The sequence below is a fragment of the Stagnihabitans tardus genome (assembly GCF_009925085.1).
GTDB classification, from domain to species: domain Bacteria; phylum Pseudomonadota; class Alphaproteobacteria; order Rhodobacterales; family Rhodobacteraceae; genus Stagnihabitans; species Stagnihabitans tardus.
Map to the genome: position 1 here is coordinate 55,030 of NZ_JAABNR010000010.1, position 55,034 is coordinate 110,063.

The following is a 55,034-nucleotide window of genomic DNA, read 5'->3' on the forward strand; positions in this document are numbered from 1 at the left end:
TCGCGCGCTTTTCAACGGGCGTGGCGCCATAGGGGACGCAGACGATGATCTTGGGCTTGGAGAAGGTCGAGCGCTTGTGCACCTTGCGGATGAAGTGCTTGATCATCTCTTCGGCGGTGTCGAAATCGGCGATGACGCCGTCGCGCATGGGCCGAATGGCCTCGATGGAACCGGGCGTCCGGCCCAGCATCAGCTTGGCATCTTCGCCCACGGCCAGGACCTGCTTCTTCCCGTCCTTGACGTGATAGGCCACGACGGAAGGCTCGTTCAGGATGATCCCGCGACCCTTGACATAGACCAGCGTGTTCGCCGTCCCAAGGTCGATCGCCATATCCGACGAGAAGATGTTGGAAAGAATTGACATGGCAAAGCCCCCGATTCCGCAGCCGACTCGGGCAGCCCGAGACGATCACCTGCATATAAAGAGCAGCGGTCCCAAGTGCGAGTCGAAACCGGAACGCCGCGCGGAAGCCCGCGCGGCGTTCCTGGGCTTGTCATTTTCGAACACTTTGGCCCTGTTTGGGCCGTGATCAGTGCTGATCCTTGTAGTTCACCGATTTGACGTCGCTGTCCGGCGCGGTCTTCTGCCGCCGGACGATCAGCCGGTTCAAGGCGTTCACATAGGCCTTCACGCTGGCCACGACCGTATCGGTATCCGCCGAAGAGCCCGTGGCGATGCGGCCGTCTTCCGACAGGCGGACGGAAACGGTGGCCTGGGCGTCGGTGCCCTCGGTCACGGCATGGACCTGGTAGACCTCCAAGGTGGCCTTGTGCGGGAAGAGGTCGTCCACCGCGTTGAAGGCGGCATCGACCGGACCGTCTCCGGTCGTGTCGGTGGAATGCTCGACACCGTCGATCAGCAGGGTCAGTTCGGCCTCGCGGGGCCCTTCCGTGCCGCAGACGACGCGCAGGCGCTTGACCTGCAGGAAGTCGTTCTCGTCGTTGATGGCCTCATCCTTGACCAGTGCGATCAGGTCCTCGTCGTAGACCTCTTTCTTCTGGTCGGCCAAGGCCTTGAAGCGGACGAAGACGTCGTTCAGCTGGTTCTCGGCCATGTCGAAGCCCAAGGCCTTCAGCTTCGCGCGCAGGGCCGCGCGGCCGGAGTGCTTGCCCATCTGGATATTGTCGGCGGTGACGCCGATATCCTCGGGGCGCATGATCTCGAAGGTCTGGACGTTCTTGAGGACGCCATCCTGGTGGATGCCGCTTTCATGCAGGAAGGCGTTCTTGCCGACGATGGCCTTGTTGAACTGCACCGGGAAGCCCGAGACGGCAGAGACCCGGCGCGAGAGGTTCATGATCTTGGTCGTGTCGATCTTGGTCTGATAGGGCAGGATGTCGTTCCTGACCCGCATGGCCATGACGACTTCCTCCAGCGCGGTATTGCCCGCGCGCTCGCCCAGACCGTTGATCGTGCATTCGATCTGGCGGGCGCCGGCCTCGACGGCAGCCAAGGAGTTGGCCGTCGCCATGCCGAGGTCATTGTGGCAATGGGTCGCGAAGATGATCTCATCGGCGCCGGGGACACGCTCGAGGAGCATGGCGATCAGCTTGGCGCTTTCGAAGGGATAGGTATAGCCCACGGTGTCGGGGATGTTGATCGTCGTGGCACCGGCCTTGATGGCGATTTCCACCACGCGGCAGAGGTAGTCATGTTCGGTGCGGGTGGCATCCATGGGCGACCACTGGACATTGTCGCAGAGGTTGCGGGCATGGGAGACCGTGTCATGGATGCGCTCGGCCATCTGGTCCATGTCGAGGTTCGGAATGGCGCGGTGCAGCGGAGAGGTTCCGATGAAAGTGTGGATGCGCGGCGAGTGGGCGTGCTTCACGGCCTCCCAGCAGCGGTCGATGTCCTTGTAATTGGCGCGCGCCAGGCCGCAGATCGTGGAGTTCTTCGAGCGCTTGGCGATTTCCGAGACGGCGGCGAAGTCGCCCTCGGAGGCGATGGGGAAGCCCGCCTCGATGATGTCCACGCCCATTTCGTCGAGGAGGGAGGCGATCTCCAGCTTTTCCTCGTGGGTCATGGTGGCGCCGGGGGATTGTTCCCCGTCACGCAAGGTGGTGTCGAAAATCAGAACGCGGGATTGAGTCATCTTGTCCTCGGAGGTTTTTTGCTTCTTCGGGCGCTGGTCACCTCCGAGCGGTCGCGCCCATGGGCACGCTCAGAGGCGGGTAAGAAGAAGCAGCCCCAAGGAGAGGGCAGGGCCCCCGGGCAAAGCGTGAATGCTGATGCGATCCTTGGTCATGGGGGGCGACTATAAGGAGGGAATCGCGAAAGAAAAGGGGGGGCGCGGCAGAATCTGGACCTTTGGCGCGGCTGCACCAGATGAAGTCTGCCCTTGGGCGGGCCATCGAGGCCCGCCCAAGGGCTGCTGCCGCAGGTTTTTCAGGGAAGGGGAGAGCGGGATGGAACGGGCATTGGTCGTGGGACACAGCGGGGGGATCGGGGCGGCACTGGCTTCGGCCTTGACAGCGCAGGGCGTGGCGGTGACGGGTCTTGGCCGTGCCGAAGGGCTGGATGTCACTGACGAGGCCTCGGTCGCGGCGGCGCTGGGCGGGCTGGAGCCGGGCTTCGACCTGGTCTTCGTGGCGACCGGCGCCCTGGTGATCGGCGCGCGCGGGCCTGAAAAGACGCTTCGGGCGCTGGACCCTGCGGCCCTGGCGGCGCAGTTCGCGCTGAATGCGACGGGGCCGCTCCTGGTGCTGAAGCACGCGCTGCGCCTGATGCCGCGCGACAGGGCCTGCCATTTCGCGGCGCTTTCGGCCCGGGTGGGCTCGATCGGGGACAACCACCTGGGCGGCTGGTATGCCTATCGCGCGGCCAAGGCGGCGTTGAACCAGCTGATCCACACCGCCGCCATCGAGGTGGCACGCACCCATCCCGGGGCCTGTCTCCTGGCGCTTCACCCGGGGACGGTGGACACCCGCCTGACCGCCGCCCACAGGGGGTCCCATCCGGCGGTTCCTCCCGCCGAGGCGGCGGCGAATCTCCTTTCGGTCCTGTCACGCTGCACCGCGTCGGACAGCGGGCGATTCGTCGATGCGCAGGGCCTGACCATCCCCTGGTAAGCCGCTGCCGACCGAGGTCGGATCCGGTGCGCCGAATCCCTCGGACCAAGGTCTGAAGATCGGCCCCGGAAGTCCCCTAAACTGGGGTTTATGCCGGGTTACGGCGGTAAGAAGGCGCCAAACCTAAACCCCAGACGCATTTCCTGCCGTCCAGCCCCGGGGCAAGGTCATCTCATCGCAACGGCAATCCCGCCGCTGCACCAGATGCAAGAACGTGGAGGCTTACGGATCACCCCTCAAGATCGGAGGCGGGCTCGACTGTCCCCGGCCCGCAAGGCCAGAGCCCGAAATGCCCCGATTTTGTGCCACCCTGCCCGGGTTTCGGCTGAAGCGCCCCCCAGCGCTGTCCCCCAGCCGGCCCGAGGCAGGGTGGCCCCTTCCCCCCGGGGCCGATCCCCAACCGCCGCCTTGTGCCACCCAAAGGACTGACGATGAAAAAACTGCTTCTCTCCGCCGCCTTCGTTCTCTCGGCCGCCTCGGCCTTCGCGGCGGTCACCGCCAACGACCTGGTCGCCTCCTACCAGGCCGATGGGTTCAACGCGATCGAGGTCACGACCGGTATCACCCAGATCAAGGTCGAAGCCGTCAAGAATGGCACCAAGGTCGAGGTCGTCTATGACATCGCCTCGGGCTCGATCCTCAAGCAGGAGCAAAAGCCGGCCCGGGCCCGCGACCTGAACGATACCTCGGTCGAGGTCCAGACCTCGGCGACCGACTTCACGGATGGGTCGGACGACGATTCGGATGATGACCATGGCCGTGGCCGGGGGTCGGATGACGGCGCGGACCACGATGTGGGCGACGATCACGGCGGCGATCGCGATGACGACGATTCCAGCGGTCACGGCTCTGACGACGATCATGACGACGACCGCGGCGGTTCGGACCACTCCGGCCATGGCGGTGGCGATGACCACGACGACGACAGCGACAACGACTGAGCCTTGTCGAAACGAACTGCACCCGGTCCTTTGGGGCCGGGTGACTTGCAGGTGGAGGCGGTGTTCCGCTAAATGAATTGGGCCAGGAAGGCCAGGTGTGGTGATGAACAGACGGAAGCTGATCACAGTCATGGCGGGGGCGCTGGTTTTTCCAGCGCTTGGCGCTTTTGCCCAGGATGTCGGTGAGAGCATCGTCGCGCAGCTTCGCGCCCAGGGCTACACGCAGATCGATATCGAAACGACCTGGCTTGGGCGCATCCGCATCCTGGCCACGCGCGGGGGTGGCCAGCGCGAGATCATCGCCAATCCCCGCACCGGAGAGATCCTCCGCGACGTTTGGACCGGGGCGCGCGATGGCACGCGCACCACGATCCTGGACGATGTGGACGACGATGCAGGCGCCTCGAGCGGCGGCACGTCGGGCTCGGGGTCTTCGGGTTCCGGGTCTTCTGGTTCTGGTTCTGGCTCCGGTTCCGACGACGACGGAGAGGACGACGACAGCGATTCCGGCGGGTCGCATGGCGGCTCGGGCTCGGGCAAGGATGATTCCGACGACAAGGATTCGGGCAAGGATGATTCGGATGACGACAAGTCGGACGATTCAGATGACGACAGCGGGAAGGACGACAATTGACTTTGCCGCAACTGGGAGCATCCCTTCGTGACGTCTGACGGAAGCGACGCGTGATGGGCAGGCTTGCAGGTTTCGCCCTCGTCTTCTTTATCCAGGCGCTTTTCGCGATCCTGTTCATCTCCGATATCTTCTCGTCGATCTTCGGTTTCGAGGACACGCCGCTCAGCTGGGAGATGCGCGAGCTCCTGGAAATCGGCGCCGCCCTTGGATTGATCATCGGCCTGATCCTGGGCGCCATGGCGCTGCGGCGCGTGGTGCTGGATCGCAACAAGGCGCAAGAGCGGCTGCGGCGGGCCTCGGGGGCTTTCCTCGACCTGTTGGAAGAGCGTTTCGCCGAGTGGAGCCTGACGCCGGCCGAGCGTGACGTGGCTCTCTTTGCCATCAAGGGCATGTCGACGGCGGAAATCGCCGTGCTGCGCCAGACCTCGGAAGGGACGGTCAAGGCGCAGACCAACGCGATCTACCGCAAGGCGGGGGTCTCGGGGCGGTCACAACTGCTGAGCCTGTTCATCGACGACCTGATGCGCGACGACCCGAAGCTGAGACCCCAGGCCGAGGCTTAGATCGCGGCCTCTTGCAAGACGGCCAGGGGCACGATGTCCAGGGTGCGGATATGGGTGGCGGCCAGGTTCACCTTGGGCGCCGCGCCCTCGTCATGGGCTTGCAGAAAGCGGCTGGCGCAAAGGCACCAGCGGTCGCCGGGTTTCAGCCCGGCAAAGCCCCATTCCGGCTTCGGCGTGGAAAGATCATTGCCGAGATATTTCGACAGGGCGAGAAACTCCGCCGTCATCACCGCGCAAACCGTGTGGCGCCCGCGATCCTGCGGGGCCGTGTCGCAACAGCCGTTGCGGAAAAACCCCGTCATCGGCTCGGTCGAGCAGGGTTGCAGCTTTTCGCCAAGGACGTTGATCGAAGGTTCCATGGGTGGGATGATAGAGCATCCGCGCGCGGGTTCAACCGAAGAACCCATTGGCGCCAGGCGCTCCCTTCCCACCGCGTAGCCCGGGGTATACCCCGGGTTCCCCCGCCCATGTTGCGAGCCCAGTAGGGTGCGTGATCTCACGCACCACCCTTGAGGTTCGGCACGCCCTGGTTCCAGCGCATCAGCCCCATCATCAGGCTCTCGCCGATCCGATGCGCCAGCGCCGACCAGGCCGCCGCCGTTTCCGGCGCCAGGTTGCGCTTCAGGACGCTGTCGAAAAGCCCGAGCCAGGGAATGAACATCCCCGGTCGCACATCCCCCGCCTGGGCATGGACGCGCATCGGGTTGCCCTCATAGCTCCGCTCGGACCGGATGGCATTGCGCCAAAACCCCGCGATCTTGGCCTCATGCGCGGGCCAGTCGGTGACATGGGCGGCAAAGACCGGGCCAAGGCCCGGGTGCTGGCGGATGGCCTCGTAGAACTCTTCGACGACGAGCGCGATCTCGGCATCGGTCACGATAAAGCGGGGCGGCAGGGCTTGGGTCTGATCCATGGCGCCATCTTGCCCGCGGGGCGGCGCTTGTCCATGAGACGCTTTGCCCGAGTGGGCGCCTTTTCCGCGCTGCCCCCTTTACCCCCCTTGCGGCCTTTTCTATAAGGCCCGCATGGCATTTCGCGTGTTCATCGCCCGAATTAGCGGCCCGGCGTCCTAAGGCGCCGGGATTTCGCCATTTCTGCCCTTTCCGACCTCACAGGATGCCCCCGATGAGCACCGATACTCCCGACTACCGCGACACCGTCTTCCTGCCCGAGACCGATTTCCCGATGCGCGGCGGCCTTCCCCAGCGCGAGCCCGAATGGCTGGCCCGCTGGGCGAAGATCGGCGTCTATGACCGCCTGCGCGAAAAGACGGGGCGGAAGGACTTCACCCTCCACGACGGCCCGCCCTATGCCAATGGCCACCTCCACATCGGCCATGCGCTGAACAAGGTCCTGAAGGACATGGTCGTCCGCAGCCAACAGATGATGGGCCGCGACGCCCGCTATGTGCCGGGCTGGGACTGCCACGGACTGCCGATCGAGTGGAAGATCGAGGAGCAATACCGCGCCAAGGGTCTGAACAAGGACGATGTCGACGTCGTGACCTTCCGGCAAGAGTGCCGCAAGTTCGCCGAGGGCTGGATCGACATCCAGCGCGAAGAGTTCAAGCGCCTGGGCGTGACCGGCAACTGGGCCAATCCTTACCTGACGATGGACTTCCACGCCGAGGCCGTCATCGCCGACGAGTTCATGAAGTTCCTGATGAACGGGGCTTTGTACCAGGGCTCCAAGCCGGTGATGTGGTCGCCGGTCGAAAAGACGGCGCTCGCGGAAGCCGAGGTGGAGTATCACGATATCACCTCGCACACGATCTGGGTGCGGTTTCCGGTGTCCCATTTTGAAGCTGACACCTCGTCAAGCACACCCAAGTATCGCAACATGGATCTCAATGTTGCAAATGTTGTGATCTGGACGACTACGCCTTGGACCATCCCACAAAACCGCGCGGTGTCGTTTGGCCCGAACATCTCTTATGGTCTCTACCGGGTCGACGCTAAGGCCGAGAATTCTAGCACTGTCATTGGTGAGACCTTCATCATCGCAGACGCGCTGAGTGAGGCTGTAAAAGCTGCATCAAGAATTGAAGCGCTTACGCGTCTTCGCTCGGTGGAACCCGCAGAGTTTGAAGGGATGGTCCTCGCCCATCCTTACCGCGGTATCGAGGGCGGCAAGGGCGAGTGGGATTATCCGGTTCCTATGCTGCCGGGCGAGCATGTGACCGACGACGCGGGCACGGGGTTCGTGCATACGGCTCCGTCGCATGGCGATGACGACTACCAGATGGGGCTGAAGTTCGGCCTTCCCATGACCTATAACGTCGAGGCCGATGGCACCTATCGCCAGAGCCTGCCGCTCTTCGGCGGCCAGGCCATCCTGCGCTCCGAGCCTGATCCCAAGAACAAGCGCAACCCCTGGGAGGGGGCGGCGAATGTCTCCAACATCAAGGCCTTGGCCGGCGTCGGCGCGCTTTTCGCCAAGGGCACGATGCTGCATTCCTATCCGCATTCCTGGCGCTCCAAGGCTCCGCTGATCTACCGCAACACCCCGCAGTGGTTCGCCGCCATCGACCGCAAGCTGGAGGATGGGCTGGGGAACTATGGCTCCACGATCCGCGAGCGGGCGCTGACCTCGATCCGCGAGCTCGTGACCTTCACCCCCGCCATCGGCAAGAACCGCCTGCAAGCGATGATCGAGAACCGCCCGGACTGGGTGCTCTCGCGTCAACGCGCCTGGGGCGTGCCCTTGACTTGCTTCGTCAAGAAGGGCGCGCAGCCGAGTGATGCCGACTTCCTTCTGCGCAACGCGGAAGTCAACGCCCGCATCAAGGCCGCCTTCGAGGCCGAGGGCGCGGATGTCTGGTATGTGCAAGGCTTCAAGGAAAAGGTCCTCGCTGGCCTCGCCGATCCGTCGCAATATGAACAGGTCTATGACGTGCTGGACGTCTGGTTCGATAGTGGCTCCACCCATGCCTTCGTGCTGCGCGACCGTGAGGACGGCTCGGAGGACGGCGTCGCCGACCTTTACCTCGAGGGCACCGACCAGCATCGCGGCTGGTTCCATTCCTCGCTCTTGCAGGCCTCGGGCACCAAGGGCCGGGCACCGTATCGCGGCCTTCTGACCCATGGCTTCACGCTGGACGAGAAGGGCATGAAGATGTCCAAGTCGCTTGGCAACACGGTCGCCCCCGAAGAGGTCATCAAGGAATATGGCGCCGATATCCTGCGGCTTTGGGTGGCCTTGTCGGACTACACCCAGGACCTGCGCATCGGGAAAGAGATCCTGAAGGGCACGGCCGACAGCTACCGCCGCCTGCGCAACACGATGCGCTATATGCTGGGCGCGCTGAACGGCTTCGAGGCCGCCGAGCGGGTGGATGCCGCTGACATGCCCGAGCTGGAGCAATGGGTCCTCCACCGCCTGTCCGAGCTTGATGAGCAGGTCCGCGCGGGCTATGCGGCTTATGACTTCCAGGGCGTCTTCCAGAAGCTCTTTACCTTTGCCACGACCGACCTCAGCGCCTTCTATTTCGACATCCGCAAGGACTCGCTTTACTGCGACGCGCCCTCCAGCCTCACCCGCCGCGCCTGCCGCACGGTGATGGAGGCGCTGTATGACCGGCTGACGACCTGGCTGGCCCCGATCCTGGTCTTCACCATGGAAGAGGTCTGGCTTTGCCGTCACCCGGGCGAGGATAGCTCGGTCCACCTGCAAGACCTGCCCGAGACGCCGAAGGCGTGGCGCAACGAGGCCCTGGCCCAGAAGTGGGAGGGCATCCGCGCCGCCCGCCGCACCGTCACCGGCGCCTTGGAGGTGCAGCGGACGGCCAAGGTGATCGGCGCCTCCCTCGAGGCCGCGCCTGTCGTCCATGTCACCGATACCGCGATCCTGGCCGCGCTGAAGTCGGTGAATTTCGCCGACCTCTGCATCACCTCTGGCCTGCAACTGACCGCCGACCCCGAGCCTGCGGAGGCCTTCCGCCTGCCCGAAGTCCAAGGCGTCGGCGTGGTCTTCGAACATGCAACGGGCGAGAAATGTCAGCGCTGCTGGAAGGTTCTGCCCGATGTCGGAACCCACAAGCACCCGGGCACCTGCGCCCGCTGCAACGACGCGCTGTAATCGGGGGCCTTCGGGCCCCCTTTTCCTTGGGACCCCATGCGCCAGACCCTGATCACCCCCCTTGGCCCCATCAGCCTCTCGGAGGAGGATGGCGCCTTGACCGCGCTGCACTGGCGCGAGGGGACCGATAGCTCCCCCCTGATCACCGAGGCCCTGGCCCAGCTGCAGGCGTATTTCGCGGGCCGGCTCATGGCCTTCGACCTGCCCCTGGCCTTTCGCCCCGGCCTGACCGGCGCGGTGCAGCGGCAGATGGTGCAGATCCCCAAGGGCGAGACGCGGACCTATGGCCAGATCGCCCGTGCCGTGAAGGCCCCGGCCCAGGCCGTGGGCCAGGCCTGCGGGGCCAATCCGCTGCCGATCCTCGTGCCCTGCCACCGGGTGCTGGGGGCGACGACCCTGGGCGGCTTCTCGGCGCCGGGGGGTGTCGAGGCCAAGGTCTGGCTTCTGCGCCACGAGGGCGGGACGCTGCTGCTATAACGTTACAGTTTGCCCCGCCCCCGTCACAAAACGTGAAAAACCAAAGCATCGCCAGTCTCTTCCGATGCAGCACCCCGGCCTGTAGAGAGTCCCAAACGGAGGGAGAGCGATGCAAGAGAATGCTGCCATGGGGCGCTGGGCGGTGGCCGCCCTGTTTCTGATCAACGGCTTCAACATGGGTGCCTGGGCGCCGCAGATCCCCAAGATGATGGAGCGTCACGGCATCGACTCCGGCCTCATGGGGGTCTTGATCGTCATGATCGGCCTGGGCGCGGTTTCGGCCATGATCTTCGCGGGCAAGCTCATCGCGGCCCATGGGTCGCGGCGCATGGTCCTGGTCTTTGCCTGCTGTTTCATCCCGATGTTCCCCCTGATGATCCTGATGCCCTCACCCTGGTTGGCCGTGCCCTTCCTGATCGGTTTCGGCGCCTTTGGCGGCTGCATGGATGTGGCGATGAATGCCAATGCGGTCTCGGTCGAACAAAAGCTCGGCCGGGCGATCATGTCCTCCTCCCACGGGTTCTGGAGCCTGGGCGGCTTCATCGGCGGCGCCTTTGGCGGCAAGGCGATCGAGACCTTGGGCTATGGCGGCCAGGCCTTGGCCGTGGCGGCCTTGTGCGCGCTGACGCTTCTGGTCATGGCGCGCTACATCGTCACCGACCCCCCGCATGAGGCGGCCGAAAAGCCCAAGGCGCGCATGTTCCCGCCGGTGCCGGTGCTTTACCTTCTGGGCGCCATGGCCCTGTTTTCCATGGTGCCCGAGGGCGCGGTGCTGGACTGGGCGGCGGTCTATGTCCAGCGCGAGCTTGGCGCCAACCTGACCGAGGCGGGGCTGGCCTTCGGGCTTTTCTCGGGCGCCATGGCCGTGGTGCGCTTCATGGGCGACGCGGTCAGGAACCGCTTCGGCGCGGTGACGACGCTGCGCGCCTCGGGGATCATCGGGGGTGTCGGGCTGGTGATCGGGGCGCTGGCGCCTTCGACCGAGGTGGCCATCGCGGGCTTTGCCTTTGCGGGCATCGGGGTGGCCAACATGGTGCCGATCATGTTCTCGGCCGCCGGGAATTACCCGGGCCTGCCGCCGGGCTCCGGCATCGCGACCACGACCATGATCGGCTATGCGGGCTACCTGCTGGCGCCCTCGGTCATCGGCTTCGTCGCCCAGTATGTGGGCTTCCGCTACACCTATGCCACGGTCGCCATCCTGCTCCTGGTGGTGGCTTCGCTGGCAGGCCGTGCGAAGGCGGCCGATGGGGTGAAGGGCTGACGCAGTTCCTGCTTGCTTAACTCTGGCGGCGGTTCAATATGATCAAATGAATCGCCGCCCGTCAGAGGCGGCAAACAGGGAGCCTTGACATGAAAAGCTTGCAGATCCTGCTGACCTCGACCCTGGCCTTCAGCCTGGGTGCGGGGCCGGTCCTGGCCCAGGCCACCGCCGTCGGCGATGGCGAGGGCGAATTGTCCATCGTCGCCTGGCCCGGCTATATCGAGCGCGGCGAAAGCGACAAGGCCTATGACTGGGTGACCAAGTTCGAGGAAGCCTCGGGCTGCAAGGTCACGGTCAAGACGGCGGCGACCTCGGACGAGATGGTGTCGCTCATGAACCAGGGCGGCTTCGACCTGGTCACGGCCTCGGGCGATGCGTCCTTGCGCCTGGTGGCGGGGAAAAAGGTCCAGCCGGTGAACATCGACCTGGTGCCCTCCTGGTCCAAGGTCGATGACCGGCTGAAGGATGCGCCCTGGCACACGGTGGACGGCGTGCATTACGGCGTGCCCTATCAGTGGGGCCCCAATGTGCTGATGTACAACACCGAGGTCTTCCCGACCGCGCCCACCTCCTGGTCGGTGGTCTTCGAGGCCCAGGACCTGCCCGATGGCAAGCCCAACAAGGGCCGCGTCCAGGCCTATGACGGCCCGATCTACATCGCCGATGCCGCGATCTACCTGAAGGCCACCAAGCCCGAGCTGGGCATCACCGACCCCTATGCCCTGACCCAGGCGCAATACGATGCCGCCTTGGAGCTTCTGCGCGGCCAGCGCGACCTCGTGGGCCGTTATTGGCATGACGCGGCCGTGCAGGTCGATGACTTCAAGAACGAGGGGCTGGTGGCCTCCTCCTCCTGGCCCTACCAGGTCAACCTCTTGAAGAGCGAAGGCGCCAAGGTCGAACAGACCATCCCCTCCGAGGGCGCGACCGGCTGGGCCGATACGCTGATGCTGGCGACGGACTCTGCCCATCCGAACTGCGCCTACAAGTTCATGGAGCACTCGCTGAGCTCGAACCTGCAAAGCGACCTCTCGGTCTGGTTCGGCTCGGTGCCGGTGGTGCCCGCGGCTTGCACGGATGGTTCGGGGATGCAGACGGCCGAGGGCTGCGCGGCCAATGGGTCGGAGTTCTTCGACAAGATCGCCTTCTGGAAGACTCCGGTGGCCGAATGCGCGGCGGGGACCTGCGTGCCCTATCGCCAGTGGGTCGAGGATTACATCGCCATCATCGGCAACAACTGACTGATGCGCGACCCCCGGGGCCCTTGGGCCCCGGGGAGCCACAGCCCGCCCCGCGGGAGGAGACCCCATGTCCGCCGTTCAATTCCAGGCCGTCTCGCGGCATTTCCCCTCGTCCCGTGGCCTGGTGCGCGCCGTGGATGGCGTGGACCTGACGATCCGCGAAGGCTCCTTCTTCGCCATGCTGGGGCCCTCGGGGTCCGGCAAGACGACTTGCCTGCGCCTGATCTCGGGCTTTGAGACGCCCACCTCCGGCGCCATCCGCATCTTCGGCGAGGATGTCAGCCAGACCCCGCCCCATCTGCGCAACGTGAACACGGTCTTCCAGGATTACGCCCTGTTTCCGCACCTGAACGTGCGCGATAACGTGGCTTACGGCTTGATGGTCAAGGGCGTCGGGCGGAGCGAACGCTACAAATCCGCCGAAGAGATGCTGGCCCTGGTGAAGCTCGACGGCTACGGCGACCGCAAGCCCGGCCAGCTTTCGGGCGGGCAAAGGCAGCGCGTGGCCCTGGCCCGGGCCCTGGTGAACAAGCCCCGGGTGCTGCTTCTGGACGAGCCGCTCGGCGCCTTGGACCTGAAGCTCCGCGAGGCGATGCAGGACGAGCTGAAGGCCCTGCAGCACCGGCTTGGCATCACCTTCGTCTTCGTGACCCATGACCAGCACGAGGCCCTGTCCATGGCCGACAGCCTCGCCGTCTTTTCCGAGGGCAAGATCGCGCAGATCGGCACGCCCGAGGAGGTCTATACCCGCCCCCGTTCCCGCTTCGTGGCCGATTTCGTGGGGTCCTCGAACGTCCTGCCCCCGGCCCTGACAAGGGCGCTGGGCGGCCCCGAGGCCTGGGCCTCGCTGCGCCCCGAGGTCACCGGCCTGGCCCCCCCGGGCGCCGTGCGCGGGCCCGTAACAGCGCTGCGCTATCAAGGCGCGGGAACGCGGGTCGTGATCGACCTCCAGGGCAGCGAAGTCGCGGCCCTCATCCCGGCGGGCGCCCCCTTGCCCGAGCCCGGCCAGGAGGTCTCCATCGCCTTCGCCCCCGCTGCCCTGCATGTGATGGAGGGGCAATGATGCAAGCCCCCCAGGCCCGGCGCTCCAGCCCCCTCCCAGCCCAGCCACCGGCCGGGCGGTCATCGGGGAAGCCCTCCAATGGATGTCCGACCCCTCATCCTCCCCGGAGTATTTGGGCCAAATTGAAAGCCGCAAGGTCAGGCTCCGCAAGGGGCCGCGCAGTCCTTGTCCCCGCGTGCCGCAGCCTATACTTCGTCGCGCCATCAAGGGGCAGAGTTGAAACCTCCCGCCTCGCTCCCGCCGCCTTTGGCTTTCAATTTGGCCCAAATATCTCCGGGGGGGATAGGGGGACGGCGCCCCCCTGGGTGGGCGTGGAGGGCACGGCATGACGGCTGTTCTGCCTTCGCGCGGGGTCGCAGATCGGCTGACCGGGCTCTTCTGGCGCCATCCGGGGGTGCTGACCGCGCTTCTCCTCAGCCCGCCCTTCCTGTGGCTCGTCGTCGTCTACCTGGGCTCCCTGGCCGCTTTGCTGTTGCAGAGCTTCTACTCCATCGACGATTTCTCGGGCCTGATCGTGCCCGAGTTCACGCTTACGACCCTGGGGCGGCTCTTGAAACCCTCGAACCTCAGCGTGATCTGGCGGACGCTGATGATGGCCTCGGCGGTGTCCTTGGCCTCGATCCTGGTGGCCTTTCCCATCGCCTGGTATGCGGCGCGCTTTGCCAAGGGGCGGTGGAAGGCGGTCTTCTACCTGGGCGTCATGCTGCCCTTGTGGTCCTCTTACCTGGTCAAGGTCTATGCCTGGAAGCTGATCCTCGCCAAGGAGGGCATCGTCAGCTGGGCCGCCGAGGCCACCCATACGACCCCGGTCCTCGATGCCGTCCTGTCCTTGCCCGTCATCGGGGGGAACTCGCTCTCCACCTCCTACCTCGGCATGTTCCTGGTCTTTCTCTATGTCTGGCTGCCCTACATGATCCTGCCCCTGCAAGCGGCACTGGAACGCGTGCCGCAGAGCCTGTTGGAGGCCTCCTCCGACCTGGGCGCCACCCGGGCGCAGACGTTCCGCACCGTGGTCCTGCCCCTGGCCATGCCGGGGATGATCGCGGGGTCGATCTTCACCTTCTCCTTGACCCTGGGCGATTACATCATCCCCCAGATCATCGGCAATTCGGCCAGCTTCATCGGCATGGCGGTCTATCAGCTGCAGGGCACGGCCGGAGACATCCCCCTCGCCGCCGCCTTCGCCCTGGTGCCCATCCTGATCATGCTGGTCTATCTCGCCATCGCCCGCCGGATGGGAGCCTTCGATGCACTCTGACCGCGCCTCCTGGGGGCTGAAGATCACCGCGGGGCTCGGGCTCTTGTTCCTGCACCTGCCCATCCTTTTGATCTTCCTCTACGCCTTCACCACCGAAGAGCGCTCTTACGCCTTCCCGCCCCCCGGCCTGACGCTGCAATGGTTCGCCGTGGCCTGGGAGCGGCAGGACATCTGGGACGCCATGGCCCTGTCGCTGAAGGTCGCGGCCTGGGCCACGGCCCTGGCCATGATCCTCGGCACGCTTGCGGCTGGCGCCATGAGCGGGGCGCGGTTCTTTGGCCGCGACCAGGTGACGCTCCTGGTCCTTTTGCCCATCGCCCTGCCGGGGATCGTCACCGGGCTTGCGCTGCGGTCGGCCTTTGGCGAGATGGGGATGGCCTTTTCCACCCTGACCATCGTTCTGGGCCATGCGACCTTCTGCATCGTCATCGTCTATAACAATGCCGTCGCCCGAATGCGCAGGCTGTCGGGCGCCATCCTCGAGGCCTCGGCCGACCTGGGCGCCAATTCCTTCCAGACCTTCCGCCATATCCTTCTGCCCAACCTCGGCTCGGCGCTTCTGGCGGGGGGCATGCTGGCCTTTGCCTTGTCTTTCGACGAGGTCATCGTCACGACCTTTACCGCAGGCCAGCAGTCCACCATCCCGATCTGGATGCTGGAAGAGCTGATCCGCCCGCATCAGCGCCCGGTGACCAATGTCGTCGCCATGGTGGTCTTTGCGGCGACCGTCCTGCCCATTCTCCTGGCCTTTTACCTGACGCGGGGCGGGTCCGAGACTGCGGGCGGAGGCAAGTAGGCCTAAAGCCGCAAGGCGATGGCGCGCTCCAGCGTCTCGGGCTTGTTGGCCAGGGGGGCGCTGCGCGGGAAGACCCGCGCCCAATCGGCCGGGGGCGCCGTCTCGGGCAGGCGCGAGAGGATCGCGGGGGCGGCGGCAAAGAAGGGAATGTTCATCGGCAAGGCGGCCAGCTCGGCGGCCAGGTCGCGCGCCAGGGCAGGGCGGGCGAAGAGCGCGGCGAGATACAAAAGCGCCATCCGTGCCTCGGCGCCTTGCAGGGTCTTGCGGTCAAGCACCAGGGCCTCGATCTCCAAGGGAGGGCTCTGCCGCTTCCAGGCTTGCAGGAACCGCCCGGCCATCGTGTCCATCTGCGCGGGCGGGGTGGGCAGGGGGCGGGTCAGGCCATGAGCCGCGAAGGCCCGGGTCAGGGTCGCCAAGGTCGCCATGGCCTGAGGCTTGCCGATCTCGATGTGATCCAGCGTCGGCACGGTCAGGCGGTGCATCGCGCCATCTTCGGGCGACCAGCGGCGTTTGAACGTGTTCAACAGCCGCAGCCGCTCCAGGTCTTCGCAGGCGAGGAGCAGGGTTTCGGGATTGGCGCCGGGCCTCGGCGCCCAGGGCCGGGTATCGGGCCGGGGCAGGCGGTGGACGGGCCAGGCGTCCAAGAGCACGAGGCGCGGGGCAAGCTCTGGCGCCAGCTCCCGCGCCGTGGCCCAGGACAGGAAGCCGCCCAGCGAATAGCCCGCCATCAGAGCGGGTTCGGGCGCCTTGCCGCCACGGATCGCCTGGGCCAGGGCAAGGACCGCCCTTTGCCAGTTGTCGCCGTCGATCGTGCGACCCTGGGAAAAGCGGGCATCACAGGCCCAAAGCGCATGGTCGGGGAAGTTTCCCGCCGCGACCCAGGTCTCGGCCCCCGCCCCGCCCACCAGGCCCGGCGGGATCAGCGCCACCTGGGCGCCCGGCGTGATCTGGCGGAAGTCCAGCTCCACCCCCTCCGCCCGGCCCGTGACCGGCACGGAGGCCACCTGCGGCCCCAGTTGCCGCAAGAGCTCGCGCAGCGTGGCGCGGGCGACAAAGGCCTCGACATCCAGCCGCTGACCAAACAGGCGCTGGATTTCAAGTTGCAGGTCCATCAGCAAGAGGCTGTCCCCGCCAAGCGAGAAGAAATCGGCCTCCATCCCGACCGAGGGCAGCTTCAGGATACGGGCGACGAGGGCGGCCAGACCCTCGGCCGAGGCAGCGGCAGGCGTGGCCAGCGGCTCCAGCCCCGCCAGGAGCGCCTTGCGGTCGGTCTTGCCCCCTGGAAGCAGCGGCAGGCTTTCCTGCCACTGGAACTGGCCCGGGATCATGTGCGGCGGCAAGAGGCGGGAGAGGGCGCCGCGCGGGTCGGGATGGGTGCCGGTCACGAAGGCCACCAGGGGATTGCCATGCGCCCCCTCCCGGACCGCCACGGCCACGGGGCCAAGTCCGGGCAGGCCGCCCAAGTGGCTCTCGATCTCGTCCAGGGACACCCTTTGGCCGTTGATCTTGACCACCCGGTCCTGGCGGCCCAGGACCTCGAGGTCTCCCGAAGCCGTCAGCCGCGCCACATCGCCCGTCGCATAAAGCCCGCCCGCAAAGCGGCTGGTGTCGATCCGGCCCTCTTGCCAGTCGCCCAGGGCGTGGAAGCCGGACTTGATGACCAGTTCGCCCGCATCCCCCGGCCCCTCTTGCCCGCGCAGGGTGAAAGAGGACAGGGGATAGATCCGCCCGATGGGCACCGTTCCCGGTGCCAGGTCCTGCCCAAGGTCGGTCCAGATGAAAAGCGCGCTTTCCGTGCTGCCATAGACGTTCTGGATCAGCGCAGCAGGCGCCACGCGCCGTGCAAGGTCCAGGTCCGAGGTCAGGAAGGGCTCGCCCGAAAAGCGCAGGCCCTGCAACAGGCCCAAGGCCGCCGCGCCCTCGGGCTGGCTGGCGGCCAGGCGAAAGAGCGAGGGGGTGAAGCGGACATGCCGCACGCCCTGGGTCTGGATCGCGGCGAAAAGCCCGGCCAGACCCTCGGTCTTGACATCCACCAGGCAAAGCGCCCCTCCGGCCAGCAGGAAGACCAGGGCGTGATGCAGGAAGCCGTAATTCGCATGGCTGCCCGCGATCAGCACCCGGTCCCCCTCCGTGACCCGCATCAGCCCTTGCGAGGCGCGCAGCTTCGCCTGCAAGGTCCGGGCGGCATAGGCGATGATCTTGGGCTCTCCGGTCGAGCCCGAGGTCGGGAACAGCAGCGCGGGCGCCTCGGGTCCAAGGCCGGGATCGGGGGCAGGGCCGGTTCCCGGACGGCCCGAGGGGGTCAGCGTGGCGATGCCCGCACCGGCCAGCGGAAGGTCGTGCAACAGAACCTGCGCCCCCGCCCGCTGGATCAGCATGAGGTTGCGCGCCTCGGGATTGCCGGGCTCCAGCAGAAGCAGCGGCCGCCCCGCCCAGGCGCAGGCGAACCAGGCCGCCACCGACAGGGGGCTGGCCTGCATCAGGACCGCGACCGGCCCCGGCGGAGCCTGCACCGCGCGCAGCTCCTCGGCCAGGCCCTTGACCAGCCGAAAGAGCTGGCCGAACCGCGTGACCTTGCCGCCCTGGATCAGCGCGACGGCATCCGGCTGCGCCTTGGCCACCTCGCGCAGCGCCCGGACCAGGCCCTGGTTCAAGAGCCGCGCTTCGGGCGCCGGAAAGCCCGAGGTGATCCAGGTCTCGGGCGGCGTCATGCCCGCAGCCGGGCCTTTTCTTCCGCCGGGAAGGGGGCCGGGTGGATCCCGTCGAAGAGGCTCAGGCGCAGGGGCAGGCCCTGGGGCATCTCGCGGTCCCAGGTCAGCGGTGTGACGAAGGCGGGCTTGACCGCCCCGCCGGCCAGGCGAAAGGTGACGGCGCCGTTCTGCACCCTGATGGCGCCGCCGGGGAAGGGGCGGAAGGACAGGCAGGCCGGGTGGCCGATCTGGCGGCAGAAGAAGCCGCCCGCCTCGGCCACGATGGCGCGCACCTCGGCTCCCCAGACCGCCTCGGCGCGTTCATAGGTGGCGATCTTCAGGCTGGCCTCCTCGACCGAACAGGACCGGCCGAGGAATCGCTCGACGATGCCATGTTCGGCCTCCGAGATGCCGGGCTTGGGCAGGACCTCGACCCTGGCCATATGGGCGGAGAAATCGCCCAGCTCGGCCTGGTTCAGCACCCAGACATGATCCTGCGCCCCAAGCCTTTCGATCATCCGCCGCAGATGGGCGACATAGGCATTGGTCTTTTCATAGGGGATGGCGTTGGTGTGAAAGGCGACGCCGTTGTTGATGACGATGGCAAAGCGCAGACCCGGCGCATGGATCAGGTCCAGCCGCGCCTTCAACCGGGCGACCTGCCACAGAAGCATCAATTCGGTCTGGTCGGGGGCGAAAGTATGGGCCAGCGCCCCACCCCTGACATTGGTGCGGTAGCCGCCGTGAAACAGGAAATAGATCGGCAGGGGCTGATCCGCCGCAATCAGGCGACCAAAGGTCTCCAGCAGGTCCGGGGCCAGGTGGGCGGTCTTGCCCTTGGACTGGTAGTTGAACTCGTGGTGTTGCAACAGCGCGAGGATCGCTGCGGGATCGGCCTTGGTCATGGCGCTGGCGGGCCTGGCAAAGATCGCCCGCATGTCGGCGATCCGGGCATCGAGCCAAGACTGCAAGAGATCGCGCTGAGGGGACGGGGGGGCGTCCTCGGCCGGGTTCAGCTCTGGCAGGACGCTCACGCCGGGCATGTGAAACTCTCCGTTGCGGCGGCGGCGCCAAGAGCCCGCCGCCAAATGAGCGATGCCGAATACCATCGCGCTTCGGGCCGAAGATTGCGACAGAATCGGACCGGAATGCAACTGTGCTTTGCCCCGGGGCAGGGCCCCTGGAAGGATTCGCCTGCGCCTTCAGCAGATGCGGGGCAATTGTTCTCCGACCAGCATGTCGACCCGCCGCGCGCCGCCAAAGCGGGTGCGCATCGAGACCTGGCCCGCGGGGCCTGGTTTGACCTGGCCGATGACGACGGCGCCCTCACCCTCGGGCAGGGAACGCATGGCTTCCAGGATGGCGGGGGCCGAGGCCCCGGGGCAGAAGAGCACCAGTCGGCCCTCGTTGGCGAGATAGAGCGGGTCGAGCCCCAGGATCTCGCAGACGCCCACGACCTCGGGGCGCAGGGGCAGAAGCGCCTCGTCGATCTCGACCGCGACGCCCGCCTCGGTCGCCAGCTCATTCAGCGCCGAGGCGAGGCCGCCCCGCGTGCAGTCGCGGGCGGCATGGAGGGGCGCTGCCGCCAGCGCCGCCTGCATCAGGGCGCCAAGGCTGGCGCAATCGGACTGGATGTCGGTCGAAAGCGCCAGGTCGCCCCGCGCGGCCAGGATCGTGGCGCCGTGGTCGCCCAAGACGCCGTTGACGATGACGGCATCGCCGGGCTGGATATGGGCCGCGCCGATGTCGCAGCCCGGGGGGATGACGCCGATGCCCGAGGTGGTGACGAAGACCCCGTCGCCCTTGCCGCGCTCGACGACCTTGGTGTCGCCGGTGACGATGCGGACGCCCGCGCTTTGCGCCTCGGCGGCCATGGTGGCGGCGATGCGGCGCAACAGGGCGATCTCGCAGCCCTCTTCGATGATGAAGGCGGCCGAAAGCCAGAGCGGCCGTGCCCCGCCCACCGCCAGGTCATTGACCGTGCCGCAGACCGCCAGCTTGCCGATATCGCCGCCGGGGAACTCCAAAGGCGTCACGACGAAGCTGTCGGTGGTGAAGGCCAGCCGCGCGCCGGGCTCTTGCAAGGCCGCCGCCATCAGCCGCGCCTGGTCCTCCGAGCTTTCGGGCTGGAAGACCGAGGTGAAGACCGCCTCGATCAGCTCCTTCATCGCCCGCCCGCCGCCGCCATGGGCCATGGTCACATGGGTATCGCGCATCTTGTCTCTTTCAATTTGGCCCAAATATCTCCGGGGTGCGGGGCATAGCCCCGCTACTCCGCCGCCACCCGCGACCCGTATTGCCAATAGGCCGCACAGGCCCCCTCGGACGAGACCATCAAGGCCCCCAAGGGCATTTCGGGCGAGCAGCCCTTGCCGAACTGCGGGCACTGGGTCGGTTTCAGCTTGCCCACCATGACCTTGCCGCATTCGCAGCCCGCGATTTCCGGCACCGGGGCGCGGGTCCTGGCATAGCCGATGCCGAATTTCTCCTCGGCATCGAAGGCGCGGTATTTCGGCCTGATCCGCAGGCCGGAGGCGTCGATCTCGCCCAGGCCCCGCCATTCGAAAGAGGGGCGTTTCTCATAGACATCGTCGATAGCGGCAAGGCTCACTGGGTTGCCATGCTCGGGCACCACCCGGCCATATTGGTTTTCCACCGCCGCCCGGCCCTCGGCGACCTGGGTCAGGATCATCAGGATGGACTGCAAGAGGTCCGTGGGCTCGAACCCCGCCACGACGATGGGCTTGCCATAGTCGCGGGCAATGAAATCATAGGGATGCACGCCGATGACCATGGACACATGGCCCGGCCCGATGAAGCCGTCCAGCACCATGTCCGGGTCGTCCAAGAGCGCCTTGATCGGCTCGGGCACCGTGATGTGGTTGCAAAAGACGCTGAAATTCCGCAAGCCCTCGCGCGCGGCCTGCTGAACCGAAAGCGCGGTCGAGGGCGTCGTGGTCTCGAACCCCAGGCCGAAAAACACCACCTCCCGCTCGGGGTTCCTGCGCGCCAGCTCCAGCGCGTCCAGCGGCGAATAGACCATCCGCACATCGGCGCCCCCGGCCTTGGCCTGCATGAGGCTCTTTCTGTGCCCCGGCACCCGCATCGCATCGCCGAAGGTGGTGAAGATCACCCCGGGCCTCTCGGCGATCTCGACACATTCATCCACCCGCGCCATGGGCAGGACGCAGACCGGGCAGCCGGGGCCGTGGATGAACTCGATCCCCTCATGGACCAGCTTGTCGAGGCCATAGCGGAAGATCGAATGGGTATGGCCGCCGCAGATCTCCATGATGTGGAGCGGTTTGGCCCTGGAGGCCCCAAGGGCATCGGCCTTGTCCGCGATGGCGGACAAGAGCGCGCGGGCCAGGGCGGGGTCGCGGAATTCGCTGGCGAATTTCATGGGGCAGCCTCCAAGGCCAGGTCGGCGGCCCGCATCTGCTCCACCGCCTCCTGCGCCTCGCCGAGGTCGCGGAGCGCCTCCAGCGTGCGGGCGGCCTCGTCTTCGTCGATCAGCGCCATGGCAAAGCCCACATGGATCAAGGCCCATTTGCCGATCGGGTCCTCACCTGCCACGCAGGCGACGTTGACCGCGCGCCTCACGCCCGAGACCTCGGCCATGGCCATAAGCGAGGCCTTATCCACCCAGGCGATGATCCGCCCCGGAATCCCCAGACACATCAGTCTTCCTCCTCTTCCGAGACCCGGCCCGATGGGTCGTGAATGCCGTAACGGTCAAGTTTCGCCCGCAGTCCGACGCGCGACAGGCCCAGCTCCGCCGCGGCCCGGCTCTTGTTCCAGCGGTGCCGCGTCAGGGTCTCACGCAGGATCCGCATCTCGATCAGCTCGACCCGGTCCTTCAGCGTGCCATCGGCGGTCAGAACCCCCTCGGCGGAGCGGTCGGCCCCGCTGTCGCTGGGCGGCGCCTGCAGGATCGGCCTGGAAATCAGCTCGGCCCCGAGCAGGGGGCTTTGCGCAAAGACCAGCATCCGCGTGACCTCGGCGGTCAGCTCGCGCAGGTTGCCGGGCCAGTCGTAGCCTTCAAGGAACTCCAGCGCGGCGGGGGTGAAGCCATGGGCCGCCTTGCCATGGCGGGCGGAGAGTTCCCCCAGGAAATGCTGCGCCAAAAGCGCCACATCGCCGCGCCGGGCGCGCAAGGGCGGCAGGGGCAGTTCCGCCACGGCCAGGGCATAGTAAAGATCGGGGCGGAAGGCGCCCTCGGCCACGCGCCGCGCCAGGTCCGCGCCTGCCCCCAAGATCAGCCGCAGGTTGGTCGTCAGGACCTCTTGCCCGCCCACCGGAGAGAAACTGCCCTCCTCGACCAGCCGCCACAGCGCCAGTTGCAGGCTGGGGGAGGCGTGCTCGACCCCATCGAGGAACAGCGTCCCCCGGTCGGCCTTTTGCACCAGGCCGATCTTGCCGACGCCGCCCGCCAGGATGCCCCGCTTGGCGCCGAAAAGCTCCAGCGCCGCAAGGTCTTCGGGCAGGCCCGCCAGGTTCAGCCCCTGGACCGGCTTGTCCGACCGCAAGGAGCCATAATGGATCGCCCGCGCCAGCCGCGCCTTGCCGGTGCCGGGTTCCCCCGTGATCAGGACCGGCACGTCGAAGGTCGCATAGCGCCGGGCGGCCTCGACCACGGCATTCATCGGCGAGCCCGGGGCGCGCAGGATGGTCTGAAAGCCCATGCCCTCGATGAGCGCCTGGCGCTTGCGGTCCAGCTTGCCCTGGGCGGTCGAGGCGAGGAAGCGCATCTCGAGCGCCATGCGCTCGTTGTCGCGGGCGAGCTGGAACAGCCGCGCGCCGTTGCGGGCGGCCATCAGAAGCTGGTCGGGATGCCAGGGCTTGGTCAGGAACTGATGGATCCCCGCCTCGTTGATCGCCTGGGCCATGGCGGCGGCATCGGTATAGCCGGTGATGATCACCCGCACGACCTCGGGCCAGCGTTCGCGCACCTCGGTCAGGAAATCGACCCCGGTGCGCCCCGGCATCCTCTGGTCGCAGATCACGACCTGGACCCAATCCTCCTCCATCCGCTTCAAGGCGCCCTCGACATCGCCCGCCGTCAGGCAGTCAAACTCGTCCTCCAGCGCCATGCGCATGGCCGAAAGCGAATGCGGTTCGTCATCGACGAGGAGAAGGGCGGGGCGGCTCACGGGTGATCCCCCATCTGCGCCTTCAACCAGGCGAGCCAGGCCGCCATGCCTTCGCCGGTGCGGGAGGACAGCTTCAGGATCTCGATCTGCGGGTTCACCCGGCGCAGATTGGCCTCATAAAGGTCAAGGTCGACGTCGCAATGCGGGGCGAGGTCGACCTTGGTCAGGATGGCGAGGCGCGAGGCGGTGAACATGTCGGGATATTTCAGCGGCTTGTCCTCGCCCTCGGTCACCGAGAGGATGGCGACCTTGGCGAATTCGCCCAGGTCGAAGCCCGCCGGGCAGACCAGGTTGCCGACGTTTTCGATGAAGAGGATCGAGTCAGGCCGGGGCCGCAAAGTGTCGATGGCGCGGCCCACCATCTCGGCATCGAGATGGCAGCCCTTGCCGGTGTTGATCTGAAGCGCGCGGGCTCCGGTGGCGCGGATGCGCTCGGCGTCGTTGCTGGTCTGCTGGTCGCCCTCGATCACCGCCAGGGGCGTGTCGCCCAGGGCTTCGATCGTCTTGCACAGAAGCGTCGTCTTGCCCGAGCCTGGCGAGGAGACCAGGTTCAGGGCCAGCACGTTCAGCGCGGAGAGCACCCGGCGGTTGCCCTCGGCGAGCGCGTCGTTCTTCGACAGGACAGCGGTTTCGACCTCGATCAGCCGGGCCTGGCTCAGCCCCGGGACCGAGACGCCCGCCGGGCCCTGGCCGTAGTGGTGGTGGTCGGGCTTCGGCGCGATGTTCGAGGCAAGCACATTGGCGAAGGGCGCCGTCGCGGATTTGGCCGCAGGCTTGGCGTCGAAGACGGGCACATCATGGCAGCCGCAGACGGTACACATTCACAGAACCTCCATATCCTTGATCCGCATCTCATCCCCGCCCTGGGGCAAAAGCTTGCCGCCGCCACAAAGCGGGCAGGGGTCCAGCCGGTCGGCGATCTCGACCGTCGTGCCGCAGTCGAAACACAAGGCCTGTCCGGGCAGGTCGATGATCTCCAACTCGGCCTCCTCCGCCGGGGAGCCGCGCATGGCGACATCCCAGGCAAAGCTCAGCGCGGGCTTCTCGACGCCCGCGAACCGCCCGACCTCCAGACGCAGCCTGGTCACGCGGGTGAAGCCATGGGCGGCGGCCTGGTCGATCACGATGGACCTTATGCCCTCGACGAGGCTCATTTCATGCATTCTCGGCCTCCCGGATCGTCACGGCCATACAGGGATCGTGAAGCGCCAGGACCAGCGGCGCAAGGGGGCGCCGGGTGGTGGAAAGCGCGATTTCCAGCGCGCCGCCCGGGGCCATCAGGTGATCGGTCGGCGTGCGGCGGGTCAGGCCGGTGATGCGGCCCCCTTCGGTGGTGACCCGCAGCGCATAGGCCCCGCGTGAGGCCTGGACGGTGGCGATGCCCTCTTCGCAAAAGTCGGGGGGCAGGGCGCCGAGGCGCGCGGCCTCGAGATCGGCCATGAGCCCGATCAGCCGCCAGAAGGGCGAGCGGCCCTCGGCGGCCTCCAGCGCCTGCATGAGGGGGTGATGGGCCTGCCGCCCGGCGGGGGAGTTCTCGAAAGGGTGGTCGGTCAGGGCCTCGCGGCCCTTGGGGAAGGGCAGGGGCGGGGTCAAGGCCTCGCCCTCGTGGAAGGCCAGGGCCAGGGCGCGGGCGAGTTCCGCCAGGGGCAGGTCGGCGGCCAGGAATCGGGCGAGGTCGTCACGGGTTTGGGGGAAAGCACCGCCCCAGAGCGCCGGTGAGGCGGGCGGCGGCGGCAGGGGCCGCAGGTCCAGCGCCGCGCGCAGGGTAACGAAGAGGCGCGAGAGATGCAGGCGGATTACCTCGGCGCCGGTGTCGGGCAGGGGGGCCAGGCGAAGTGAGAGGCGGGCGGCCTGTTCCTGCGCCATGGGGCACAGGTTGAACAGCCGGGGGAGAAGGGCTGCGGCCTCCTCCGGCGTCCTGCCCGACAGGAGCCGGTCCAGCGGCAGGGCAGGCGGCAGATGGACACGGGCGCGGCCCGGTGAGAGCCAGACCTCGGCCCCCAGCGGCGCGCCGCCCCGGCCCCGGGCTTGACCCGGGGCCGGGGCGGCCAAATGCGCGTGGTCGGCGGTCACCCCTGGCCCCCGGTCAAAAGCGCGCGGCGGGTGGGGGCGATCAGCGTCGGCACCTCGGGCGGGCTGGGCTCGGCCTCGTCTTGCGCCACTTCGGTCAGGCTGCCCTCAGCCCGGGCGCGGATTTCGGCGCTGCGGTCGGTCTCGGCGCGGTTTTCGGACTTCATCAGCTCGGACATCACCGCATGGGCGACCTCGACCGCCTGAAGCTGCGAGGTGAAATCCCCCATCGGCGAAAACAGCGCGCAGGCGAGGTAGTCGCCGGTCTGCTCGCGGGTGTTGAAGATGAACTCGTAAGCGCCCGAGGGGAAGGTCAGGGTCAGCTTCTCGCCGGGTTTCAGCGCCAGGGGCTGATCGGGGATCAGGACCAGGTTCATGAACCAGGGCGCGATGAGCACGCCCAGGGTGCCGGGAAGCTCCGGGGCCTCATGCCGACGGAAGCCCACGGCCTGGACATGCAGCGCTTGGTTCACCATGGGCAGGTCGCGCATCTTTGCGTGGAAGATCTCGGTGAAATCGGCCACGAGCGCGCGGGTTTGCGCCTCGATGCGGGCCTCTTCGGCATTGCCGGGGTCCTCGCGGACCAGGAACTGCGCCTTGGGGGCGTTGCACCCCGGGCAGGACCAGTCGTCGGGCAGGGCGAGGAAGGGCGTGCCGGGCAGGACCTGGCGGCTGTCGTCGCCCTCGGAGGGGTCATAGGGCGTCCAGCAGATCTTGCATTCCATGATGGCGCGGGGCGAGATCTTGTCGGATGCGCCGAGGTAGCTGCCTTCGAAACTGGTCATTTGATGGCCTCGATCACGTCCAGGATGCGGGCGGCGCTGTCATTCAGGTCCTCCAGCGCGGCAAGGGCGGTTTCGGGCGTGTCGGTGATCTCGAATGTATCCAGGATCAGCGTGTCCATCGAGTTGTAGAACTGCACGCGCCAGAGATGCGGCAGGGAAAGCGCCGTGATCCGGCAATTGCCATAGCCGCGCGAGAGGAGGGTCAGGGCGCCTTCTCCCAGGGCTTCGGAGAGGTAGTCGAGGTCCTCGGGCGTATGGGGCAGAAGCGTCAGGTTCACCACATGCAGGCCGCCCGGCTTGTGGCGGGCCGAGCGGTCGATGAGCTCTGCCAGGATCGAGGGGCCATTGGCCAGGCCCGGCAGGCGCTTGGCGAGCACCCCTACGGCGGGCTTGTGCGGGATATGGGCGCGGGAAAGCGCGAGGCGCGGCAGCGGCGCGACCTCGACCCGGTCGATGGCGGGTGTCGTGGGCGTGGCAGCGGCCACCAGCATCCAGACCCCCGCGAAGACGCTTTCCTGCACCAGGATCGCGGGCAACCCGCGCAGCTTCATCGAGACCTCGCCCGAGCCGAGCGCATCGGCCATGATCCGGCGGGCGGGGGGCGAGAGGGGGGAGAGGTCGAACTCCGCCCCCGGGCCGCCCTGGGCCGCGATGGCGCAGGCGGCGGAGATTTCGGCCAGCAGGGCCAGGGCCTCGGCCATGCCCTCTTCGGCGACTTCGGGGATATGGGGGGAATAGGTCCGCATGCCCGACGGCATGGGCATGTATTGCAGCTCGCCCTCGGGGTCGGGTTGGCTGCCGGGGCCGAAGCCCGTGGGGGGGAGGGTAAAGGGGGTCATGCGCGGGATCCCAGGAGGAAGGTGATGCGGCCAAGGTAATCGGACCAGTCGCGGACCTTTTCGATGGCGCCGAGATATTGGCCCTCGCGGAAGAAGAGGAAGCCCGGGGTTTTCAGGGCGCGGGTTTCCTCGCGCAGGCGGGCCTCGATGGCGTCATCCACGACGGCGCAGTCGAAGGCGCGCTGGAAGGCGATGACGAGCTCGGGGAGGATGACGGCGGCGTCCAGGGTTTCCAGGTTGCGGCGCGGATCGCCGGGGACGAAGAGGCAATGCGCCCCGGGCCTTTGGGTGAACTCTGCGATGTCATGGGCAGAGTGCAGGCGGGGATAGCCGAATTCGGTCTCCAGCCTGGCGATGAGGGGATGGGTGGCGCTGGCCTTGGGGAGCGTGTCGGGGGCGAGGTCATGCATCAGGCGGTCTCCTGTCCGGCGGCGAGGGCCGCTTGCAGATGGGGGGGGAGCTCAGGCGGGCGGTCGAGATCGGCAAAGGCTGCGGCGCCGGTGCCGCCCGCCATGATGTCGGCGAGGCCCTGGAGCGCATCGGCGATCAGGGCGGCCTGGGCCTCGGTGATGACCTCACGCGAGGTGCCGAGGAAGGTGAGGAGCCAGTCGCCGGGAAGCGCCTCGGGGGTGAGGGTCAGGTCGATGGCCTCGCCGGTCTCGGTCAGGCCGAGGATGCCCTGGACGGAGGCGAGGCGATGGGGGATGCCGAGGCACATCAGCGGGGTCCTTTCGGGCTCTGCCGACTGCGCCGGGGGGATTGGGCGAGGGGGCGGGGCCCTGCCGACTTTGGGTTGCGGCCCTGCCGACTGCGCCGTGGCGCTGGGGCGATGGAGTTGGGCCCTGCCGACTGCGAGGCCAGGCTCTGCCGACTGGACCGCCTGGTGCATGATTGGGGCTTGGGCCCTGCCGACTGGGGGCACAGGGAGGCGGCGCGGGCCATCAGGCGGGCTCCACGGAGGTGGGGAAGAAGCGGGCGTCGCCGATGCGGCAGGCCTCGGCCTCGGAGGGGCGGCCGGTTTCATAGGCGGCGCGGCGGATCGAGGCATCGGCGAGGTCGTCGGTCGCGGTGCGGCCCGGGGTGACCGTGATGCCCCAGCGGGCGAGGACGGCCAGGGCCATGGCGATGGCCTCGGGGATGCGGGCGGCGGTTTCGGGGCGCAATCCGCCGCCGAAATCCTCGAGCTCCACCGGTTGGCAGCCGATCAGCACCATGCGGGGCGGGCAGCGGTCCAAAAGCTTCGCCGTCGCCACCACGTCCTGAAACCCGGTCTGGTGCAGGCTCATCTTCTTGGCCCCCATGAAGGCCGGGACCTCGTCGCCCTCGATCAGCCGCAGCGTGCCGGGCGGCAGGCCATAGTCGATGGCATCGAAGACCACCATGGCCTCGGCCTCTTCGAGGAAGGGCAGGAGGTAAAGCCCCTGGGTGCCGCCATCGAGGAGGCGGACGTTGTCGGGCATGGAATGGCTCTCGGCCAGGGCCTCGACGCAGCGCGGGCCGAAGCCCTCGTCGGCCCAAAGGACATTTCCGATCCCGAGGATCAATACGCGCATGGTTCCCCCCCCCTTTTCGGGCGTGCCGTTTCCGGTTCTTGGCCCCAGTGGAAGGGAAATTTGCAGGGCTTGGCAGGGGGAATGTCGATTCGACGGGCATTGGGCCAAGTGACGGGGCGGCAAGGGAAATTGCCAGGGCGCGGGGTATGGGGATGGAAAGCTTGTTTCCACTATTGGCGGCCGCCCGTCTTCCCGCTTTCCACTTCGCCCCGACAATCCCCCTCCCCCGCCGTTTTTCCGCTTGGAACCCCGCGCGCATCGGCCCTAACATCGCCCCATGCCCATCCTGCCCCCACCCCATCCCGAGCTCTCTGCCCGCCCGCATTTCACCGATGATGCCTGGGTCGAGGTCCTGTCGGCGGTCGACCGGACCTATGCCGACCTTGTGGGCTACCAGGAGCAGCTGGAGCGCCAGAACGCCGAGCTTCTGGAGATGCGGACCTTCCTGACCGCGATCCTGGGCTCGGTCTCGGATGTGCTGATCGTGGCGGACAAGCAGGGGGTCGTGGCCGAGGTCTCGCAGTCCTTGGACCAGACCTGGGGCGGGGCGGAGGCCAGGGGGCGCCCAGTGGCCGAGGTCTTTGCCGCCGAGGATCGGGCGCTGCTTCTGGCCCTGATGCAGAAGGTGCGTGACGCGCGCCGCGCCCATGCGGTCGAGGTGCGGCTGGCGGTGGGGGAGCCCCTGGACCTGTCCATCGCGCCCCGGGTGAACGACCAGGGCAGGGTCGATGGCTTTGTCCTGACCGGGCGGCCCCTGGGGGCGCTCCGCCAGGCCTATGCCGAGCTGACCCAAAGCCATGACGCGCTGAAGGAGACCCAGGCGCAGTTGGTGCGCAACGAAAAGCTCGCCTCGCTGGGGCGGCTTTTGGCGGGGGTGGCGCATGAGCTGAACAACCCGATCAGCTTCGTCTATGCCAATGCCCATGCCCTGGAGCGCTATTCGGCCAAGTTCGAGACCTATTTCGCCCGCGTGCAAGAGGGCGCCAGCCGCGAGGAGCTGATCCAGCTTCGCGCCAGTCTGAAGCTGGATCGCGAGGTGCAGAACCTGCGCGAGGCGATCCGGGGCGCCAAGGACGGCGCCGAACGGGTGCGCGACATCGTCGAGGACCTGCGCAGGCTCTCCTCGGACGGGTCGGGCGAGATGGTGGAGTTCGACCTGGCGGAAGTGGCGCGGATCGCGGCCTCCTGGGTCTTGCGCGGGATGAAGCAGCCGGTGGAGTTGCAGGCCGAGCTTGCGCCCGTCAAGGTGCGGGGGAGGCCGGGCCATGTGCAGCAGGTGGTGATGAACCTGGTGCAGAATGCGGTGGATGCCATGGGTTCGGGGGTGATCCGCATGGGCCTGAGGGCCGAGGGCGGCATGGCGGTGCTCCGCGTGGCCGACGAGGGGCCGGGCGTGCCCGAGGCGCTGCGGGCCTCGATCTTCGATCCTTTCTTCACGACCAAGCCCGTGGGGCGCGGCACGGGGCTTGGCCTCTCGATCAGCCACAAGATCGCCGAGGAACATGGCGGCAGCCTGACCCTGGCCGATACGGCGACCGGGGCGGAGTTCCTTTTGTCCCTGCCCTTGGAGGCATCATGAACCTGATCTGGCTCCAGGCCTCGGGCTGCGGCGGCTGCACCATGTCTTTGCTTTGCGCCGAAAGCCCCGGCGCGCTGGAGATGCTGGAGGATGCGGGCATAAGGCTGTTGTGGCATCCGGCCCTGTCGGTGGAAACCGGGGAGGAGGCGCGCAAGATCCTGGAGGATGCGGCGGAGGGGCGGGTTCCCTTGGATATCCTCTGTGTCGAGGGCGCGGTGGCACGGGGGCCGGGTGGCTCGGGGCGGTTCCAGATGCTCTCGGGGACGGGGCTGTCGATGATGGCCTGGGTGCAGCGGCTTTCCGCCCGGGCGCGGCATGTGGTGGCCGTTGGGACCTGCGCGGCCTATGGCGGGGTGACGGCGGCGGGGGGCAATCCGACCGATGCCGTGGGCCTGGCCTATGACGGGGCGCGCGAGGGCGGGGTCCTCGACCGCCCCGTCGTCAACATCGCGGGCTGCCCGACCCATCCGGGCTGGGTGACCGAGACGCTGTCGATGCTGGCGGGGGGCGAGGTCGTCGAGCTCGATGGCCTTGGCCGGCCGCGGTTCTATGCCGATCACCTGGTCCACCATGGCTGTCCCAAGAACGAGTTCTACGAATACAAGGCCTCGGCCCGCGACCTGTCGGAAATCGGCTGCATGATGGAGAACCTGGGTTGCATCGGCACCCAGGCCGTAGGGGATTGCAACATAAGGCCCTGGAACGGGGAAGGCTCCTGCACGCGGGGCGGATACCCTTGCATCTCTTGCACGAGCCCGGGGTTCGAGGACCCTTCCCATGCCTTCGTGGAAACGCCCAAGATCGCGGGCATCCCGGTGGGGCTGCCGACCGACATGCCCAAGGCCTGGTTCATGGCCCTGGCCTCGCTCTCCAAGGCCGCGACGCCTGCCAGGATCGGCACCAATGCGCGGGCCGACCGGGTGGTCGTGCCGCCAACCCTGAGGAAGAAATGAAGCTGGTTGTCGGGCCCTTCAACCGGGTCGAGGGCGACCTCGAGGTCACGCTGGAGGCCGAGGACGGCGTGGTGACCGAGGCGCGGGTCAATGCGCCCTTGTATCGCGGCTTCGAGGTGATGTTGCAGGGCCGCGATCCCCGCGACGCGCTGGTCATCACGCCGCGCATCTGCGGGATATGCAGCATCTCCCAGTCGGCGGCGGCGGCGAGCGCTTTGGGGGCGGCTATGGGGCTTGCCCCCACGCCTGCGGGGGCCGATATGGCCGCGCTGATCCATGCGGCCGAGAATGCCGCCGATCACCTGACGCATTTCCACCTGTTCTTCATGCCCGATTTCGCGCGGCCCGATTATGCCGGGCGGCCCTGGCATGGCCGTGTGGTCGAGCGCTTCACCGCGATGGAGGGTTCGGCCCAGCGGCAGGCCATCACGGCACGGGCCGAGCTTTTGCATGTCATGGGGCTTTTGGCGGGGAAATGGCCCCATACCCTGGCGATCCAGCCGGGCGGGGTGACCAAGGCTCCGGGCGCGCGGGAGAAAGCGCGGCTGACGGCGACGCTGCGCGCCTTTCGCCGCTATCTGGAGGGCGTGCTCTTCGGCGGGCCGCTGGAGGAGTTCATCGGCCTCAGCGATGTCCCTTCGCTGATGTCCTGGGGGCGGGGCGATGTCGGGCTCTTTCTGACCCTGGCTGCGGATCTTGGGCTGATGGACCTCGGGCGCGGTTCGGGGCGTTACCTCAGCTTCGGCGCCTATCGCCGGGAGCGCGGTCCGTTCTTTGCCTCGGGGCTTTGGGAGGGCGGCGCGCAGGTCTTCGACCCCGGCGCCATTGTCGAGGACCTCAGCCATTCCTGGATGGAGGGGGAGGCCGCGCATCCCTACGACGGACGGACCGAGCCCGATCCGCAGATGGCTTCGGGCTATTCCTGGTGCAAGGCGCCAAGGCTTGGCGGGCGGCCGGTCGAGGTGGGGGCCTTGGCGCGGATGGTGGTGGATGGCCATGCCCTGGGGTTGGAGATGGCGGGGGGCGGGGTTCTCGCACGGGTGGCGGGGCGGCTTCTGGAGCTCGCCCGGACGCAGGTGCTGATGGAAGAGCTGGTCGCGGGCATCGTCCCGGGGGCGGAGTATATGGCGCGGGGGGGGATGCCATCGGAGGGGCGCGGGGCGGGGCTGGTCGAGGCGGCGCGGGGGGCGCTCGGCCATTGGATAAGGATCGAGAAGGGGCGGATCGCGGGCTATCAGATCATCGCGCCGACGACCTGGAACTTCTCGCCCCGGGATGCGGGGGGCGTGCCGGGGCCGTTGGAGGCGGCCTTGGTGGGGGCAAAGCCGGGGGTGGAGGTGCAGCATGTGGTCAGGTCCTTCGATCCCTGCATGGTCTGCACGGTGCATTGAGGTCGCTTGGGGCGTTGAGGTCGCATGGGGGCGCTGCCCCCAAACCCCCGGAGATATTTGAGCCAAATTGAAAGCCATGAGGGGTCGGCGCATCGGGGGCGGGTGAAGGGGCGGGTGAGGGGGGCGAAGTGCTGGGGGGTGACCCCCTCACCCCCGGGGGATTTGTGACCAGATGAAGGGGAGGCGGCGCTTTGGGGGCGGGCGGATGGCGGATCAGGGTCAGGGGCCAGGTGCAGGGCGTGGGCTTCCGGCCCTTCGTCTGGGCCCTGGCGCGGGAGTTCGGGCTGAGGGGCCGTGTCTGGAATGACCCGGAAGGCGTGGGGATCGAGGCTTGGGGGCCCACTTCCACGGCGCTGGAGGGCTTTGTCGCGGGGCTGACGGCGCGGGCGCCGGGGCTGGCGCGGGTCGATGCGGTGGAGGTTGAGGCGTTTGACGGGGCGGCGCCCGAGGGCTTCGAGATCGCGGAAAGCCGGGGCAGGGGGGCCGAGACCCGGGTCGTGCCCGATGCGGCGACCTGTCCGGACTGCCTGGCGGAGGTCCTCGGGCCGGGGCGGCGTGCGGGCTATGCCTTTACCAACTGCACCCATTGCGGGCCCAGGTTCTCGATCCTGAAGGGCCTGCCCTATGACCGGGGGCAGACGACCATGGCCGAGTTTGGCCTCTGTCCCGACTGCGCGGCGGAGTATCGCGACCCTTCCGACCGGCGCTTTCATGCCCAGCCGATTGCCTGCCCCGCCTGCGGGCCTCGGCTTTGGTTCGAGACCGGGGGCGCGGAGGTTCCGGGCGATCCCCTGGCGCTGGCGGTCGGGGTCTTGCGGGCGGGCGGTGTCGTCGCGGTCAAGGGGCTCGGCGGGTTTCACCTGGCTTGCGATGCGGGGAATGCTGCGGCCCTGGCGCTGCTTCGTGAACGCAAGCGGCGGGTGTCGAAGCCCTTTGCCGTGATGGGCAGCCTTGAGGCGCTGGGCGCCGTGGCGGAGGTCGCAGGGGCGGAGGGGCTTTTGCGCTCGGCCGCGGCGCCGGTGGTCCTGGTGCCCTCGCGCGGGGTTCTGCCCGAGGGCGTGGCGCCGGGGATGGTGACTTTGGGGGTCATGCTGCCCGCGACGCCCTTGCATCATCTGCTGGTGGCGGCCTTCGGCGGGGTGCTGGTCATGACCTCGGGGAACCTGTCGGGCGAGCCGCAGGTGATCCATAACGACGAGGCGCGGGAGAAGCTTTCGCCTTTCGTCGACGGGTTCCTGATGCATGACAGGGATATCGCGCGGCGGCTGGATGACGGGGTGGAGCGGGCAAGCCCTCCCATGGTCTTGCGGCGGGGGCGGGGGCGGGTGCCGGGGGTCTTCCCGGTGCCGTTCCAGGGCCAGGCCCTGGGCCTTGGCGGGCAGATGAAGGGGGCGATTTGCGCGGTGAAGAAGGGCCAGGCGCTCTTGGGCCATCACCTGGGCGACCTCGACGGGGTTCTGAACGCGGCGGAGTTCCACCGGGCGATTGCCGATTACACGGCGCTTTTCGATCTGAAGCCGCAGGTCGTGGCCTGCGACCTGCACCCCGATTTCACCGCGACACGGGCGGCGGAGGCGATGGGGCTGCCGGTCGAAAGGGTCCAGCATCACCATGCGCATCTGGCCGCTTGCCTGGCCGAGAACCAGTGGCAGGGCGGCAAGGTTGCAGGGATCGTGCTGGATGGCACGGGGCTCGGGGAGGACGGCACGATCTGGGGCGGCGAGCTGCTTTTGGGCGACTGCCTGGGGTATGAGCGGGTGGGGAGCCTCACGCCCGCGCCCCTGCCCGGGGGCGACCGGGCGGCGCGGGAGCCCTGGCGGAACGCGCTGATGCGGCTGGACATGGCGGGGCAGGGCGATCTGGCCGACAGGCTCTTCGACGGGCCGGTCGAGACCCTGCGGGCCATGGCCTCAAAGCGGGTGAATGCGCCCCTCTCCTCCAGCGCGGGGCGGCTGTTCGATGCGGTGGCGGCCTGCCTCGGGATCGGTACGCAGAGCTATGAGGGGGAGGCCGCCATGCGGCTGGAGGCCCTGGCGGTGGAGGGGCTGGAGCCATACCCTTTCGACGGGCTGGACCCCGCGCCGATGTTCCGCGAGATCGCCCGCGACCTTGGGCGCGTTCCGCCCGGGGTGATCGCGGGGCGCTTCCATGAAGGGTTGGCCCTGGCCTTTGCCCGGGTCGCACGGGCCTTGGTTGAAGAGGGCCGGGCCGAGGCCGTGGCGCTCTCGGGCGGGTGCTTGCAGAACGCGGTCCTGCACCGGGCGCTGGTGCGGCACCTGGGCGGTGTTACGGTCCTGACCCATGCCCAGACGCCTTGCGGCGATGGTGGGCTGGCGCTCGGTCAGGCGGTCGTGGCCCTGGCGCGGCTGGAAAGGGGCTGACCAGGGCTGGCGGCTTCTGGTCAGGGTCTTGCCGGGCAGGGCGGCGCATTCCGCGCTCAATCCCATGAATTGCCTGAATTTTCTGCGAAATCTCAGGGGCTGCGCTTCTGTTGGTGGCAGCGCCACGTTTCGGCACACCATGGGACACCACGAGGAGGGAGGCCGCCCCATGAGTCTTGTCGAAAGCCAGATCGAGACCTTTTACGAGGTCATGCGCAAACAGGGGATCACCCGGCGCAGCTTCATGAAATACTGTTCTCTGACCGCCAGCGCCCTTGGGCTGGGGCCAAGCTTCGTCCCCCAGATCGCCCATGCGATGGAGACCAAGCCCCGCACCCCGGTCATCTGGGTCAACGGGCTGGAATGCACCTGCTGCTCTGAGTCCTTCATCCGCGGCGCCCATCCGCTGGCCAAGGATGTCGTCCTGTCGATGATCTCCCTGGATTACTCGCATACGCTGATGGCTTCTGCGGGCCATCATGCCGAGGCCGCGCTGGAAGAGACGATCGAGAAATACAAGGGCAACTACATCCTGGCGGTCGAGGGCAACCCTCCGCTGAACGAGGACGGGATGTTCTGCATCGTCGGCGGCAAGCCCTTTGTCGAACAGCTGAAACGCGTGGCCAAGGATGCCAAGGCGGTGATCGCCTGGGGGGCCTGTGCCTCTTATGGCTGCGTCCAGGCGGCGGCTCCGAACCCGACGCAGGCGACGCCGGTCCACAAGGTCATCACCGACAAGCCGATCATCAAGGTCCCGGGCTGCCCGCCCATCGCCGAGGTCATGACCGGGGTCATCACCTATATGCTGACCTTCGACCGCCTGCCGGAACTGGACCGCCAGGGCCGCCCCGCGATGTTCTACGGCCAGCGCATCCATGACAAATGCTATCGCCGCCCGCATTTCGACGCGGGCCAGTTCGTCGAACACTGGGACGACGAGAACGCCCGCAAGGGGTATTGCCTGTACAAGATGGGCTGCAAGGGGCCTACGACCTACAACGCTTGCTCGACGGTCAGGTGGAACGAGGGGACGAGCTTCCCGATCCAGTCGGGCCATGGCTGCATCGGCTGTTCCGAGGACGGGTTCTGGGACCAGGGCTCCTTCTATGACCGGCTGACCAATATCAAGCAATTCGGCATCGAGGCCAATGCCGACCAGGTCGGCATGGCGGCGGCGGGCGTCGTGGGGGGCGCGGTGGCGGTCCATGCGGCGGTCAGCGCCTTGAAGCGCGCGCAGAAGAAAAACGAGAAAGTGGAGGGTTAAGCCATGGGAGCGACGCCGAACGGCTTCAACCTCGACAACACGGGCCAGCGTATCGTGGTCGATCCGGTCTGCCGGATCGAGGGCCATATGCGCTGCGAAGTGAACGTGGACGACCAGGGCATCATCCGCAACGCGGTCTCGACCGGGACCATGTGGCGCGGGCTGGAGGTCATCCTGAAGGGCCGCGATCCCCGCGATGCCTGGGCCTTTACCGAGCGGATCTGCGGGGTCTGCACCGGGACCCATGCGCTGACCTCGGTCAGGGCGGTGGAGGATGCGCTGGGCATCACCATCCCGGACAATGCCAATTCGATCCGCAATATCATGCAGTTGAACCTGCAGATCCATGACCATATCGTGCATTTCTACCACCTGCATGCCTTGGACTGGGTCAACCCGGTCAATGCCTTGCGCGCCGATCCCAAGGCGACGTCGGAGCTGCAGCAGGCGGTCTCGCCCAGCCATCCGCTGTCCTCTCCGGGCTACTTCCGCGATGTGCAGAACCGGCTGAAGGCTTTCGTGGAATCCGGCCAGCTTGGCATCTTCAAGAACGGCTATTGGGACAACCCGGCCTATCTTCTGCCGCCCGAGGCCGACCTGATGGCCACGACCCATTACCTCGAGGCGCTGGACCTGCAGAAAGAAGTCGTCAAGGTCCACACGATCTTTGGCGGCAAGAACCCGCATCCGAACTGGCTGGTGGGCGGCGTGCCTTGCCCGATCAATGTCCATTCGACGGGCGCTGTCGGCGCGATCAATATGGAGCGGCTGAACCTGGTGTCGTCGATCATCGACAAATGCATCGAGTTCAACCGCAACGTCTATATCCCCGACGTCAAGGCGATCGGCGGCTTCTACAAGAACTGGCTTTACGGCGGCGGGCTCTCGGGCAAGTCGGTGCTGGCCTATGGCGATATCCCGGAAAACGCCAATGACTTCTCGCCCGGCCAGCTGCACCTTCCGCGCGGCGCGATCATCAACGGCAACCTCAACGAGGTCCATGAGGTCGATCAGCGCGACCCCGAGCAGATCCAGGAATTCGTCGATCACTCCTGGTATGAATATGGCGAGCCGGGCAAGGGCCTGCACCCGTGGGATGGCGAGACCAAGCCCAAGTTCGAGCTGGGGCCGAACGCCAAGGGCACGAAGACCAATATCGAGCAGCTGGACGAGGCGGCCAAGTATTCCTGGATCAAGGCGCCGCGCTGGAAGGGTCATGCGATGGAGGTGGGGCCCCTGGCCCGCTATGTCGTGGGCTATGCCGGGGGGCATGAGGACATCAAGAACCAGGTGGATGGCCTCTTGGGCGAGATGGGGCTGCCCCTGACGGCGATCTTCTCGACGCTGGGCCGGACGGCGGCCCGGGCGCTGGAGTCGGAATACTGCGGCCGCCTGCAGAAGCATTTCTTCGACAAGCTGGTGACCAATATCAAGAACGGCGACAGCACCACGGCCAATGTGGCGAAATGGGACCCTTCGACCTGGCCCAAGGAGGCCAAGGGCGTCGGTGCGACTGAGGCGCCGCGTGGCGCCCTGGGCCACTGGGTCAAGATCAAGGACGGCCGCATCGAGAACTATCAATGCGTGGTGCCGACGACCTGGAACGGAAGCCCCCGCGACACGCAGGGCAATATCGGCGCTTTCGAGGCCAGCCTCATGGACACCAAGATGGAGCGTCCCGAAGAGCCGGTCGAGATCCTGCGCACGCTGCATTCTTTCGATCCCTGCCTGGCTTGCTCCACCCATGTCATCTCGCCCGAGGGTCAGGAACTGACCCGGGTCAAAGTCCGCTAAAGGGAGGTCACGATGAAGAAACTTGCACTGCTCCTGGCCCTGGTGGCGGGGCCTGCGATGGCCCATCCGGGGCATGGCTTCGGCTTTCCCGATGGCATGCTGCATCCCCTGACCGGGGCGGATCACATGGCGGCGATGCTGGCCGTGGGGCTCTGGTCGGGGATCGCGCTGCGGCGGGTCTGGACGGGGGCCCTGGTCTTCATGGCCGGGCTGACCCTGGGAGCGCTGTCTGGGGTGACGCTGGGCGCCGAGCCCCTGGTGCTTGCGTCGCTGCTGGCCCTGGGGGCCATGGTGGCCACGGCGCGCAAGGGGGGGGCGGTCGTCGCTCCCCTGGTGCTGATCGGCGGCTTTGCCCTGGCCCATGGCATGGCCCATGGGGCGGAAGGCTCCGGCGCAGGCTTTGTCCTGGGCATGCTGGCGGGGTCGGCCGTCCTGCATGGGCTGGGGATCGGCCTGGCCCAGATGGTCTCGGCCCGGACGCAGCGCGCGCTCGGCTGGGGCGTCGGCGCCCTTGGTCTTGCCCTGATGGTGGCCTGACATGGCCGAAATCCCCAAGGGCTACGAGGCCTCGCATCTGACGGGCGACGCCACCGAGGAAGACCTGGCCACGCTGCGCAAAAGCACCACGGTCTATGTCTATGAGGCTCCGGTGCGGCTTTGGCACTGGCTGAACGCCCTGGCCATCGTCGTGCTGATCGTCACGGGCTATTTCATCGGGCGGCCCCTGCCGTCCATGCAGATCGCCGAGGCCTATGACCAATTCGTCATGGGTTACATCCGCTTCGCCCATTTCGCGGCGGCGCAACTGGTGACGGTGGGCTTCTTCGGCCGCATCTACTGGGCCTTCGTCGGCAATTCCCATGCGCGGCAGATGTTCGTCCTGCCGATCTTCAACCGCCGCTGGTGGAAGGAGGTCTTCTTTGAACTGCGCTGGTATGCCTTCCTGGAGCCCGAGCCGAAGAAATACGTCGGCCACAATCCCCTGGCCCAGGGCGCGATGTTCTTCTTCATGACGCTGGGCCTGACCTTCATGCTGCTGACCGGCTGGGCGCTTTATGCCGAAGGCGCGGGGCAGGGCAGCCTGCCCGACCTGGTCATGGGCTGGCTTCTGGGGCTGGTCGGCAATTCCCAGCGGCTCCACACTCTGCATCACCTGGGGATGTGGGCCATCGTGGTCTTCATGATCGTCCATATCTATGCGGCGGTGCGCGAGGACATCATGTCGCGGCAAAGCATCGTCTCGACCATGATCTCGGGGCATCGCAGCTTCAAGGACGACCGGCCAAGCTGAGTGTTGCAGCGATTGACGCTTTCGGGACCGGCCCTGTGCAAGGGACCGGTCCCGTCCTATATTGAGCGGGCAATGATGGAGGCTTTCATGTTCCTGCTCGACCGCGCCAAGATGCAGATGGTGACCCCTGACCGCGCCCTTCCGGGTCGCGCCGATCCCCTGCCCACCGCCGAGACGCATTTCCTGAGCGGCTTGCCCCTGAAATCCCCGGTGCCGGACGGGTTCCAGGTCGCGCTCTTCGGCATGGGCTGCTTTTGGGGCGTGGAGCGCAAGTTCTGGGCGGTGCCGGGCGTCTGGCTGACCATGGTGGGCTATGCGGGCGGCTTCACGCCCAACCCGACCTATAAGGAGACCTGCACCCAGCTGACTGGCCATAACGAGGTCGTGCGGGTGATCTTCGATCCCGCCAAGGTCAGCTACGCGGCGCTGCTGAAGGTCTTTTGGGAGAACCATGACCCGACCCAGGGCATGCGGCAGGGCAATGACGTGGGCTCCACCTATCGCTCGGGGATCTATTTTGCCGACGCGGGGCAAGAGGCCGAGGCGCGGGCCTCGAAGGTCGCCTACCAGGCGGCGCTGACCGCCCGGGGCCATGGCGCGATCACGACCGAGATCATCCCGGCGCCGATCTTCTACTTCGCCGAGGATTACCACCAGCAATACCTGGCCAAGAACCCCGATGGCTATTGCGGCATCGGCGGTACCGGCGTCACCTGCCCGATCGGGGTTGGCGTCAGCGCTTGACGGCCAGCTCGGTCTCGATGGCCCGGATCATCAGCTCGATCCCGTGCTGGAAGGTCGCTGCCCGGCGCTCGGGCGCGAAATGCGGGGCGATGGACATGAGGCCGGGGAAGGCCGTCGCCGCCTCGGCCACGGGCAGGGGCGTGACGGCGGCCGGGGAATGCGGCCCCGTGACCTCGTCGAGACAGGCGCCGTTGAGGTAGAAGCCAAAGGCGCGGAAATGGCGGCTGCGGCCCTTGGGTTGCAGGCCCGCCGCCTCGAAGATCGCAAGCTGGCGTTCGAGGAGCGCGAGGCCGGGGCCGTGGTTCAGGCGGAACTGCGCGAGATAGGGGTAGAAGCCCGGATGGGCCAGGGCCATCTCGCGCCAGGCCGTCGCCGCCTGGCGGTAGCGTGCCTGCCATTCGCCCGTGTCGGGAAAGTCGCCCGCCTCGGCCAGGAGGAGGTTCACCAGGGCTTCGAAGAGATGCTGCTTGCTGGGGAAGTAGTGGTAGATGCTCATGGCCTGGCAGCCGAGCCGCGCGGCGAGGCTGCGGAAGGAAAAGGCCTCGAGCCCCTCGGCATCGATCAAGGCAAGGGTCGCCGCGGTGATCTTGTCGGCGGAGAGGGCGGGGCGGGGCATGGGTGACCTTCTTGTGTTTGGGGGATGTTAACCCTGGCTTCCTCTCCGGGCAAGCGGGGGGGCTGCCGCCCCCCCGCACCCCCCTGCCCAAAGGGGGATGCATCCCCCTTTGGAAACCCTGCGGCCCTTGACGTCACAGGGCGCGCGGCCTAACCGGGGGGAAACCCTGCGGAGACTGCCGATGCCCACTTACACCGCCTTGACGACCCTGATGGGCGAAGACCGCGCCGAGGCCTTGGGCGAGGCGCTGGAAAAGCTGCAGCCCGAACCCATCGGCGTCGGCGTCTTTGAAATCGAGGATGACAGCGGGCTTTGGGAGGTCGGCGCCTATTACACCGAAGAGCCGAACCTGGCCTTCCTGGAGCTGCTGTCGACCGCTTTCGAGGCCAAGCCTTTCGTGGTCTCCGAGGTGCCCGAGGTCGATTGGGTTGCCCATGTGCGCCGCGAACTGGCGCCGGTCGAGGCGGGGCGCTTCTTCGTCTATGGCAGCCATGACGCCGACAAGGTGCCCGATGACGGCCGCATCGCCTTGCAGATCGAGGCGACGGTGGCCTTCGGCACCGGGCATCACAACACGACGCTGGGTTGCCTTCTGGCCTGGGACCGGCTTTTCGACGGTGGCTTCCGCCCCGCCCGGGTGGCCGATATCGGCTGCGGCACGGCCGTCCTGGCCATGGCGGCGGCCAAGGTCCTGCCGGATGCGGTCATCATGGCCTCGGATATCGACAAGGTGGCCGTTGACGTGGCCCTGGCCAATGTCGAGATCAACGGGCTGAAGGGCCGCATCGCCTGCATGGAGGCGGCGGGCTTTGCCCATCCCGATCTGCAAAAGGCGCCTTTCGACCTGGTCTTCGCCAATATCCTCAAGGGCCCGCTGATCGAACTGGCCCCCGAGATGGCGCGCTACACCGCGCCGCGAGGGCTGGTCATCCTCTCCGGCCTCCTGGTCATCCAGGCCGAGGCGGTAACCGCGGCCTATGTCGCGGCGGGCTTCACACCCGTCTCGCGCGATGACCTGGGTGAATGGTCGGCCCTGGTCCTGCAACGCCAGTAGGGCGGATGCGGTGGGCTTGCCCTAATCTCGCCACAATTTCTTCGTAAATAAACCTTGGGTGGGGTCGGAATCAGGAGCTTGGGATGGCCGACCCGAATATGAGCGACTTTTATCGCCGCGTGGAGCGGATCCAGAAGGCGCGTGCCAAGGGCTATGGCTTCGAGGCACCGGGCACCTTGGGGCGGTCGCACTACTATCGTCCGCGCACGCAGCGCCGGGGGCTTCTTGGCCCTGTTCTCTTGCTGCTGGCGGCGGTTTTTCTCATGAAAGGGCTGATGATCAGCCAGATCGGGACCTCCGATTACCAGGCGCGGGTCGACCGTCTGCGCGCGGGCAAGGGGATCGAGCCGCTGGGCGGATGGGTGATGCAGGTCGACCCGGTCTCGACCCTCGTGGCCGAGAAGCTGGGGCCGCTGATCCCGCCGCTGCGTTAAGCCGGAGGTTCAGACCATGCGAGGGGGCTTCGGCCCCCTTTTTCATGTCCAGGGCGGTGCGCCGGGTCGCGGAAAAGCAAAAGGGCCGCAGAAGCTGCGGCCCTCGATCACTCATGTGGCGGCGCTTCAGCGGCCGATCATCTCGATGTCACCGCGGCACAGCCCGATATCGTCGAGCTCGCGGTTGGACAGGCGGTGCAGGGCCTTGCGGGTCACGCGCGCCGAATTCCAGCGGCGGAAGGCTTCCGAGCCTTCGGCAAGGGTCTGCACGAAGCGGTACACGGTGATGGCGCCGAACGGCGCCGCGGCGGACGTCTCATAGGCGGCCATAGCGGGTATCCTTTCACAATTTGCACAAACGCAAGGCGTTCATTCGCCTTCGATGCAGCCTAAATAGTCTTGCTGCGAAGCGGCAGCAAGCCGCGCCACGGCAAGGCCGCCTTGCATTGCGTGCATGGCAAGAACATCCGCTTCTATACTGATTTTACAGAACTTTTACATATTCTCCCGGGGTCCGCGTCGCCCGCAGCCGCCATCCCGTCGCTTTTTGCACATGCAGCATCCGCAGGCGACCCCGGAATATCACTTGGCCCGTGTTCCCCTTTCGTGCTAACCCTTCCCTAACGATAATAAAGGGGCGGGCATGCGGGTTTTGGGCATCGATCCGGGGTTGAGGAATCTGGGCTGGGGCGTGATCGACGTCCAGGGCGCGAGAATCACCCATGTCGCGAATGGCATCTGCCACTCGGACGGCAAGGAGGGCGACCTGGCCTTCCGCCTCGTCTCCTTGCATACCCAGTTGACCGAGGTAGTCCGCCTTTACGCCCCGGATGCGGCGGCGGTGGAGCATACTTTCGTCAACAAGGACGCGGTGGCGACCTTGAAGCTGGGCCAGGCCCGGGGGATCGCGCTGTTGGTCCCCGCCCAGGCCGGGCTGACGGTGGGGGAATATGCGCCCAATGCCGTCAAGAAGACCATCGTCGGCGTGGGCCATGCGGCCAAGGCGCAGATCGACCACATGATCCGCATCCACCTGCCGGGCGTCCAGATCGCGGGCCCCGATGCGGCCGATGCCCTTGCCATCGCCATCTGCCATGCGCACCATATGCAAAGCGCGGGCCGGCTTCAGGCCGCAGTAGCAAGGGCGCAGGCATGATCGGCAAGCTTTCGGGCATCGTGGATTGGAAGGGGCCTGACCAGGTCCTGCTGGATGTGCGCGGCGTGGGCTATATCGTGCATGTCAACGACCGGACCCTGGCGCAGTTGCCCCCCCCGGGCGAGGCCGTGGCGCTTTACACCGACCTCCTGGTGCGCGAGGACCTGCTGCAGCTCTTCGGCTTCCTGACGCTGTTCGAGCGCGAATGGCACAAGGTGCTGATGACGGTGCAGGGGGTGGGGGCCAAGGCCTCGATGTCGATCCTGGGGGCCTTGGGCGCCGATGGCGTGGCTCGGGCGATCACCCTGGGTGATGCGCGGGCGATCCAGGCCGCCAATGGCGTCGGGCCGAAACTGGCGCAGCGCGTGATCCTGGAGTTGAAGTCCAAGGCCCCCGGCATGATGGTCATGGGCGGGTCGCTGAATACCGCAAGCCCCCTGGTCGAGCCCCTGGCCGAGCCCGAGCCCAAACCCTCCCGCCGCAAGGCCCCCCCGCCGCCCCCCGGCCCCAACCGCGCCGCCTTTGCCTCCGACGCGCTCTCGGCGCTGTTGAACCTGGGCTATGGCCATTCCGAGGCCGCCGAGGCCGTCACCCTCTCCTCCGACGAGACGCCCGAGGCCGATACCGCGACGCTGATCCGCATGGCCCTGAAACGCCTGGCGCCGAAATGACCTATGTTCCCCTTCCCGATGCGCGTTTCAGCATCATCGACACGCCCAATGGCCCGGCCCTGCGCATCCCCGCACAGCGCAATCTCTTTGTCGCGGCCTTTCTGGCGGTCTGGCTTTGCGGCTGGACGGCGGGGGGCGTGGCGACAATCCACCAGTTCCTGGCGCAGCCCCAGGCCTTCCTCGGCTTCTGGCTCTGCGGCTGGGCGCTGGGCTGGGGATTTGCGGCCCTCACCCTGGCCCGGATGGCCGCCGGGGTCGAGACGGTGTCGGTGATCGCCGGAGACCTGGAAATCCGCCGCAGCCTCTTTGGCCTCTCGCGCGGCAAGCTCTATCGCGGCCGCGAGGTCAAGGCGCTGAGCGTGACCGTGCAGCCCAATTGGGGCGGCTTTTTCCAACCGCGCGGCTTCGGCCCGCATATGGGCCGGGTGCAGTTCACCTATGGCGGCCGCAGCCAGTCCTTCGCCGCAGGGCTGGACGAGGCCGAGGGCGCCGAGGTCGTGGCCTGGCTCCGCCAGCGCCTGGAGCCAGCCACACGATGACCCCTGACCGCCCCCTCTCGCCCGAAAAACAGCCCGAAGACCTGGACCGCGCGCTTCGCCCCCAGACGCTGGACGATTTCACCGGCCAGGCCGAGGCGCGGGCCAACCTCCGCGTCTTCATCCAATCCGCCAAGCAGCGCGGCGAGGCGATGGACCACACGCTCTTCCACGGCCCCCCCGGCCTGGGGAAAACCACCCTCGCCCAGATCATGGCCCGCGAATTGGGCGTGGGCTTCCGCATGACCTCCGGCCCCGTGCTCGCCAAACCGGGCGACCTGGCCGCGATCCTGACCAACCTCGAACCCCGCGACGTGCTCTTCATCGACGAGATCCACCGCCTTTCCCCCGTCGTCGAAGAGGTCCTCTACCCCGCCCTCGAAGACTTCGCCCTCGACCTGGTGATCGGCGAGGGCCCCGCCGCCCGCACCGTGAGGATCGAGCTGCAACCCTTTACCCTGGTCGGCGCCACGACGCGCCTGGGCCTCCTCACCACGCCCCTCCGCGACCGCTTCGGCATCCCGACGCGGCTGGAGTTCTACACGGTCGAAGAGCTCGACCTCATCGTCACCCGCGCCGCAAGGCTCCTCGGCATCACCCCCGAGCCCCAGGGCACCCGCGAGATCGCCGCCCGCGCCCGGGGCACCCCGCGCATCGCGGGCCGCCTGTTGCGCCGCGTGGTCGATTTCGTCACGGTCGAGGGCAATGGTGTCCTGACCCGCGAGATCGCCGACTCATCCCTCACCCGGCTTGGCGTCGACAAGCTTGGCCTCGATGGCAACGACCGCCGCTACCTGACGCTGCTGGCCGAGCACTACGGCGGCGGCCCCGTCGGCGTCGAAACCATCGCCGCCGCCCTCTCCGAGGCGCGCGACGCCATCGAAGAGGTCATCGAGCCCTATCTCCTGCAACAGGGTCTGATCCTGCGCACCCCGCGCGGCCGCATGCTGGGCCGCAGCGCCTGGCGCCACCTGGGTCTCGAGGCCCCCCGCCCCCCCGGCCAAAGCGACCTCTTCGAGGCCTGAGCCGCCGGGCCCCGTCCTCGCAGTCGGCAGGGCCCGCGCCAATCCGGGCAGAACACCTGTCCCTCGGCAGAGCCTCTGGCGAACCCGTGCAGTCGGCGGGGCAGGGCACGACGGGACAGGGCGAGGCTCCAGTCGGCAGGGCACCTTAGGGCAGGCGGGCCCCTCCCTGACCTCCGCGCCTGCCATTCCAAGGCCCCGCGCCAGGCCGACCTGGCGCCCGGTTGGGCGGCGAATAGCCCCCCGTCACGCCAATCCCCACCCGTTCAGGCGGCGGAAAACCCCTCCGCAGACTAATACACGATAAAAGCGCTAGAGTTTAAGTTGATTCCATGTCATCCTGCCCGCAAGGAGACCAAGATGCCCCGAATCCCTCGCCCCAGCCTGACGCTCCCCGCCCTCGCCGCCTGGGCTTCGGCGCTCTTCGCCCCCACCCTGCCGCAGTCGCGGCGCACCAGCTTCGAATGAGGTTCGCAATGACCACGACCTTGATCATCCCCGGACTCGACGGCTCGCGTGAGGGCCATTGGCAGCAATGGTGGCTGGACAGCGATTCCACGGCCCGGCCCGTGCTCTTGACCGAGCTCTACAACCCCGTCCCCCAGGCCTGGGAGGTCGAGCTCGTCTCGGCCATCCTCGACCACCCGGGCGCCATCCTGGTCGGCCACTCGCTCGGCGCCGTGCTGATCGCCCGGGTCCTGGCGCAATGGCCGCATCTGGATGTGAAGGGCGCGCTTCTCGTGGCCCCGGCAGAGGACCCCTCCCACCCGCGTGCCAAGCCCTTCACGCCCTTGCCGGAACTGTCGCTGCGTCGCCCCGCGACCGTCGTGGCCAGCCGCAACGACCCCTGGATGCGCCATGACCGCGCGCGCGAGCTGGCCCGGCATTGGCAGGCCCGCTTCGTCGATCTCGGCCGGGCCGGACATGTCAATATCGAAGCGGGTTTCGGCCCCTGGCCGCTGGGGCTTGCCCTGCGCGACGACCTGGTCGAGCGCGCCGCCCGGGGCGAGAGCAACACGCGCGCCTGGGGCGTCGAAAGCGCACTCGCGGCCCCCCTTCTCTGACGGGGGCCGCGCGCCCCTGGCCAGAGGCTTTCCGACCAAGCCCCGGGCGACAATCAAGTCGCGCCACCGTGCCGCAGCTACCCCTTGACGCAAGGGGAAACCGCTCCGCCGCGCCCCCGCAGCAGTCGGCAGGACAGGGGCTGGCCCCAAGGCGCGCCCTGCCAGTCGGCAGAGCCCCAGGGCCGCCCCGATCTTCCGCCTTACTTGCCGAGCTTGGCTTCCAGCGCCGCGATGCGCTCTTCCAGCGCGATATTCTCTTCCCGCGCCTTCTGGGCCATGGCCCGCACCGCGTCGAACTCTTCGCGCGTCACGAAATCGCGGTCGGCCATCCAGCGGTCGATGAAGCCCTTCATCGCCGTCTCTGCCTCGGAGCGTGCGCCCTGCGCCACGCCCATGGCATTGGTCATCAGCTTGCTCATGTCGTCGAAGAACTTGTTGCCGGGCTGCATCTTTGGTCTCCATCTCTTTCCCCCTATATGGCGGCAAGGGGCTGCCGGGGCAAGGGAGCCCCAGCGGATCGGCGGTTGACTTCCCTCCCGCCGCCCCGGAAAACGCAGCCAACCCGGAGGCCCGATGTCCTATATCCCCTTTCCGCCCCTTTCGCCCGAGATCTTCTCGATCGACATCGGCGGCATGACCTTTGCGCTGCGCTGGTATGCCCTGGCCTATATCGTGGGTCTCATGGCCGGGGTCTGGCTGATCCGTCGCGCCCTGCGGAGCGCGCGGCTCTGGGACGCGGTGCCCATGACCGAGGACCAGCTCGACCGACTGCTGACCTGGGTCATCGCGGGCGTGCTGATCGGTGGGCGGCTCGGCTATGTGCTCTTCTACCAGCCCGCCCATTTCGCCGCCCATCCCGAGCTCATCATCCGGGTCTGGGAGGGCGGCATGTCCTTCCACGGCGGCTTCCTCGGCGTGACGATTGCGGGCCTGATCTTCGCCTGGCGCGAGAAGATCCCTGCGCTGACGGTGGGCGATCTCTTCGCCATGGTCGCCCCCATCGGCCTTTTCCTGGGCCGCCTGTCCAACTTCATCAATGCCGAGCTCTGGGGACGGCCCACGACCATGCCCTGGGGCGTGGCCTTCCCGGGGGACGAGGCCCAGCTCTGCCCCGGCGTGGTCGGCATCTGCGCCCGCCATCCCTCGCAACTCTACGAGGCCGCGCTCGAGGGACTGCTGCTCGGCGCCATCGTCCTCTGGGCCGCATGGCGTGGCGACTGGCTCCGCCGCCCAGGGCGCATCATGGGGACCTTCATCGCGGGCTATGGCATCGCGCGCTTCGTGGTCGAATTCTTCCGCCAGCCCGATGTGCAATTCATCACCGAGGGCAATCCCCTGGGCCTCGCCTGGCAGGTCGGCGGCTATGGCCTGACCCAGGGCCAGGCCCTCTCTTTGCCGATGATCGCCGCCGGGCTCTGGTTCTTCGCCCGGGCCCGCCACGTCCAGGGCTCCAAGTGACGGAGCTGGCCGAGATCCTGGCCGCCCGCATCCGGGCCGAAGGGCCCTTGCGGCTTTCCGACTACATGGCCGAATGCCTGCTGCACCCCACTCATGGCTATTACACCACCAGGCCGCCCTTCGGCGCCGAGGGCGATTTCATCACCGCCCCGGAAATCTCCCAGATGTTCGGCGAGCTCCTGGGCCTCTGCCTCGCGCAATCCTGGCTCGACCAGGGGGCCCCATCGCCCTTTACGCTCGCCGAAATCGGCCCGGGCCGAGGCACGCTGATGGCCGATATCCTGCGCGCCACCCGGGGCGTGCCGGGCTTTCACGCCGCCATGCGCCTGCGCCTGGTCGAGGCCTCGCCCCGCCTGCGCGCGCTTCAGGCCCAGGCGCTGAAGGGCTATGCGCCCGAGTGGTGCGAGATCGAGGCGCTTGAGGGGCCCCTCTTCCTGGTCGCCAACGAGTTCTTCGACGCCCTGCCGATCCGCCAGTTCCTGCGCACGGGCCCCGCCTGGCGCGAGCGCATGGTCGGGCTGGTCGAGGGCCGCCTGACCCTTGGCCTCGGCCCCGTCCTGCCGGTTCCGGAGCTCTCCCACCGCCTTGCCGACACGACCGACGGCCAGATCGTCGAGCTCTGCCCCCAGGCCCCCGGCATCCTCGCCCAGATCACCCCGCGCCTCGGCCTGGCGCTGATCCTCGACTACGGCGGCTGGCAGAGCCGAGGCGACACCTTCCAGGCCCTGCGCGCCCATAAACCCACCGACCCTTTCGCGGCGCCCGGAGAGGCCGATCTGACCGCCCATGTCGATTTCGCCGCCCTCGCCCAGGCCGCCCCCTGCGCCCATGCCTATACGACTCAAGGCGCGCTTCTGACCGCGCTTGGCATCGGCGCCCGCTCCGAAAGGCTGGCCCGCAACATGACCGGAGCCGCCCTGCAAAACCACCTCGCCGCCACGCAGCGCTTGACCGCGCCCTCGGAAATGGGGACGCTGTTCAAGGCGCTGGCCCTCTTTCCGGCCGGCGCCCCCCAGCCACCCGGGTTCCCCGATGCTTGAAATCCTGACCTCCGACGACATCACCGCGCGCCATGGTTTCTTCACCCGCAAGGGCGGGGCCTCCTCGGGGATATTCGCCGGGCTGAACTGCGGGCCGGGCTCCTCCGACATGGCCCAGGCCGTCGCCGTCAACCGCGCCCGCGTGGCCGAGGCCATGGGGCTGGCCTCCGAGGCGCTGGTCAGCCTGAACCAGACCCATTCCGCCGATGTCGTGACCCTGACCGCGCCGCCCCAGGGCCGCGTCTCGGCCGATGGCATGGTGACCGCGACCCCCGGGATCGGCCTTGGCATCCTGACCGCCGATTGCCAGCCGGTCCTGTTCTCCGACCCGAAAGCGGGCGTGATCGGCGCCGCCCATGCCGGTTGGCGCGGCACCCGCGATGGCGTGCTCGAGGCGACGCTCTCCGCCATGCAGGCCCTTGGCGCCCGGCTTCAGGATATCTCGGTCGTCATCGGCCCGACCATCAGCCAGGCCGCCTACGAGGTCGGGCCGGAGTTCTTCGAGACCTTCACCGACGACGACCGCGCCGCCGCGCGCTATTTCATCAACGGCAAGGGCGACCGGATGCTCTTCGACCTGCCGGGCTATGCCCTGGGGCGGCTGAGGGCTTCGGGCGTGGGTCAAGCCGCCTGGATCGGCCATTGCACCTATCGCGACCCAGAGCGATTCTACTCCTATCGCCGCACGACGCATCAGAAAGAGGCCGATTACGGCCGCCTGATCTCGGTCATCCGGCTTTAGATTCGGTCCAGGCCCCGGGGGAGCCCGCCGCCGCTTGGCCCGCGATCCCCTTCCCGGCCAGCATTTGCCGCAAGTTTGCCACAAACCCGCGCGGTCCCGGCCGCGCGGGTTACGCTTTGTTAAGCAATTTCAGGCGATTGTTCAGGGGAAAGCCAAACTCCCGCCCCATCGTTTCCGCCACGGAAATAATCGCAAACTGTCGTTTCGCCGCCCAAGACATGCCCCAAACGGGGGGCAGATTGTCTCCATGGTCGAAACGAAGAAAGGAACCTGAGATGAAAAAGGAACGCCGCTGGCTCAAGTCCGCCATCGCTGCCGCCAATGAGCCCCAGGTTGCGCTTCCCTGGGCCCGTGGCTCTCGTCGCCGCCCGGCCTCGATGATGCCCGCCGTTTCGCAACCCGCGCCGACGCCGGTTTCCCAACCGCAGGCTGTCGCCGCCCGCTGAATTTCCCCGGGGGTCCTCCCCCCGGGTCCTGCCGCAAGGCCTTGCCAGAGACTTTGCGGATCTCCTCCCTGTTGCTTCCCTCGTGCTTTTGCCTGCTGTGAGAGCATGTCCTTGGGGTCGGTTCGCCGACCCCATTTTTTTTGGCTTCAAGGGTTTGACGCCCAGGGCAGGGCTCCGCACCGCCAAGCCGCCCTTGGGCCTTTGGCTCCAAGGAAAACACCCAAGCCCCGGACTTGGCCTTTTCCGACCTCCGCCCCCGGCGATTCGCAGCTCCTTTGGCCCGATTCGCACCGATTGTGGCGGGATTGATCCCGGACGTTAACCAATAACCCCTGGCTAACCACCTTGTGGAAAACACGGACCCCAATGCGCCGCAGTTTTTGACAAGCTGCCCAGATTGCGCCAAATTCCGTCTTGTTGGATCCCACCGCGACAGGTGAGGGTGAAGGGGTAAGACCTGCAAAGGCGCCTCATCCTTGCTGCGGCCGTTACAAACGGAATGGGAAGGTTTCGGGGCGGTTTCCGTGGTCCTCTGCCACATGAAGGAAGCCGCCCTTTCCTTTTGCCGCAGCCGATCCGAAGTTCCGACCTTGGACCCGCTCCCCGCGCCCCGGGATGCCCCCGCCCAAGCGCCGCCGGACTTTTCTCCCCCGGGACTTTCTTTTGATCAAATTCCTTGCCATAACGGGGCATATTCCCAAGCCCCGGATGACCCCATGACCCTGATTGCCGGTATCGACCCCGCCCGACTGGAGGCTCTGCGCAGCCGTGAGGCCGCCCGTTTCGTGGCGGCGCATCCGAAATCGGCGGCGGCCCTGGCGCGCGGGGCGGGGAACTACCTGGACGGCGTGCCGCTGCATTGGATGAAGGACTGGCCGATGCCGCATCTGCCGGTGGTCGAAAGCGCCAAGGGGGCGCGGATCACCGATATCGACGGCCATACGATCCATGACTTCTGCCTGGGCGACACGGGGTCGATGTTCGGCCATTCTCCGCCCCCCGTGGCCCGCGCGATCAAGGCCCAGGCGGGCAGGGGGCTGACCTACATGCTGCCCTCCGAGGCCGCGCTGGAGGCCGGGCGGCTGCTGACCGCGACCTTCGGCGCCTTTGAATGGCAGATTGCGACGACCGCGACCGATGCCAACCGCTTTGCTCTGCGGGTGGCGCGGGCGGTGACGGGGCGGCCCAAGGTCCTGGTCTTTCACGGCTGCTATCACGGCACGGTGGATGACGCGATGGTCTGCCTTGAGAATGGCGTGACGGTCAACCGCCCCGGGCTTCTGGGCCAGGTGGCGGACCTCACCCAACTGGCCGTGGCGGCGGAGTTCAACGACCTGGCTTCCGTCGAGGCCGCGCTCAAGGCCGGAGATGTCGCCGCCATCCTGACCGAGCCGGTGATGACCAACTCCTGCATGGTCCTGCCCGCGCCGGGCTTCCATGAGGGGTTGCGGGCGCTGGCCACCCAGTATGGCGCGCTCTTGATCATCGACGAGACGCATACGATCTCCTCCGGCCATGGCGGCTATACGCGGGTGCATGGGCTCCAGCCCGATATCTTCGTCGTCGGCAAATGCGTGGCGGGGGGGATACCGACCTCGGTCTGGGGGCTGAACGCCGCCACCGCCGCGCGTTACCACAAGGCCAATGCGGCCCGCGCCTCGGGTCATTCCGGCATGGGGACGACGCTTTCGGCCAATCCGATGCAATTCGCCTGCCTGGAGGCGACCTTGTCCCAGGTCATGACGCCTGGGGCCTATGCCCATATGGAAAGCCTGGCCGAGACCCTGCAACAGGGCCTCTCCAAGGCCATCGCCCAGCACAATCTCCCCTGGCACGCGATCCGCGTCGGCGCCCGGGTGGAGTTCATCTGCGCCCCCGGACCCCTGAAGAACGGGACCGAGGCGGCGCTGGCCCATGTCCATGCCGTCGAAAGCGCCGTCCATGTCGCGCTCTTGAATCGCGGCTGCCTGATTGCGCCCTTCCACAACATGATGCTGATCTCGCCCGCCACGCGCGCCCCCCAGGTCCGCGCGCTGATCCGGGCCTTTGAAGAGGTGCTGGAGGCGCTGACATGAGAGCTGACCCTTCCGAGGCCCAGGCCTTCCTGGACGCAAATCCCCAGATCGAGGCCTTTGACCTCGTCCTGATCGACGCCAATGGCATCGCGCGCGGCAAGATCATCCGGCGGCACGAGCTGACGGGCGTCTATACCTCGGGCCGCCACCTGCCGATCTCGATCCTGGGGCTGGATGTGCTGGGTGAAGATGTCGACGAGACCGGCCTCGTCTGGGACCAGGGCGATGCCGACCGCCGCGCCTGGCCTTTGCCCGGCGGCTTGAAGGCGCTGCATGGGACCAACCGGGGCGAGGTCCAGGTCTCGCTTTACGAGCTGGACGGCGCGCCGATGACCAGCGATCCCCGGCATGCCCTGGCGGCCCAGGTCCAGGCCCTGGCCGCCGATGGCCTGCGGGCCAGTGGCGCTTTCGAGCTGGAGTTCTTCCTTCTGGAGCCCGAGCTTGGCCCCGATGGCAAGGTCGTGGCGGCGCGGGATGTGCTGGATGGCCGCACGGGGCGGCGGACCGATGTCTATTCGGTCGATGCCCTGCACGGCATGCTGCCCTTCCTCGACGACGTTTACGCAGCGGCCCGCCTGGCCGATCTTCCCGCCGAGACGGCGATTTCCGAATATGCCCCCGGCCAATTCGAACTGACCCTGCATTACCGCGACGACGTGCTCCAGGCGGCCGATGACCTGTGCCGGCTCAAGCGCATCGTCAGGGCGGCGGCGCGCAAACATGGGCGGCTCGCCTGTTTCATGGCCAAGCCGCATGAAGACCGTGCGGGCTCGGGGATGCATTTCCATGTCTCCCTGTGGGACGGCAAAAGGAACATCTTCGTCGAAGAGGTCGAGGGCGAGTGGAACGCAGCCCTGCGCCATGCCATCGGCGGGCTGGCCGCGACGATGGGCGAGGCCATGCTGGTCTTTGCCCCCCATGCCAATTCCTGGCGCCGCTTCGTCGGCAATTCCTATGCGCCGGTGAAGCCGACCTGGGGGGTGAACAACCGCTCGGTCGCCTTGCGCATTCCGGCGGGGGCCAAGGCGGGGCGGCGGATCGAACATCGGCCCTCGGGCGTCGATGCGAACCCCTATCTTGTGGCCACGGCCGTGCTTGCGGGGATCCGCAAGGGCCTGGCCGAGGGCATCGATCCAGGGCCCGAGACCACCGGCAACGGCTATGCCGAAAGCCCGGATGCGCCCGCCCTGCCGCGCGATTGGCGCGAGGCGATCGACATGGCAAGGGGCAGCACCTTTTTGAAGGAGGCCTTGGGCGAGGGGATGCACCGCACCTTCCTGGCCGTCATCGGGGCGGAATATGCCAGGGTGGCGCGCGAGGTCTCGGAGCTGGACCTCAAGCTTTACTTGCAGACCGTCTGAGCGCTGCGGCGATCAGGGCGGGGACGCGGGGGTCCAATCCCAGGGGCGGCAGGCAAAGCCCCTGGAAGCCCGCTTCTTGCAGGGCTTCGGGCAGGTCATCGGTGACATGGCCTCCCTCTGCCGCGAAGAAGGGCAGGCAGAGCGCGCCTGGGCCAAAGCCCTGGGCGCTGGCGATGAAGGGCGCTTCCTCGATGAAATAGGCCTCCGCCCGGGTGAAGCCTGCGGCGCACAGGCGGGCGGCGAGGCTTTCCGCCACCTCAGCAGGCGCGCGGGATCGGCCGGAGCCATGGGCTGCGATCAGCACGGGCGTGGTGGCGGGGCTTTGGCCGAGGCGCGCGGCGGCCTCGGTCGCCAGGGTCACTGCGAGGTCCTGGACCTCCTCAGCCAGACCGAAAGGGGCCAGGTGCTGCCAGTCCGCCCCGACCTCGGCCATGCGGCGGGGCAGTTCGGTCTTGGTGAACCAGCCGCCTGCCATGAACATCGGATAGACATAACCGGGTTCTGGATCCACCGCCCGGGCCAGCGCTCCGGGCAGGGCCAGGGTGGCGAAGCGGATGTCCCAGCCGGGCAGGTGACCCGCGACCTGGCAGGCAAGCTCTCCCAGTGCCGCCTGGGCGGGTTCGGGGTCCGAGGGCTGGCCATGGGCGACGAGGAGCGCTTTCATGTCAGGCAGATAGGGGACGGGGCGAGGGGGTCAAGGCGTGACCGGATAGGGCCAGGGCGCCTGGGAGAAGGTGCCGCCGTCGACGTAAAGCGTCTGGCCCGTGACGAAGGCCGCGGCCTCCGAGATGAAGAAGAGCATCGGCCCCACGAGGTCTTGCGGCGTGCCGATGCGGCGGAGGGGGGTGATGGGCGACCAGGTGGCGGCGTAGTCGCCGGATTCGGAGGCCGTGCGCTCGGTCGCGATGGCGCCGGGGGCGATGCAGTTGACGCGGATGCCGTGTGGCCCGAGTTCACTGGCGGCGACCTTGGTGAATTGCTCGATCCCGCCCTTGGAAGCGGTGTAATCGACAAGCCGCGGGAAGGCGTGCTTGTTGCAGCCAGAGCCGAGCGTGATGATCGAACCGCCATGGCCTGCGGCGATCATGGCTTTCGCCGCCGCTTGGGTGTTCAGGAAAGTCCCGCGCAGGTTCGTCGCCATGACGCGGTCCCATTGGTCGGCGCCCAGGTCCAGAAGCGAGGACCAGGTCTGGATGCCCGCGTTGCAGATCATCACCCGGGGGGCCTCTCCGGCCCAGTCAACTGCCTTGGCGTGGAAATCCGCGACCTGGGCGGGGTCTCCGGCGTCGGAATGCAGCGCAAGGCCGCCCACTTCGGCGGCGAGGTCAGTGGCCGCGTCCAGGTGGGTGAAGGCGACCTTGTAGCCCGCGCTCGCCAGTCCTTTGACGAGGTGGCTTCCGATGGCCGAGGTTCCGGCAGTGACGAGGGCAAGCATGGGGGTCTCCTTTCGCCGCAGGGTAGCTTTTGACGCCTGCGGGGGGAAGGG

General features: G+C 67.4%; 56 protein-coding genes (1 of these 56 running past the window's edge). 33 read left to right on the top strand and 23 right to left on the bottom strand.

All coding sequences use genetic code 11. The features are described 5' to 3' along the window. Window positions 1–364, bottom strand: the 5' end (the start) of a protein-coding gene (locus GV832_RS11730; protein WP_168775058.1) for a rod shape-determining protein. Its footprint begins 674 nt before the window's first position; only the first 364 of its 1,038 coding nucleotides appear in the window; the start codon lies at window positions 362–364; its stop codon lies beyond the left edge, outside the window. Between the two features lie 166 nt (window positions 365–530). Then, entirely contained in the window at window positions 531–2,096 is a 1,566-nt protein-coding gene (locus tag GV832_RS11735; protein WP_168775059.1) for a 2-isopropylmalate synthase, read from the bottom strand. Window positions 2,097–2,409: 313 nt separating this feature from the next. Between GV832_RS11735 and GV832_RS11740 the strand changes: the two genes are divergently transcribed. From GV832_RS11740 to GV832_RS11755, 4 genes are all read left to right on the top strand, one after another. Then, window positions 2,410–3,072: an SDR family NAD(P)-dependent oxidoreductase gene (locus GV832_RS11740; protein WP_168775060.1), complete on the top strand. Its 663-nt coding sequence runs from the start codon at window positions 2,410–2,412 to the stop codon at window positions 3,070–3,072. A gap of 431 nt (window positions 3,073–3,503) precedes the next feature. Next, complete coding sequence (locus GV832_RS11745) at window positions 3,504–4,013, top strand: PepSY domain-containing protein (protein ID WP_168775061.1); 510 nt, start codon at window positions 3,504–3,506, stop codon at window positions 4,011–4,013. A 103-nt stretch (window positions 4,014–4,116) separates the two neighbouring features. Next, window positions 4,117–4,647: a PepSY domain-containing protein gene (locus GV832_RS11750; RefSeq protein WP_168775062.1), complete on the top strand. Its 531-nt coding sequence runs from the start codon at window positions 4,117–4,119 to the stop codon at window positions 4,645–4,647. 53 nt (window positions 4,648–4,700) lie between these two features. Then, window positions 4,701–5,210: a helix-turn-helix transcriptional regulator gene (locus GV832_RS11755; protein WP_168775063.1), complete on the top strand. Its 510-nt coding sequence runs from the start codon at window positions 4,701–4,703 to the stop codon at window positions 5,208–5,210. Here the strand turns inward: GV832_RS11755 and GV832_RS11760 are convergent. Further along, window positions 5,207–5,569, bottom strand: coding sequence for a DUF2237 family protein (locus tag GV832_RS11760; protein WP_168775064.1), 363 nt, complete (start codon window positions 5,567–5,569; stop codon window positions 5,207–5,209). The genes GV832_RS11755 and GV832_RS11760 overlap by 4 nt on opposite strands. A 137-nt stretch (window positions 5,570–5,706) precedes the next feature. Beyond that, window positions 5,707–6,123 (bottom strand): group III truncated hemoglobin, encoded by a 417-nt coding sequence (locus GV832_RS11765; RefSeq protein ID WP_168775065.1) that lies wholly within the window; start codon window positions 6,121–6,123, stop codon window positions 5,707–5,709. Between the two features lie 212 nt (window positions 6,124–6,335). Between GV832_RS11765 and ileS the strand changes: the two genes are divergently transcribed. From ileS to GV832_RS11800, 7 genes are all read left to right on the top strand, one after another. Further along, entirely contained in the window at window positions 6,336–9,287 is a 2,952-nt protein-coding gene (ileS, locus tag GV832_RS11770) for an isoleucine--tRNA ligase (RefSeq protein ID WP_168775066.1), read from the top strand. Window positions 9,288–9,323: 36 nt separating this feature from the next. After that, a complete protein-coding gene (locus tag GV832_RS11775) occupies window positions 9,324–9,764 on the top strand; it encodes a methylated-DNA--[protein]-cysteine S-methyltransferase (protein ID WP_168775067.1) in 441 nt (146 codons plus the stop codon). A 109-nt stretch (window positions 9,765–9,873) separates the two neighbouring features. Continuing rightward, the gene (locus GV832_RS11780; RefSeq protein WP_168775068.1) at window positions 9,874–11,028 is read left to right on the top strand and encodes an MFS transporter; all 1,155 of its coding nucleotides are present in this window, start codon (window positions 9,874–9,876) and stop codon (window positions 11,026–11,028) included. Window positions 11,029–11,117: 89 nt separating this feature from the next. Then, window positions 11,118–12,269, top strand: coding sequence for an ABC transporter substrate-binding protein (locus tag GV832_RS11785; protein WP_168775069.1), 1,152 nt, complete (start codon window positions 11,118–11,120; stop codon window positions 12,267–12,269). A gap of 67 nt (window positions 12,270–12,336) precedes the next feature. Continuing rightward, window positions 12,337–13,332 carry an ABC transporter ATP-binding protein gene (locus GV832_RS11790; RefSeq protein ID WP_168775070.1) on the top strand — a complete coding sequence of 332 codons (996 nt, stop codon included), beginning with the start codon at window positions 12,337–12,339 and terminating at the stop codon, window positions 13,330–13,332. Between the two features lie 325 nt (window positions 13,333–13,657). Further along, window positions 13,658–14,590, top strand: coding sequence for an ABC transporter permease (locus GV832_RS11795; RefSeq protein ID WP_168775071.1), 933 nt, complete (start codon window positions 13,658–13,660; stop codon window positions 14,588–14,590). Then, the gene (locus GV832_RS11800) at window positions 14,580–15,386 is read left to right on the top strand and encodes an ABC transporter permease (RefSeq protein ID WP_168775072.1); all 807 of its coding nucleotides are present in this window, start codon (window positions 14,580–14,582) and stop codon (window positions 15,384–15,386) included. Before GV832_RS11795 ends, GV832_RS11800 begins: the two co-directional genes overlap by 11 nt. A 2-nt stretch (window positions 15,387–15,388) precedes the next feature. On the opposite strand, the gene GV832_RS11805 is transcribed toward GV832_RS11800, so the two are convergent. From GV832_RS11805 to GV832_RS11870, 14 genes are all read right to left on the bottom strand, one after another. Beyond that, window positions 15,389–18,097, bottom strand: coding sequence for a non-ribosomal peptide synthetase (locus GV832_RS11805; protein ID WP_168775073.1), 2,709 nt, complete (start codon window positions 18,095–18,097; stop codon window positions 15,389–15,391). Continuing rightward, window positions 18,094–19,185, bottom strand: coding sequence for a hypothetical protein (locus GV832_RS11810; RefSeq protein ID WP_227754384.1), 1,092 nt, complete (start codon window positions 19,183–19,185; stop codon window positions 18,094–18,096). Before GV832_RS11810 ends, GV832_RS11805 begins: the two co-directional genes overlap by 4 nt. Window positions 19,186–19,278: 93 nt before the next feature. After that, window positions 19,279–20,292: a hydrogenase expression/formation protein HypE gene (gene hypE, locus GV832_RS11815; protein WP_168775075.1), complete on the bottom strand. Its 1,014-nt coding sequence runs from the start codon at window positions 20,290–20,292 to the stop codon at window positions 19,279–19,281. Window positions 20,293–20,345: 53 nt separating this feature from the next. Continuing rightward, entirely contained in the window at window positions 20,346–21,479 is a 1,134-nt protein-coding gene (gene hypD / locus GV832_RS11820) for a hydrogenase formation protein HypD (protein ID WP_168775076.1), read from the bottom strand. Next, window positions 21,476–21,757 (bottom strand): HypC/HybG/HupF family hydrogenase formation chaperone, encoded by a 282-nt coding sequence (locus GV832_RS11825; protein ID WP_168775077.1) that lies wholly within the window; start codon window positions 21,755–21,757, stop codon window positions 21,476–21,478. Before GV832_RS11825 ends, hypD begins: the two co-directional genes overlap by 4 nt. Further along, the gene (locus GV832_RS11830; RefSeq protein ID WP_168775078.1) at window positions 21,757–23,229 is read right to left on the bottom strand and encodes a sigma-54-dependent transcriptional regulator; all 1,473 of its coding nucleotides are present in this window, start codon (window positions 23,227–23,229) and stop codon (window positions 21,757–21,759) included. Before GV832_RS11830 ends, GV832_RS11825 begins: the two co-directional genes overlap by 1 nt. After that, the gene (hypB, locus tag GV832_RS11835; RefSeq protein ID WP_168775079.1) at window positions 23,226–24,050 is read right to left on the bottom strand and encodes a hydrogenase nickel incorporation protein HypB; all 825 of its coding nucleotides are present in this window, start codon (window positions 24,048–24,050) and stop codon (window positions 23,226–23,228) included. Before hypB ends, GV832_RS11830 begins: the two co-directional genes overlap by 4 nt. Further along, window positions 24,051–24,392 carry a hydrogenase maturation nickel metallochaperone HypA gene (hypA, locus tag GV832_RS11840; RefSeq protein WP_168775080.1) on the bottom strand — a complete coding sequence of 114 codons (342 nt, stop codon included), beginning with the start codon at window positions 24,390–24,392 and terminating at the stop codon, window positions 24,051–24,053. Beyond that, window positions 24,385–25,302: a HupK protein gene (locus GV832_RS11845; protein WP_168775081.1), complete on the bottom strand. Its 918-nt coding sequence runs from the start codon at window positions 25,300–25,302 to the stop codon at window positions 24,385–24,387. Before GV832_RS11845 ends, hypA begins: the two co-directional genes overlap by 8 nt. Next, entirely contained in the window at window positions 25,299–26,084 is a 786-nt protein-coding gene (hybE, locus tag GV832_RS11850) for a [NiFe]-hydrogenase assembly chaperone HybE (protein WP_168775082.1), read from the bottom strand. The genes GV832_RS11845 and hybE overlap by 4 nt, the downstream gene beginning before the upstream one ends. Continuing rightward, on the bottom strand, window positions 26,081–26,923 hold the full coding sequence (locus tag GV832_RS11855) for a hydrogenase expression/formation protein (protein WP_168775083.1): 843 nt from the start codon (window positions 26,921–26,923) through the stop codon (window positions 26,081–26,083). The genes hybE and GV832_RS11855 overlap by 4 nt, the downstream gene beginning before the upstream one ends. Next, entirely contained in the window at window positions 26,920–27,333 is a 414-nt protein-coding gene (locus GV832_RS11860; RefSeq protein WP_168775084.1) for a thioredoxin domain-containing protein, read from the bottom strand. The genes GV832_RS11855 and GV832_RS11860 overlap by 4 nt, the downstream gene beginning before the upstream one ends. Then, window positions 27,333–27,641, bottom strand: a complete 309-nt coding sequence (locus GV832_RS11865; protein ID WP_168775085.1) for a HypC/HybG/HupF family hydrogenase formation chaperone — start codon at window positions 27,639–27,641, stop codon at window positions 27,333–27,335. Before GV832_RS11865 ends, GV832_RS11860 begins: the two co-directional genes overlap by 1 nt. Window positions 27,642–27,864: 223 nt before the next feature. Beyond that, complete coding sequence (locus tag GV832_RS11870; protein ID WP_168775086.1) at window positions 27,865–28,476, bottom strand: HyaD/HybD family hydrogenase maturation endopeptidase; 612 nt, start codon at window positions 28,474–28,476, stop codon at window positions 27,865–27,867. Window positions 28,477–28,753: 277 nt separating this feature from the next. On the opposite strand from GV832_RS11870, the gene GV832_RS11875 reads away from it, so the two are divergent. The 9 genes from GV832_RS11875 (at window position 28,754) to msrA (ending at window position 39,873) form a co-directional block, all read left to right on the top strand. Then, window positions 28,754–30,055: a sensor histidine kinase gene (locus GV832_RS11875; RefSeq protein WP_168775087.1), complete on the top strand. Its 1,302-nt coding sequence runs from the start codon at window positions 28,754–28,756 to the stop codon at window positions 30,053–30,055. Continuing rightward, window positions 30,052–31,008: an NADH-quinone oxidoreductase subunit B family protein gene (locus tag GV832_RS11880; RefSeq protein ID WP_168775088.1), complete on the top strand. Its 957-nt coding sequence runs from the start codon at window positions 30,052–30,054 to the stop codon at window positions 31,006–31,008. Before GV832_RS11875 ends, GV832_RS11880 begins: the two co-directional genes overlap by 4 nt. After that, window positions 31,005–32,399 carry a nickel-dependent hydrogenase large subunit gene (locus GV832_RS11885; protein ID WP_168775089.1) on the top strand — a complete coding sequence of 465 codons (1,395 nt, stop codon included), beginning with the start codon at window positions 31,005–31,007 and terminating at the stop codon, window positions 32,397–32,399. Before GV832_RS11880 ends, GV832_RS11885 begins: the two co-directional genes overlap by 4 nt. A gap of 191 nt (window positions 32,400–32,590) precedes the next feature. Then, the gene (hypF, locus tag GV832_RS11890) at window positions 32,591–34,780 is read left to right on the top strand and encodes a carbamoyltransferase HypF (RefSeq protein WP_168775090.1); all 2,190 of its coding nucleotides are present in this window, start codon (window positions 32,591–32,593) and stop codon (window positions 34,778–34,780) included. Between the two features lie 169 nt (window positions 34,781–34,949). Then, complete coding sequence (locus tag GV832_RS11895) at window positions 34,950–36,044, top strand: hydrogenase small subunit (RefSeq protein ID WP_168775091.1); 1,095 nt, start codon at window positions 34,950–34,952, stop codon at window positions 36,042–36,044. 3 nt (window positions 36,045–36,047) lie between these two features. After that, complete coding sequence (locus GV832_RS11900) at window positions 36,048–37,838, top strand: nickel-dependent hydrogenase large subunit (protein ID WP_168775092.1); 1,791 nt, start codon at window positions 36,048–36,050, stop codon at window positions 37,836–37,838. A 12-nt stretch (window positions 37,839–37,850) separates the two neighbouring features. Continuing rightward, the gene (locus GV832_RS11905) at window positions 37,851–38,375 is read left to right on the top strand and encodes a HupE/UreJ family protein (protein ID WP_168775093.1); all 525 of its coding nucleotides are present in this window, start codon (window positions 37,851–37,853) and stop codon (window positions 38,373–38,375) included. Between the two features lies 1 nt (window position 38,376). Beyond that, window positions 38,377–39,129, top strand: a complete 753-nt coding sequence (cybH, locus tag GV832_RS11910; protein WP_168775094.1) for a Ni/Fe-hydrogenase, b-type cytochrome subunit — start codon at window positions 38,377–38,379, stop codon at window positions 39,127–39,129. Window positions 39,130–39,216: 87 nt separating this feature from the next. Then, the gene (gene msrA / locus GV832_RS11915; RefSeq protein ID WP_168775095.1) at window positions 39,217–39,873 is read left to right on the top strand and encodes a peptide-methionine (S)-S-oxide reductase MsrA; all 657 of its coding nucleotides are present in this window, start codon (window positions 39,217–39,219) and stop codon (window positions 39,871–39,873) included. Here the strand turns inward: msrA and GV832_RS11920 are convergent. Then, window positions 39,863–40,489 carry a TetR/AcrR family transcriptional regulator gene (locus GV832_RS11920; RefSeq protein WP_168775096.1) on the bottom strand — a complete coding sequence of 209 codons (627 nt, stop codon included), beginning with the start codon at window positions 40,487–40,489 and terminating at the stop codon, window positions 39,863–39,865. The genes msrA and GV832_RS11920 overlap by 11 nt on opposite strands. 181 nt (window positions 40,490–40,670) lie before the next feature. On the opposite strand from GV832_RS11920, the gene GV832_RS11925 reads away from it, so the two are divergent. Both GV832_RS11925 and GV832_RS11930 read left to right on the top strand, forming a co-directional pair. Further along, complete coding sequence (locus GV832_RS11925; protein ID WP_168775097.1) at window positions 40,671–41,543, top strand: 50S ribosomal protein L11 methyltransferase; 873 nt, start codon at window positions 40,671–40,673, stop codon at window positions 41,541–41,543. 83 nt (window positions 41,544–41,626) lie between these two features. Beyond that, on the top strand, window positions 41,627–41,977 hold the full coding sequence (locus GV832_RS11930) for a hypothetical protein (protein WP_168775098.1): 351 nt from the start codon (window positions 41,627–41,629) through the stop codon (window positions 41,975–41,977). 126 nt (window positions 41,978–42,103) lie between these two features. Here the strand turns inward: GV832_RS11930 and GV832_RS11935 are convergent, their stop codons facing one another. Continuing rightward, window positions 42,104–42,307, bottom strand: a complete 204-nt coding sequence (locus GV832_RS11935) for a DUF1127 domain-containing protein (RefSeq protein ID WP_168775099.1) — start codon at window positions 42,305–42,307, stop codon at window positions 42,104–42,106. Window positions 42,308–42,620: 313 nt separating this feature from the next. Here GV832_RS11935 and ruvC point away from each other — a divergent pair, with 313 nt between their 5' ends. From ruvC to GV832_RS11960, 5 genes are all read left to right on the top strand, one after another. Next, window positions 42,621–43,133: a crossover junction endodeoxyribonuclease RuvC gene (gene ruvC / locus GV832_RS11940; RefSeq protein ID WP_168775100.1), complete on the top strand. Its 513-nt coding sequence runs from the start codon at window positions 42,621–42,623 to the stop codon at window positions 43,131–43,133. Continuing rightward, window positions 43,130–43,804 (top strand): Holliday junction branch migration protein RuvA, encoded by a 675-nt coding sequence (ruvA, locus tag GV832_RS11945; protein ID WP_168775101.1) that lies wholly within the window; start codon window positions 43,130–43,132, stop codon window positions 43,802–43,804. The genes ruvC and ruvA overlap by 4 nt, the downstream gene beginning before the upstream one ends. Beyond that, a complete protein-coding gene (locus tag GV832_RS11950) occupies window positions 43,801–44,343 on the top strand; it encodes a hypothetical protein (protein WP_168775102.1) in 543 nt (180 codons plus the stop codon). Before ruvA ends, GV832_RS11950 begins: the two co-directional genes overlap by 4 nt. Further along, the gene (gene ruvB, locus GV832_RS11955; RefSeq protein ID WP_168775103.1) at window positions 44,340–45,365 is read left to right on the top strand and encodes a Holliday junction branch migration DNA helicase RuvB; all 1,026 of its coding nucleotides are present in this window, start codon (window positions 44,340–44,342) and stop codon (window positions 45,363–45,365) included. The genes GV832_RS11950 and ruvB overlap by 4 nt, the downstream gene beginning before the upstream one ends. A 473-nt stretch (window positions 45,366–45,838) precedes the next feature. Further along, the gene (locus tag GV832_RS11960; protein ID WP_168775104.1) at window positions 45,839–46,426 is read left to right on the top strand and encodes an RBBP9/YdeN family alpha/beta hydrolase; all 588 of its coding nucleotides are present in this window, start codon (window positions 45,839–45,841) and stop codon (window positions 46,424–46,426) included. A 200-nt stretch (window positions 46,427–46,626) separates the two neighbouring features. Here GV832_RS11960 and GV832_RS11965 read toward each other — a convergent pair whose 3' ends face one another. Beyond that, window positions 46,627–46,875, bottom strand: coding sequence for an accessory factor UbiK family protein (locus tag GV832_RS11965; protein WP_168775105.1), 249 nt, complete (start codon window positions 46,873–46,875; stop codon window positions 46,627–46,629). Between the two features lie 124 nt (window positions 46,876–46,999). Between GV832_RS11965 and lgt the strand changes: the two genes are divergently transcribed. The 6 genes from lgt to GV832_RS11995 all read left to right on the top strand — a co-directional run bounded on the left by lgt (window position 47,000) and on the right by GV832_RS11995 (window position 53,548). Beyond that, window positions 47,000–47,884 (top strand): prolipoprotein diacylglyceryl transferase, encoded by an 885-nt coding sequence (lgt, locus tag GV832_RS11970; RefSeq protein WP_168775106.1) that lies wholly within the window; start codon window positions 47,000–47,002, stop codon window positions 47,882–47,884. After that, a complete protein-coding gene (locus GV832_RS11975; RefSeq protein WP_168775107.1) occupies window positions 47,881–48,924 on the top strand; it encodes a class I SAM-dependent methyltransferase in 1,044 nt (347 codons plus the stop codon). Before lgt ends, GV832_RS11975 begins: the two co-directional genes overlap by 4 nt. Beyond that, window positions 48,917–49,666 carry a peptidoglycan editing factor PgeF gene (pgeF, locus tag GV832_RS11980; RefSeq protein WP_168775108.1) on the top strand — a complete coding sequence of 250 codons (750 nt, stop codon included), beginning with the start codon at window positions 48,917–48,919 and terminating at the stop codon, window positions 49,664–49,666. Before GV832_RS11975 ends, pgeF begins: the two co-directional genes overlap by 8 nt. Before the next feature lie 275 nt (window positions 49,667–49,941). After that, window positions 49,942–50,112 (top strand): hypothetical protein, encoded by a 171-nt coding sequence (locus GV832_RS11985; protein WP_168775109.1) that lies wholly within the window; start codon window positions 49,942–49,944, stop codon window positions 50,110–50,112. A gap of 716 nt (window positions 50,113–50,828) precedes the next feature. Then, the gene (locus GV832_RS11990) at window positions 50,829–52,187 is read left to right on the top strand and encodes an aspartate aminotransferase family protein (RefSeq protein WP_168775110.1); all 1,359 of its coding nucleotides are present in this window, start codon (window positions 50,829–50,831) and stop codon (window positions 52,185–52,187) included. Continuing rightward, entirely contained in the window at window positions 52,184–53,548 is a 1,365-nt protein-coding gene (locus GV832_RS11995) for a glutamine synthetase family protein (protein ID WP_168775111.1), read from the top strand. The genes GV832_RS11990 and GV832_RS11995 overlap by 4 nt, the downstream gene beginning before the upstream one ends. Here GV832_RS11995 and GV832_RS12000 read toward each other — a convergent pair. Both GV832_RS12000 and GV832_RS12005 read right to left on the bottom strand, forming a co-directional pair. Next, window positions 53,523–54,212, bottom strand: coding sequence for a CbiX/SirB N-terminal domain-containing protein (locus GV832_RS12000; protein ID WP_168775112.1), 690 nt, complete (start codon window positions 54,210–54,212; stop codon window positions 53,523–53,525). The two genes, GV832_RS11995 and GV832_RS12000, sit on opposite strands and share 26 nt — an antisense overlap. A gap of 30 nt (window positions 54,213–54,242) precedes the next feature. Next, a complete protein-coding gene (locus GV832_RS12005; protein ID WP_168775113.1) occupies window positions 54,243–54,983 on the bottom strand; it encodes an SDR family NAD(P)-dependent oxidoreductase in 741 nt (246 codons plus the stop codon). Window positions 54,984–55,034: the final 51 nt, after the last annotated feature.

Bases quoted from the DNA above. Each gene is read 5' to 3' on its own strand.
- GV832_RS11735 (WP_168775059.1), bottom strand. From the start codon at position 2,096: ATGACTCAATCCCGCGTTCTGATTTTCGACACCACCTTGCGTGACGGG.
- GV832_RS11740 (WP_168775060.1), top strand. From the start codon at position 2,410: ATGGAACGGGCATTGGTCGTGGGACACAGCGGGGGGATCGGGGCGGCA.
- GV832_RS11745 (WP_168775061.1), top strand. From the start codon at position 3,504: ATGAAAAAACTGCTTCTCTCCGCCGCCTTCGTTCTCTCGGCCGCCTCG.
- GV832_RS11750 (WP_168775062.1), top strand. From the start codon at position 4,117: ATGAACAGACGGAAGCTGATCACAGTCATGGCGGGGGCGCTGGTTTTT.
- GV832_RS11755 (WP_168775063.1), top strand. From the start codon at position 4,701: ATGGGCAGGCTTGCAGGTTTCGCCCTCGTCTTCTTTATCCAGGCGCTT.
- GV832_RS11760 (WP_168775064.1), bottom strand. From the start codon at position 5,569: ATGGAACCTTCGATCAACGTCCTTGGCGAAAAGCTGCAACCCTGCTCG.
- GV832_RS11765 (WP_168775065.1), bottom strand. From the start codon at position 6,123: ATGGATCAGACCCAAGCCCTGCCGCCCCGCTTTATCGTGACCGATGCC.
- ileS (WP_168775066.1), top strand. From the start codon at position 6,336: ATGAGCACCGATACTCCCGACTACCGCGACACCGTCTTCCTGCCCGAG.
- GV832_RS11775 (WP_168775067.1), top strand. From the start codon at position 9,324: ATGCGCCAGACCCTGATCACCCCCCTTGGCCCCATCAGCCTCTCGGAG.
- GV832_RS11780 (WP_168775068.1), top strand. From the start codon at position 9,874: ATGCAAGAGAATGCTGCCATGGGGCGCTGGGCGGTGGCCGCCCTGTTT.
- GV832_RS11785 (WP_168775069.1), top strand. From the start codon at position 11,118: ATGAAAAGCTTGCAGATCCTGCTGACCTCGACCCTGGCCTTCAGCCTG.
- GV832_RS11790 (WP_168775070.1), top strand. From the start codon at position 12,337: ATGTCCGCCGTTCAATTCCAGGCCGTCTCGCGGCATTTCCCCTCGTCC.
- GV832_RS11795 (WP_168775071.1), top strand. From the start codon at position 13,658: ATGACGGCTGTTCTGCCTTCGCGCGGGGTCGCAGATCGGCTGACCGGG.
- GV832_RS11800 (WP_168775072.1), top strand. From the start codon at position 14,580: ATGCACTCTGACCGCGCCTCCTGGGGGCTGAAGATCACCGCGGGGCTC.
- GV832_RS11805 (WP_168775073.1), bottom strand. From the start codon at position 18,097: ATGACGCCGCCCGAGACCTGGATCACCTCGGGCTTTCCGGCGCCCGAA.
- GV832_RS11810 (WP_227754384.1), bottom strand. From the start codon at position 19,185: ATGGTATTCGGCATCGCTCATTTGGCGGCGGGCTCTTGGCGCCGCCGC.
- hypE (WP_168775075.1), bottom strand. From the start codon at position 20,292: ATGCGCGATACCCATGTGACCATGGCCCATGGCGGCGGCGGGCGGGCG.
- hypD (WP_168775076.1), bottom strand. From the start codon at position 21,479: ATGAAATTCGCCAGCGAATTCCGCGACCCCGCCCTGGCCCGCGCGCTC.
- GV832_RS11825 (WP_168775077.1), bottom strand. From the start codon at position 21,757: ATGTGTCTGGGGATTCCGGGGCGGATCATCGCCTGGGTGGATAAGGCC.
- hypB (WP_168775079.1), bottom strand. From the start codon at position 24,050: ATGTGTACCGTCTGCGGCTGCCATGATGTGCCCGTCTTCGACGCCAAG.
- hypA (WP_168775080.1), bottom strand. From the start codon at position 24,392: ATGCATGAAATGAGCCTCGTCGAGGGCATAAGGTCCATCGTGATCGAC.
- hybE (WP_168775082.1), bottom strand. From the start codon at position 26,084: ATGACCAGTTTCGAAGGCAGCTACCTCGGCGCATCCGACAAGATCTCG.
- GV832_RS11855 (WP_168775083.1), bottom strand. From the start codon at position 26,923: ATGACCCCCTTTACCCTCCCCCCCACGGGCTTCGGCCCCGGCAGCCAA.
- GV832_RS11860 (WP_168775084.1), bottom strand. From the start codon at position 27,333: ATGCATGACCTCGCCCCCGACACGCTCCCCAAGGCCAGCGCCACCCAT.
- GV832_RS11865 (WP_168775085.1), bottom strand. From the start codon at position 27,641: ATGTGCCTCGGCATCCCCCATCGCCTCGCCTCCGTCCAGGGCATCCTC.
- GV832_RS11870 (WP_168775086.1), bottom strand. From the start codon at position 28,476: ATGCGCGTATTGATCCTCGGGATCGGAAATGTCCTTTGGGCCGACGAG.
- GV832_RS11875 (WP_168775087.1), top strand. From the start codon at position 28,754: ATGCCCATCCTGCCCCCACCCCATCCCGAGCTCTCTGCCCGCCCGCAT.
- GV832_RS11880 (WP_168775088.1), top strand. From the start codon at position 30,052: ATGAACCTGATCTGGCTCCAGGCCTCGGGCTGCGGCGGCTGCACCATG.
- GV832_RS11885 (WP_168775089.1), top strand. From the start codon at position 31,005: ATGAAGCTGGTTGTCGGGCCCTTCAACCGGGTCGAGGGCGACCTCGAG.
- GV832_RS11895 (WP_168775091.1), top strand. From the start codon at position 34,950: ATGAGTCTTGTCGAAAGCCAGATCGAGACCTTTTACGAGGTCATGCGC.
- GV832_RS11900 (WP_168775092.1), top strand. From the start codon at position 36,048: ATGGGAGCGACGCCGAACGGCTTCAACCTCGACAACACGGGCCAGCGT.
- GV832_RS11905 (WP_168775093.1), top strand. From the start codon at position 37,851: ATGAAGAAACTTGCACTGCTCCTGGCCCTGGTGGCGGGGCCTGCGATG.
- cybH (WP_168775094.1), top strand. From the start codon at position 38,377: ATGGCCGAAATCCCCAAGGGCTACGAGGCCTCGCATCTGACGGGCGAC.
- msrA (WP_168775095.1), top strand. From the start codon at position 39,217: ATGTTCCTGCTCGACCGCGCCAAGATGCAGATGGTGACCCCTGACCGC.
- GV832_RS11920 (WP_168775096.1), bottom strand. From the start codon at position 40,489: ATGCCCCGCCCCGCCCTCTCCGCCGACAAGATCACCGCGGCGACCCTT.
- GV832_RS11925 (WP_168775097.1), top strand. From the start codon at position 40,671: ATGCCCACTTACACCGCCTTGACGACCCTGATGGGCGAAGACCGCGCC.
- GV832_RS11930 (WP_168775098.1), top strand. From the start codon at position 41,627: ATGGCCGACCCGAATATGAGCGACTTTTATCGCCGCGTGGAGCGGATC.
- GV832_RS11935 (WP_168775099.1), bottom strand. From the start codon at position 42,307: ATGGCCGCCTATGAGACGTCCGCCGCGGCGCCGTTCGGCGCCATCACC.
- ruvC (WP_168775100.1), top strand. From the start codon at position 42,621: ATGCGGGTTTTGGGCATCGATCCGGGGTTGAGGAATCTGGGCTGGGGC.
- ruvA (WP_168775101.1), top strand. From the start codon at position 43,130: ATGATCGGCAAGCTTTCGGGCATCGTGGATTGGAAGGGGCCTGACCAG.
- GV832_RS11950 (WP_168775102.1), top strand. From the start codon at position 43,801: ATGACCTATGTTCCCCTTCCCGATGCGCGTTTCAGCATCATCGACACG.
- ruvB (WP_168775103.1), top strand. From the start codon at position 44,340: ATGACCCCTGACCGCCCCCTCTCGCCCGAAAAACAGCCCGAAGACCTG.
- GV832_RS11960 (WP_168775104.1), top strand. From the start codon at position 45,839: ATGACCACGACCTTGATCATCCCCGGACTCGACGGCTCGCGTGAGGGC.
- GV832_RS11965 (WP_168775105.1), bottom strand. From the start codon at position 46,875: ATGCAGCCCGGCAACAAGTTCTTCGACGACATGAGCAAGCTGATGACC.
- lgt (WP_168775106.1), top strand. From the start codon at position 47,000: ATGTCCTATATCCCCTTTCCGCCCCTTTCGCCCGAGATCTTCTCGATC.
- pgeF (WP_168775108.1), top strand. From the start codon at position 48,917: ATGCTTGAAATCCTGACCTCCGACGACATCACCGCGCGCCATGGTTTC.
- GV832_RS11985 (WP_168775109.1), top strand. From the start codon at position 49,942: ATGAAAAAGGAACGCCGCTGGCTCAAGTCCGCCATCGCTGCCGCCAAT.
- GV832_RS11990 (WP_168775110.1), top strand. From the start codon at position 50,829: ATGACCCTGATTGCCGGTATCGACCCCGCCCGACTGGAGGCTCTGCGC.
- GV832_RS11995 (WP_168775111.1), top strand. From the start codon at position 52,184: ATGAGAGCTGACCCTTCCGAGGCCCAGGCCTTCCTGGACGCAAATCCC.
- GV832_RS12000 (WP_168775112.1), bottom strand. From the start codon at position 54,212: ATGAAAGCGCTCCTCGTCGCCCATGGCCAGCCCTCGGACCCCGAACCC.
- GV832_RS12005 (WP_168775113.1), bottom strand. From the start codon at position 54,983: ATGCTTGCCCTCGTCACTGCCGGAACCTCGGCCATCGGAAGCCACCTC.